Source organism: Microbacterium sp. Root53 (assembly GCF_001426925.1).
Lineage (GTDB): Bacteria > Actinomycetota > Actinomycetes > Actinomycetales > Microbacteriaceae > Microbacterium.
This window is the reverse complement of sequence record NZ_LMFR01000023.1, coordinates 56,921-111,818: the sequence shown is the minus strand read 5'-3', so window position 1 is coordinate 111,818 and position 54,898 is coordinate 56,921. Positions and strand designations below refer to the sequence as shown.

Annotated in this window: 53 protein-coding genes, 4 tRNA genes and 1 riboswitch (1 of these 58 only partly in view); of the genes, 19 read left to right on the top strand and 38 right to left on the bottom strand. The window is 71.6% G+C overall.

Features of this window, described 5'->3' with window-relative positions:
- Positions 1–30: 30 nt before the first annotated feature.
- On the bottom strand, positions 31–912 hold the full coding sequence (locus ASD19_RS11420) for a bifunctional methylenetetrahydrofolate dehydrogenase/methenyltetrahydrofolate cyclohydrolase (protein WP_055992797.1): 882 nt from the start codon (positions 910–912) through the stop codon (positions 31–33).
- A 2-nt stretch (positions 913–914) separates the two neighbouring features.
- Positions 915–2,189 carry a serine hydroxymethyltransferase gene (gene glyA / locus ASD19_RS11415; protein ID WP_055992794.1) on the bottom strand — a complete coding sequence of 425 codons (1,275 nt, stop codon included), beginning with the start codon at positions 2,187–2,189 and terminating at the stop codon, positions 915–917.
- Positions 2,190–2,224: 35 nt separating this feature from the next.
- Positions 2,225–2,308, bottom strand: a riboswitch (ZMP/ZTP riboswitch).
- A gap of 348 nt (positions 2,309–2,656) precedes the next feature.
- Here glyA and ASD19_RS11410 point away from each other — a divergent pair.
- Both ASD19_RS11410 and ASD19_RS11405 read left to right on the top strand, forming a co-directional pair.
- The gene (locus tag ASD19_RS11410) at positions 2,657–4,216 is read left to right on the top strand and encodes a sigma-70 family RNA polymerase sigma factor (RefSeq protein WP_055992791.1); all 1,560 of its coding nucleotides are present in this window, start codon (positions 2,657–2,659) and stop codon (positions 4,214–4,216) included.
- Positions 4,217–4,682: 466 nt separating this feature from the next.
- Positions 4,683–7,190: a sigma-70 family RNA polymerase sigma factor gene (locus ASD19_RS11405; RefSeq protein ID WP_055992788.1), complete on the top strand. Its 2,508-nt coding sequence runs from the start codon at positions 4,683–4,685 to the stop codon at positions 7,188–7,190.
- An 8-nt stretch (positions 7,191–7,198) separates the two neighbouring features.
- Here ASD19_RS11405 and ASD19_RS11400 read toward each other — a convergent pair whose 3' ends face one another.
- The 3 genes from ASD19_RS11400 to ASD19_RS11390 are packed head-to-tail and all read right to left on the bottom strand — an operon-like array spanning position 7,199 to position 11,205.
- Positions 7,199–9,130 carry a helicase HerA-like domain-containing protein gene (locus ASD19_RS11400; RefSeq protein ID WP_055992785.1) on the bottom strand — a complete coding sequence of 644 codons (1,932 nt, stop codon included), beginning with the start codon at positions 9,128–9,130 and terminating at the stop codon, positions 7,199–7,201.
- 43 nt (positions 9,131–9,173) lie between these two features.
- Entirely contained in the window at positions 9,174–9,818 is a 645-nt protein-coding gene (locus ASD19_RS11395) for a phosphatase PAP2 family protein (RefSeq protein ID WP_055992782.1), read from the bottom strand.
- A 34-nt stretch (positions 9,819–9,852) separates the two neighbouring features.
- Entirely contained in the window at positions 9,853–11,205 is a 1,353-nt protein-coding gene (locus ASD19_RS11390; protein ID WP_082543159.1) for a multidrug effflux MFS transporter, read from the bottom strand.
- Positions 11,206–11,310: 105 nt separating this feature from the next.
- On the opposite strand from ASD19_RS11390, the gene ASD19_RS11385 reads away from it, so the two are divergent.
- Both ASD19_RS11385 and ASD19_RS11380 read left to right on the top strand, forming a co-directional pair.
- Positions 11,311–11,994: a DUF3105 domain-containing protein gene (locus ASD19_RS11385; RefSeq protein WP_055992778.1), complete on the top strand. Its 684-nt coding sequence runs from the start codon at positions 11,311–11,313 to the stop codon at positions 11,992–11,994.
- Between the two features lie 3 nt (positions 11,995–11,997).
- Complete coding sequence (locus ASD19_RS11380) at positions 11,998–12,660, top strand: DUF305 domain-containing protein (RefSeq protein WP_055992775.1); 663 nt, start codon at positions 11,998–12,000, stop codon at positions 12,658–12,660.
- A 95-nt stretch (positions 12,661–12,755) separates the two neighbouring features.
- Here the strand turns inward: ASD19_RS11380 and ASD19_RS11375 are convergent, their stop codons facing one another.
- The 6 genes from ASD19_RS11375 to ASD19_RS11350 all read right to left on the bottom strand — a co-directional run bounded on the left by ASD19_RS11375 (position 12,756) and on the right by ASD19_RS11350 (position 18,282).
- Positions 12,756–13,691 (bottom strand): carbohydrate ABC transporter permease, encoded by a 936-nt coding sequence (locus ASD19_RS11375; protein WP_055992772.1) that lies wholly within the window; start codon positions 13,689–13,691, stop codon positions 12,756–12,758.
- Positions 13,691–14,824 (bottom strand): carbohydrate ABC transporter permease, encoded by a 1,134-nt coding sequence (locus ASD19_RS11370; protein WP_055992769.1) that lies wholly within the window; start codon positions 14,822–14,824, stop codon positions 13,691–13,693. Before ASD19_RS11370 ends, ASD19_RS11375 begins: the two co-directional genes overlap by 1 nt.
- 6 nt (positions 14,825–14,830) lie before the next feature.
- On the bottom strand, positions 14,831–16,165 hold the full coding sequence (locus tag ASD19_RS11365; protein WP_055992766.1) for an ABC transporter substrate-binding protein: 1,335 nt from the start codon (positions 16,163–16,165) through the stop codon (positions 14,831–14,833).
- Between the two features lie 202 nt (positions 16,166–16,367).
- Entirely contained in the window at positions 16,368–16,754 is a 387-nt protein-coding gene (rplL, locus tag ASD19_RS11360) for a 50S ribosomal protein L7/L12 (RefSeq protein ID WP_055992763.1), read from the bottom strand.
- A gap of 51 nt (positions 16,755–16,805) precedes the next feature.
- Positions 16,806–17,321 carry a 50S ribosomal protein L10 gene (rplJ, locus tag ASD19_RS11355; protein WP_055992760.1) on the bottom strand — a complete coding sequence of 172 codons (516 nt, stop codon included), beginning with the start codon at positions 17,319–17,321 and terminating at the stop codon, positions 16,806–16,808.
- 271 nt (positions 17,322–17,592) lie between these two features.
- Positions 17,593–18,282: a YqaJ viral recombinase family protein gene (locus tag ASD19_RS11350; RefSeq protein ID WP_055992757.1), complete on the bottom strand. Its 690-nt coding sequence runs from the start codon at positions 18,280–18,282 to the stop codon at positions 17,593–17,595.
- A 174-nt stretch (positions 18,283–18,456) separates the two neighbouring features.
- On the opposite strand from ASD19_RS11350, the gene ASD19_RS11345 reads away from it, so the two are divergent.
- The 3 genes from ASD19_RS11345 (at position 18,457) to ASD19_RS11335 (ending at position 21,823) form a co-directional block, all read left to right on the top strand.
- Positions 18,457–20,160, top strand: a complete 1,704-nt coding sequence (locus ASD19_RS11345) for an MDR family MFS transporter (RefSeq protein WP_055992753.1) — start codon at positions 18,457–18,459, stop codon at positions 20,158–20,160.
- Positions 20,157–20,657, top strand: coding sequence for a MarR family winged helix-turn-helix transcriptional regulator (locus tag ASD19_RS11340; protein ID WP_055992750.1), 501 nt, complete (start codon positions 20,157–20,159; stop codon positions 20,655–20,657). Before ASD19_RS11345 ends, ASD19_RS11340 begins: the two co-directional genes overlap by 4 nt.
- 119 nt (positions 20,658–20,776) lie before the next feature.
- Entirely contained in the window at positions 20,777–21,823 is a 1,047-nt protein-coding gene (locus tag ASD19_RS11335; protein ID WP_055992747.1) for an NADP-dependent oxidoreductase, read from the top strand.
- A 9-nt stretch (positions 21,824–21,832) separates the two neighbouring features.
- Here ASD19_RS11335 and ASD19_RS11330 read toward each other — a convergent pair whose 3' ends face one another.
- Positions 21,833–22,720, bottom strand: a complete 888-nt coding sequence (locus ASD19_RS11330) for a LysR family transcriptional regulator ArgP (protein ID WP_055992744.1) — start codon at positions 22,718–22,720, stop codon at positions 21,833–21,835.
- A 75-nt stretch (positions 22,721–22,795) separates the two neighbouring features.
- Here ASD19_RS11330 and ASD19_RS11325 point away from each other — a divergent pair, with 75 nt between their 5' ends.
- The gene (locus tag ASD19_RS11325; RefSeq protein ID WP_235563040.1) at positions 22,796–23,527 is read left to right on the top strand and encodes a LysE/ArgO family amino acid transporter; all 732 of its coding nucleotides are present in this window, start codon (positions 22,796–22,798) and stop codon (positions 23,525–23,527) included.
- Positions 23,528–23,591: 64 nt separating this feature from the next.
- Positions 23,592–23,876, top strand: a complete 285-nt coding sequence (locus ASD19_RS11320) for an acylphosphatase (protein ID WP_055992738.1) — start codon at positions 23,592–23,594, stop codon at positions 23,874–23,876.
- A gap of 68 nt (positions 23,877–23,944) precedes the next feature.
- Here ASD19_RS11320 and rplA read toward each other — a convergent pair whose 3' ends face one another.
- From rplA to ASD19_RS11290, 6 genes are all read right to left on the bottom strand, one after another.
- On the bottom strand, positions 23,945–24,637 hold the full coding sequence (gene rplA, locus ASD19_RS11315; RefSeq protein ID WP_055992735.1) for a 50S ribosomal protein L1: 693 nt from the start codon (positions 24,635–24,637) through the stop codon (positions 23,945–23,947).
- Between the two features lie 14 nt (positions 24,638–24,651).
- Positions 24,652–25,083: a 50S ribosomal protein L11 gene (gene rplK / locus ASD19_RS11310; protein WP_055992732.1), complete on the bottom strand. Its 432-nt coding sequence runs from the start codon at positions 25,081–25,083 to the stop codon at positions 24,652–24,654.
- Between the two features lie 175 nt (positions 25,084–25,258).
- Complete coding sequence (gene nusG / locus ASD19_RS11305) at positions 25,259–26,281, bottom strand: transcription termination/antitermination protein NusG (protein ID WP_055992731.1); 1,023 nt, start codon at positions 26,279–26,281, stop codon at positions 25,259–25,261.
- A gap of 93 nt (positions 26,282–26,374) precedes the next feature.
- The gene (secE, locus tag ASD19_RS11300) at positions 26,375–26,635 is read right to left on the bottom strand and encodes a preprotein translocase subunit SecE (RefSeq protein ID WP_055992728.1); all 261 of its coding nucleotides are present in this window, start codon (positions 26,633–26,635) and stop codon (positions 26,375–26,377) included.
- Positions 26,636–26,670: 35 nt separating this feature from the next.
- A tRNA-Trp gene (locus tag ASD19_RS11295) sits at positions 26,671–26,743 on the bottom strand.
- Between the two features lie 189 nt (positions 26,744–26,932).
- Complete coding sequence (locus tag ASD19_RS11290) at positions 26,933–27,391, bottom strand: MarR family winged helix-turn-helix transcriptional regulator (RefSeq protein ID WP_055992725.1); 459 nt, start codon at positions 27,389–27,391, stop codon at positions 26,933–26,935.
- Positions 27,392–27,502: 111 nt separating this feature from the next.
- Here ASD19_RS11290 and ASD19_RS11285 point away from each other — a divergent pair, with 111 nt between their 5' ends.
- Positions 27,503–28,711 (top strand): MFS transporter, encoded by a 1,209-nt coding sequence (locus tag ASD19_RS11285; protein ID WP_055992722.1) that lies wholly within the window; start codon positions 27,503–27,505, stop codon positions 28,709–28,711.
- 65 nt (positions 28,712–28,776) lie between these two features.
- On the opposite strand, the gene ASD19_RS11280 is transcribed toward ASD19_RS11285, so the two are convergent.
- On the bottom strand, positions 28,777–30,240 hold the full coding sequence (locus ASD19_RS11280; RefSeq protein ID WP_055992719.1) for an NAD-dependent succinate-semialdehyde dehydrogenase: 1,464 nt from the start codon (positions 30,238–30,240) through the stop codon (positions 28,777–28,779).
- 54 nt (positions 30,241–30,294) lie between these two features.
- Positions 30,295–31,653, bottom strand: a complete 1,359-nt coding sequence (gabT, locus tag ASD19_RS11275) for a 4-aminobutyrate--2-oxoglutarate transaminase (protein WP_055992716.1) — start codon at positions 31,651–31,653, stop codon at positions 30,295–30,297.
- Positions 31,654–31,746: 93 nt separating this feature from the next.
- On the opposite strand from gabT, the gene ASD19_RS11270 reads away from it, so the two are divergent.
- Together ASD19_RS11270 and ASD19_RS11265 are read left to right on the top strand one after the other, a co-directional pair.
- A complete protein-coding gene (locus tag ASD19_RS11270; protein ID WP_055992713.1) occupies positions 31,747–33,246 on the top strand; it encodes a PucR family transcriptional regulator in 1,500 nt (499 codons plus the stop codon).
- A 77-nt stretch (positions 33,247–33,323) separates the two neighbouring features.
- Positions 33,324–34,523 carry a pyridoxal phosphate-dependent aminotransferase gene (locus tag ASD19_RS11265; protein WP_055992710.1) on the top strand — a complete coding sequence of 400 codons (1,200 nt, stop codon included), beginning with the start codon at positions 33,324–33,326 and terminating at the stop codon, positions 34,521–34,523.
- Positions 34,524–34,648: 125 nt separating this feature from the next.
- On the opposite strand, the gene ASD19_RS11260 is transcribed toward ASD19_RS11265, so the two are convergent.
- The 7 genes from ASD19_RS11260 to ASD19_RS11230 form a co-directional block, all read right to left on the bottom strand.
- On the bottom strand, positions 34,649–35,539 hold the full coding sequence (locus ASD19_RS11260) for an NAD(P)-dependent oxidoreductase (protein WP_055992707.1): 891 nt from the start codon (positions 35,537–35,539) through the stop codon (positions 34,649–34,651).
- Positions 35,536–36,993: a four-carbon acid sugar kinase family protein gene (locus ASD19_RS11255; protein ID WP_235563039.1), complete on the bottom strand. Its 1,458-nt coding sequence runs from the start codon at positions 36,991–36,993 to the stop codon at positions 35,536–35,538. Before ASD19_RS11255 ends, ASD19_RS11260 begins: the two co-directional genes overlap by 4 nt.
- A 135-nt stretch (positions 36,994–37,128) precedes the next feature.
- Entirely contained in the window at positions 37,129–37,830 is a 702-nt protein-coding gene (locus ASD19_RS11250) for a FadR/GntR family transcriptional regulator (protein ID WP_055992704.1), read from the bottom strand.
- Positions 37,831–37,835: 5 nt separating this feature from the next.
- Entirely contained in the window at positions 37,836–38,972 is a 1,137-nt protein-coding gene (locus ASD19_RS11245; RefSeq protein WP_055992851.1) for a UDP-N-acetylmuramate dehydrogenase, read from the bottom strand.
- Positions 38,973–38,977: 5 nt separating this feature from the next.
- On the bottom strand, positions 38,978–39,391 hold the full coding sequence (locus tag ASD19_RS11240; protein WP_055992701.1) for a MaoC/PaaZ C-terminal domain-containing protein: 414 nt from the start codon (positions 39,389–39,391) through the stop codon (positions 38,978–38,980).
- Positions 39,388–39,834 carry an FAS1-like dehydratase domain-containing protein gene (locus tag ASD19_RS11235; RefSeq protein WP_055992698.1) on the bottom strand — a complete coding sequence of 149 codons (447 nt, stop codon included), beginning with the start codon at positions 39,832–39,834 and terminating at the stop codon, positions 39,388–39,390. Before ASD19_RS11235 ends, ASD19_RS11240 begins: the two co-directional genes overlap by 4 nt.
- Before the next feature lie 48 nt (positions 39,835–39,882).
- Positions 39,883–40,683, bottom strand: coding sequence for a sulfite exporter TauE/SafE family protein (locus tag ASD19_RS11230; protein ID WP_055992696.1), 801 nt, complete (start codon positions 40,681–40,683; stop codon positions 39,883–39,885).
- Between the two features lie 167 nt (positions 40,684–40,850).
- Between ASD19_RS11230 and ASD19_RS11225 the strand changes: the two genes are divergently transcribed.
- Positions 40,851–41,999, top strand: a complete 1,149-nt coding sequence (locus ASD19_RS11225; RefSeq protein ID WP_055992693.1) for a zinc-dependent alcohol dehydrogenase — start codon at positions 40,851–40,853, stop codon at positions 41,997–41,999.
- Between the two features lie 13 nt (positions 42,000–42,012).
- On the top strand, positions 42,013–42,579 hold the full coding sequence (locus tag ASD19_RS11220) for a hypothetical protein (protein WP_055992690.1): 567 nt from the start codon (positions 42,013–42,015) through the stop codon (positions 42,577–42,579).
- Positions 42,580–42,588: 9 nt separating this feature from the next.
- Here the strand turns inward: ASD19_RS11220 and ASD19_RS11215 are convergent, their stop codons facing one another.
- On the bottom strand, positions 42,589–43,371 hold the full coding sequence (locus tag ASD19_RS11215; RefSeq protein WP_055992687.1) for a thioesterase family protein: 783 nt from the start codon (positions 43,369–43,371) through the stop codon (positions 42,589–42,591).
- 8 nt (positions 43,372–43,379) lie between these two features.
- The gene (locus tag ASD19_RS11210) at positions 43,380–44,147 is read right to left on the bottom strand and encodes an IclR family transcriptional regulator (RefSeq protein ID WP_055992684.1); all 768 of its coding nucleotides are present in this window, start codon (positions 44,145–44,147) and stop codon (positions 43,380–43,382) included.
- A gap of 100 nt (positions 44,148–44,247) precedes the next feature.
- On the opposite strand from ASD19_RS11210, the gene ASD19_RS11205 reads away from it, so the two are divergent.
- The 3 genes from ASD19_RS11205 to ASD19_RS11195 are packed head-to-tail and all read left to right on the top strand — an operon-like array spanning position 44,248 to position 47,833.
- Positions 44,248–45,699, top strand: a complete 1,452-nt coding sequence (locus ASD19_RS11205; RefSeq protein ID WP_055992681.1) for a GntP family permease — start codon at positions 44,248–44,250, stop codon at positions 45,697–45,699.
- Entirely contained in the window at positions 45,699–46,925 is a 1,227-nt protein-coding gene (locus ASD19_RS11200) for a CaiB/BaiF CoA transferase family protein (protein ID WP_055992678.1), read from the top strand. Before ASD19_RS11205 ends, ASD19_RS11200 begins: the two co-directional genes overlap by 1 nt.
- Positions 46,922–47,833: a hydroxymethylglutaryl-CoA lyase gene (locus tag ASD19_RS11195; protein WP_055992675.1), complete on the top strand. Its 912-nt coding sequence runs from the start codon at positions 46,922–46,924 to the stop codon at positions 47,831–47,833. The genes ASD19_RS11200 and ASD19_RS11195 overlap by 4 nt, the downstream gene beginning before the upstream one ends.
- Positions 47,834–47,883: 50 nt before the next feature.
- On the opposite strand, the gene ASD19_RS11190 is transcribed toward ASD19_RS11195, so the two are convergent.
- From ASD19_RS11190 to ASD19_RS11155, 8 genes are all read right to left on the bottom strand, one after another.
- A complete protein-coding gene (locus ASD19_RS11190; RefSeq protein WP_055992672.1) occupies positions 47,884–48,450 on the bottom strand; it encodes a YceI family protein in 567 nt (188 codons plus the stop codon).
- A 123-nt stretch (positions 48,451–48,573) separates the two neighbouring features.
- Positions 48,574–48,647: transfer RNA gene (locus ASD19_RS11185), tRNA-Met, on the bottom strand.
- A gap of 25 nt (positions 48,648–48,672) precedes the next feature.
- Positions 48,673–48,744 (bottom strand) — tRNA-Thr (locus ASD19_RS11180).
- A gap of 82 nt (positions 48,745–48,826) precedes the next feature.
- Positions 48,827–50,077 carry a M23 family metallopeptidase gene (locus ASD19_RS11175; protein ID WP_055992669.1) on the bottom strand — a complete coding sequence of 417 codons (1,251 nt, stop codon included), beginning with the start codon at positions 50,075–50,077 and terminating at the stop codon, positions 48,827–48,829.
- Positions 50,078–50,254: 177 nt separating this feature from the next.
- Positions 50,255–51,046, bottom strand: coding sequence for an inositol monophosphatase family protein (locus tag ASD19_RS11170; RefSeq protein WP_055992666.1), 792 nt, complete (start codon positions 51,044–51,046; stop codon positions 50,255–50,257).
- A 22-nt stretch (positions 51,047–51,068) separates the two neighbouring features.
- The gene (locus ASD19_RS11165) at positions 51,069–52,094 is read right to left on the bottom strand and encodes a hypothetical protein (RefSeq protein ID WP_156377189.1); all 1,026 of its coding nucleotides are present in this window, start codon (positions 52,092–52,094) and stop codon (positions 51,069–51,071) included.
- Between the two features lie 167 nt (positions 52,095–52,261).
- Positions 52,262–52,343, bottom strand: a tRNA-Tyr gene (locus tag ASD19_RS11160).
- Between the two features lie 118 nt (positions 52,344–52,461).
- Positions 52,462–52,953 (bottom strand): FBP domain-containing protein, encoded by a 492-nt coding sequence (locus tag ASD19_RS11155; RefSeq protein WP_055992663.1) that lies wholly within the window; start codon positions 52,951–52,953, stop codon positions 52,462–52,464.
- Between the two features lie 68 nt (positions 52,954–53,021).
- Here ASD19_RS11155 and ASD19_RS11150 point away from each other — a divergent pair, with 68 nt between their 5' ends.
- Together ASD19_RS11150 and ASD19_RS11145 are read left to right on the top strand one after the other, a co-directional pair.
- A complete protein-coding gene (locus ASD19_RS11150) occupies positions 53,022–53,510 on the top strand; it encodes a YajQ family cyclic di-GMP-binding protein (protein ID WP_055992660.1) in 489 nt (162 codons plus the stop codon).
- An 8-nt stretch (positions 53,511–53,518) separates the two neighbouring features.
- Complete coding sequence (locus ASD19_RS11145; RefSeq protein ID WP_055992657.1) at positions 53,519–54,142, top strand: GntR family transcriptional regulator; 624 nt, start codon at positions 53,519–53,521, stop codon at positions 54,140–54,142.
- Positions 54,143–54,154: 12 nt separating this feature from the next.
- On the opposite strand, the gene ASD19_RS11140 is transcribed toward ASD19_RS11145, so the two are convergent.
- Positions 54,155–54,898, bottom strand: the 3' portion of a protein-coding gene (locus ASD19_RS11140; protein ID WP_055992654.1) for an alpha/beta hydrolase. Its footprint extends 252 nt past the window's final position; the window shows 744 of its 996 coding nt (coding positions 253–996); its start codon lies beyond the right edge, outside the window; the stop codon is at positions 54,155–54,157.

Below are 54,898 nucleotides of genomic sequence, written 5' to 3'. Positions count from 1 at the left end.
CCGAGGTCCCGGGGCGCTTGTGCGATCTGCTCAGGCGATCGAGCGCTCGGCCGCCTCCACGACGTTGGTCATCAGGAGCGCGACCGTCATCGGGCCCACGCCGCCCGGGTTGGGCGACAGGAATCCGGCGACCTCGGCCACATCCGGGTGCACGTCGCCGAACACCTTCTGCTTGCCGGTCTCGGGGTCCTGCTCGCGGGTCACGCCCACGTCCAGCACGGCGGCGCCGGGCTTGACGTCCTCGGCCTTCACGAGGTGCTTCACGCCCGCGCCGGCGACGATCACGTCCGCCTGGCGCAGGTACGGGCCCATGTCGGGCGTTCCGGTGTGCACCTGGGTCACGGTCGCGTTCACGTCGCGGCGCGTGAGCAGCAGGCCCATCGGCCGGCCGATCGTGACGCCGCGGCCGACCACCACGACGTGCTTGCCCTTCAGGTCGTACCCGTTGCGGGTGAGCAGCTCGATCACGCCGCGCGGCGTGCACGGCAGCGGCGTCGTGATCGGCGAGTTGACGTTCAGCACGAGGCGCCCGAGGTTCGTCGGGTGCAGGCCGTCCGCGTCCTTGGCCGGGTCGATCCGCTCCAGGATCGCGTCGGTGTCCAGGTGCTTCGGCAGCGGCAGCTGCACGATGTACCCGTGGCACGACGGATCGGCGTTGAGCTCGTCGATCAGCGCCTCCACCTGCTCCTGCGACGCATCCGCCGGCAGCTCCCGCTGGATCGAGTTCATCCCGATCGCCTCGGACTGCTTGTGCTTCATCCCGACGTACAGCTGCGACGCCGGATCGGCGCCGACGAGCACGGTCGCGATACCGGGCGTGACGCCGCGCTCCTTGAGCACGGCGACCCGCTGGGCCAGCTCCTCCTTGATCGCCTTCGCGGTGGCGACACCGTCGAGCCTCTGCGCGACCACGCTTACTCGCCGAGACCGGGGTAGAGCGGGAACGCGTCGGCGAGGCGCGCGACGCGCTCGCGCAGCGCGGGCAGGTCGGCGCCGGGCAGAAGCGCGAGGGCGATGACGTCGGCCACCTCGGTGAACTCCGCGTCGCCGAAGCCGCGGGTCGCGAGCGCGGGCGTGCCGATGCGCAGGCCCGACGTGGTCATCGGCGGGCGCGGGTCGTTCGGCACCGAGTTGCGGTTCACGGTGATGCGGATCTCGTGCAGCAGGTCCTCGGCCTGCTTGCCGTCGATCGCGGCGTTGCGCAGGTCGACGAGCACCAGGTGAACGTCGGTGCCGCCCGAGCGGATCGTGATGCCGGCGTCCGCGACATCCTGCTGCGACAGGCGCTCGGCGAGGATCTTCGCACCGCGCAGCGTGCGCTCCTGGCGGTCCTTGAACGCGTCGGTGGCGGCGAGCTTGAACGCGGTCGCCTTCGCGGCGATCACGTGCATGAGCGGGCCGCCCTGCTGGCCCGGGAAGACGGCGGAGTTGATCTTCTTCGCGATCTCGGGGTCGTTCGACAGGATGAAGCCCGAACGGGGGCCGCCGATGGTCTTGTGCACGGTCGACGAGACGACGTGCGCGTGCGGCACGGGGCTCGGGTGCAGACCCGCGGCGACGAGACCCGCGAAGTGGGCCATGTCGACCCACAGGAGGGCGCCGACCTCGTCGGCGATCGCGCGGAACGCGGCGAAGTCGAGCTGACGCGGGTACGCCGACCAGCCGGCGATGATCACCTTCGGCTTGTGCTCGACGGCGAGGCGACGGATCTCGTCCATGTCGATCATCGACGTCTCGGGGTCCACGCCGTACGCCACGATGTCGTACAGGCGGCCCGAGAAGTTGATCTTCATGCCGTGCGTGAGGTGACCGCCGTGGTCGAGAGACAGGCCCAGGATGGTGTCGCCGGGGCGCGCGATGGCGTGCAGCACGGCGGCGTTCGCGGAGGCGCCCGAGTGCGGCTGGACGTTGGCGAACTCGGCGCCGAACAGGTCCTTCGCGCGCTGGATGGCCAGCTCCTCGGCGACGTCGACCTCCTCGCAGCCGCCGTAGTAGCGGCGGCCGGGGTAGCCCTCGGCGTACTTGTTCGTGAGCACCGAGCCCTGCGACTCGAGCACCGAGACGGGCACGAAGTTCTCGGACGCGATCATCTCGAGGAATCCGCGCTGCCGGTCGAGCTCGCGCTGCAGCACCTGCGCGATCTCGGGGTCGACCTCGGCGAGGGGGGCGTTGAACAGCGGATCGGTCATGGCGATCTCCAGACGACGTGCGGGTAGAAAGTGCTCGCATCGGCCCAGGCGTGCGGTCGAATGCCGTCTCGGTCGCTTCCCGGTGGTGCACCACCTCAACGCCAGTCGCGACACGCCCAGTGTAGCGGCTGCGGGGCGGCCGGCCGCGACGACCTGATCCCGCCAGGGGACGGTCGGAAGAGTCGGGGCCCGGAGCTCCTCCCCCGAGCAGTCCGGGCCCCGCACGGCAGCCGAACCCGAATCGCTGCTGTGCAGCCGGACGCGGATCCCCCTCGCATTCGCGTCCGGCGACGTCTTCATCAGGAGAGACGCACGGATGCCGGATCGGTCACGCGATTCGCCGAGAAATCCTCCGCAAGGTGCCCGCGCGCTACCTGGGCACCCGTTGGGAGATCCACGCGCGAGCGGGACAATCGAGGGGTCCGCACCCGGCGGCACCCGCCGGGCCATTCCGAAGCAGGTCCGCCGTGCACGCCAGCCCCGCCGATCCGTCGCCCTCCGACGCCGAACTGGCGCGCCGCTCGCGCGCGGGCGACGCGGCCGCCTTCGCGGCACTGTGGGCGCGTCACCACGGCGCCGCCCTGACGGTCGCGCGGTCGATCGGCGCCGGCACGGACGCCGACGATCTCATGCAGGAGGCCTTCGCGCGCGTGTTCGGCATCCTGCGTCGCGGCGGCGGCCCCACGGGACCGTTCCGCGCCTACCTGTTCACGGCCATCCGGAACACCGCCGTGTCGTGGGCGCGGGCCCGACACGACACGGCCGCGATCGAGGAGCTCGAGGCGGTGCCGGATCCGACGACCACCGAGGACGCCCTGCTGGCCGCCGACGACCACGGGCGGGTCCTCCGCGCGTTCCGCGCCCTGCCGAGCCGCTGGCAGGAGGTGCTCTGGTACTGCGAGGTCGAGGGGCTGGGCCCCGGTGAGGCCGCGCCGCTGCTCGAGATGACGCCGGGTGCCGTGAAGCAGCTCGCCTTCCGTGCACGCGAGGGCCTGCGTGAGGCCTGGATCCAGGCCCACGTGGCCACGACGGGCGACGGCGAGGACTGCCGCCGGACCATCGAGCGCCTGGGCGCCCACGCGCGCGGCACCCTCACGGCCTCGAGACGTGCGCGGGTCGACGCGCATCTGCAGGCGTGCCCACCGTGTGCAGAGGTGGCCGCGGAGGCTCGCCACGTGGGGACCCGCCTCGCACCCGCGCTTCTTCCTGCGCTGATCGGCTCCGCCGCCGCGGCAGCCTACCTGGCGCCGGCGGGGCGCGCGATGGCGGCCGCCTCCGCCCTCACGCCCCTTCCCGCCGCGCTGGCGCCCACGGGAGCGCTCACGATCGCCGCGTCGGGCACCCTCGCCGTCGGCGCGCTCGTGTCGACCGGGTTCGCGACCCTGGCGCTGGCCGGCGCCCTGGTCGGCGGGGCCGTGGCCGCGGCTCCCGTGTCGCCCGCGCCGGTCTCGGACCTCGCGACGACGCAGGCGCCGATGCCCGGAACCGCCACCCCACCGGTGGCCGAGACGCGATCGGCCGCTCCCGAGACGACGCCGGCACCGGCGGTCACGGCCCCTTCGGCGCCCGTCGTGGTGCCCCCGGCTCCCGAGCCGTCGCTCCCCGTGCCGATCGCACCGGCGCCCACGCCGCCCGGCGAGGTCACCGTCGCAGCGGAGGTCGCGGGGGTCGTCGATCTCGACGTGGCGGCCGGCGGCGACGGCGTCTCCGCCGGGGTGGACGCACTGGACTCGGTCCGGGGCGAGATCGCGATCACGGAGGACTCGGCGACGATCGACGGCTCGGCCGGGCTGACCGTGCCGGTCCCGGTCGACGCCGCAGTCGACGCCTCTATCGGCGCCTCGATCGACGCCTCGATCGGCGCCGGCGTCTCGGCGGACCCGAGCCCGGAGGCGGCGCTCGGTGCGTCGGTCGACGGCGAATCGCCCGGCGCGGCGGTCGATGCGTCGCTGGGCGCGCGCGTGGAGATCGCGGACGGCGCGGCGACGGCCGGCGTGGACCTCGAGGTCGCGGACCCGATCGGCTGACCGTGGGCCGCCTCGGCTCGTGTTCCGGGGCGGGGCGCGGAGGTTCCTCCCCAGGTCCTCCGCGCCCGCACCGCCCCGGCCGGTGGGCGGCACCTCGGTCGTGCCGCACCGGCCCCATCGTGAGAAACGGGGCCGAGAGCCCTCCCCCGAGAACCTCTCGAGCCCCGTTGCGCTGGGAATGGGCATCCCCGGGCTCCTGCCGTCCGCGAGCCCCCCGGCAACGCGGAGCGGACATCGGTGCTCTCACCCCAAGAGATGCGGCGACGGGGGATCTATTACGCGGGTTCCGGAAGTTTTTTCAGAACTCTCAGACAAGGGCCTCCGGAGCCCGGAATCGCCCGATAATCCGGCTCTCCGCTGGCGCGGACACCCGTGTCCGGGACACAATGGGAGCCGTGTGCGCGTGCCCGACGCGCCCGTGGCGGATGATCACAGGACCCGCCCTTCGCCTCGCCTGAGCAGGATCATGACCACGAACGAGACTCCCGACGCCCCGGAGACCGCGCCCGACGCGGATCTCGTGCTGCGTTCGCGCTCGGGCGACGGCGAGGCGTTCGGCGAGCTGTGGCGCCGCCACTACCGCTCCGGCATCGTCGTGGCTCGGTCGGTCACGTCCTCGATCGACCCCGACGACCTGGTGCAGGAGGCCTACGCCCGCATCTTCCAGGCCATCCAGCGCGGCGGCGGCCCGACGGGCTCGTTCCGCGCCTACCTGTTCACGTCGATCCGCAACACCGCCGCGGCGTGGGGACGCACGCAGAGCGAGCAGACGATCGACGAGCTCGAGACGCTGGAGGATCCCGAGTCGACCGACGAGGCGACCCTCGCCGCGCTCGACCGCAGCCTGACCCACACGGCGTTCCGCAGCCTGCCCACGCGCTGGCAGGAGGTGCTCTGGTACACCGAGATCGAGCAGCTCAAGCCGGCCGAGATCGCTCCCCTGCTCGGGATGAAGCCGGTCGCGGTCGCGCAGCTCGCGTTCCGCGCCCGCGAGGGCCTGCGCGAGGCGTGGATCCAGGCCCATCTGGCCACGGTCGCCGACGGCTCGGAGTGCCAGTGGGCGATCGAGCGCCTCGGCGCGCACACGCTGGGCAACCTCACCGCGAAGCAGCGCGAGCGCCTCGACAGCCACCTCGGCTCGTGCGCCCGGTGCGCGATCGTGGCGAGCGAGGCCAAGGAGGTCGGCAGCCGGCTCGCGCTGGTGCTCCTGCCGCTCACGATCGGTGTGTCCGCCACGGCCACCTATCTCGCGTCGCTGCAGCGCGACGACGCCGCGATCGTCGCGCTGGCGGCGATGCCGTCGAGCGTCGTCGAGGGCGCGGTGGTCGCCGGCGGCGGCCTGCTCGCCGGCGTCGGCGGCGCGGGCTCGTCGAGCTCGTCCGGGTCGTCGGCATCGTCGGGCACGGCCTGGACCGTCGGCGGACTGGTCGCCGCGGCCGCGGCCGCCGTCGCCGTCGCGGGCGCGGTCGTCGCGTCGGTCCTCAACCCGGGCGGCCCGTCGCCGACCACGGCGCCGTCCGCCGCCGACGAGGCCGCGCCTCCCGCAGCGGCTGTCGAGGCCGACCCCGCGCTGATCGACGCCCTCGCGAACGCCATGGACGACGCCGCCGAGCCCGCGCCCCCGCGAGCCACGCCCGCGCCGACGCCCACGCTCGAACCCGTGCCCCCGCGCAGCACCGCGCCCGTTGTGCGCTCGGCGCCTCCTGCGGTGGAGAGCGCGCTGCCCGCTCCTGCAGAGGTGGTGGATGAGGTCGTCGACGAGGTCGAGGCTCTCGATCTGGTGCTCGACGGCGCGCGGGTGCGCGACGACGGCACGGTCGAGCTCGACGTTCGCGGCGACGCCGATCGCGAGGTCGCCGTGTACGCGCTGTCGGACGCGACCACGGCGGGCGGCGGGCTGTCGGTCGGGGTCCCGCTCGCGGTGGCGATGGCCGGCACCGAGCCCGCGGTCGTCGGCACGCTCGGCCCGGAAGGCGCGGCCACGCTCGTGTTCTCGCTCACGCACGAGCAGGCGCTCGCCGACGTGACCCTCGAGGTCGCGTACACGAGCGGCGAGGGTGCTCCCGCGTCGCTCTCGCTGAACGGCCTGGGGATCCGGGATGCGCTGCTCGCTGCGCTCGCGCCGGAGGAGCGCGAGACGCCCCCGACGACTGATGAGCCGGTCCCCCCGACGGAGCTCGCGCCGATCGACGTCGTGGGCGTCGAAGCCTCGAAGGAGTCCGGCGAGGTGAGGATCGCCCTGCGCGGAGCGGTCGACGCGGACGCCGCCGTGACCGCCGGCGGCGCGCCTGTCGCCGAGGTGCGCTTCGATCCCGCGGGACTCGCCGCTGTGACGCTCGCGCCCGAAGTCCACGGCTACGCGCTCGACCTGGCGGTCGCCGTGACGTACCGGGAGACGGGTGACGCCGTCACCCGCAGCCTCGGCGACCTGCTGGCGGGGCAGGACATCCTGATCGACTCGGCGCTCGCGTTCGGGCAGGCGAACCGGGGCGCGCAGCCGGGCCAGATCGTGGTTCCACTCAGCGGCGAGCCGGATGTCTCGGCGCAGCTCGTCTTCGACGGCGCCGCCCAGACCGTGCGCTTCGACTCCGCCGGCCTCGCGTCCGCCGCACTGACGCCCTCTCCGCAGCAGTGGGACGCCGACGCGACGTTGAGCATCCGGTACACGTCCCCCGTGGCACAGCAAGGCGAGGCCCGCACGACGCTGTCAGCGGTCGCCGGGCACCTGGCCGCCGCGCCGCCGGCGCCGAGCCTGTGCGATGACGTGCCGCCGGGCCGGCAGCACTTCGTCACGAGCCTCGGCGACGTCGCCGGAGCGACGCTCGTGATCCAGCGCAAGGGCGGCGAGATCGAGACGCGACCCCTCGAGCTCGGGCTGTGCGTCGACGCCCGCGACACATTCGCTGTGGTCGCGGCCGACGGCGCCGAACTGCTCGGCGACGACCTCGTTCGGCTGCTTCTGCTCAGCCGCTGACCTGCACCTCAGCGGCGCCGGCCGGTGCCGAAGATGCCGCGGATCACGCTGTTGATCAGCGTCTGCGTCGTCCGCGAGCCGAGCACCTTCTCTATCGTCGACCTCTCGGCGCGCGACGACGTGCGCCGCGAGCCGCCCGAGGTCTTCTTGAGCAGGCGCTCGTACTCCTGCTGCGCCTTCCGCTCGGCGGCGGCGTTCGCCTTCGCGAGCTCGGCCTGCTGCTTCGCCAGCTCGGCGTCGACCTCGGCCTGCCGAGCCGCGGCGTCGGCCGCGTTCATCTTGGCCGTCAGGATCTCGTACGCCGACTCGCGGTCGACCCGCTCCCCGTACTTGGGCGTGAGCGGCGACGCGGCCACGGCCGCGTCGATCTGCGCCTCGGGCGTCGGCTCCATGAGGCCCTGCGGCGCGCGCACGCGCGTCCACGCGACCGGTGTCGGCGCGCCCTTCTCGCTCATCACGGTCACGATCGCCTCGCCGGTGCCGAGTTCCTGGAGCACGCGCTCGAGGTCGTATCCCGACTTCGGGTACGTCCCCACGGTCGCCCGCAACGCCTTGGCATCGTCCGGTGTGAACGCCCGCAGCTGGTGCTGCACGCGCGACCCCAGCTGCGCGAGCACATCCGGATGCACGTCCTTGGGCGTCTGCGTCACGAAGAACACCCCGACGCCCTTCGAGCGGATCAGGCGCACGGTCTGGGTGATGGCCGCGAGGAAGTCCTTGGACGCGTCCTTGAAGAGCAGGTGCGCCTCGTCGAAGAAGAACACGAGCTTCGGCTTCTCGGGGTCGCCGACCTCGGGGAGGATCTCGAACAGTTCGGCCAGCAGATACATCAGGAAGGTCGAGAACAGTTCGGGCCGGTCCGCGACGCCCGGCACCTCGAGCAGCGACACGGATCCCCGCCCGTCGGGCGCCATCCGCAGGAAGTCGGCGACGTCGAACTCCGGCTCGCCGAAGAACACGTCCGCGCCGCCCTCGGCGAACGTGATGAGCTCGCGCAGGATGACGCCCGCGGTCGCGCTCGAGAGCCCCCCGAGCTCCTTCAGCTCGGTCTTGCCCTCGTCGCTGGTCAGGTACGTCAGCACCGACCGAAGGTCCTCGAGGTCGACGAGCGGCAGCCCGTTCTTGTCGGCGTAGTGGAAGACGAGCCCCAGGCTCGACTCCTGCGTGTCGTTGAGCCCGAGGACCTTCGACAGCAGCAGCGGGCCGAAGCCGGTCACGGTCGCGCGCACCGGCACGCCCTTGCCGATGCCGCCCAGCGCGAAGTACTCGACCGCGGCCGCCTCGGGCTTCCAGTCCTGCCCGATGCCCTTCGTGCGGGCCAGGAGCTTCTCGCTCGGCTGGCCCGGCGTGGCCATGCCCGACAGATCGCCCTTGATGTCGGCGGCGAACACCGGCACGCCCTTGGCCGCCAGCTGCTCGGCGAGCCCCTGGAGGGTCCGGGTCTTGCCCGTGCCGGTGGCGCCCGCCACCAGCCCGTGGCGGTTCAGCATGCCGAGCGGGATCCGGATCTGGGCCTCGGGCAGCGGCTCCCCGTTGACGAGCGCGCCGATGTCGAGCGTCGTGGTCTCGAACGTGTACCCGTCGACGATCGCCCGCACGGCGTCCGCATCGAGCGGGCCCTCGGTCTTCGCAGCGGGTTCCGCCGACTCGGACGAGGCCGTGTCCGCCGGCTCGGACGAGGCCGTGTCCGCCGGAGCCTGCTCCACGGCTTCGGGAGCGTCCCCCGCGGCGGTCTCCGCCCCGGGCACGGGATCGGCCGGAGCGGTCTCCGGATCCGCGGCCTCCCCTGCCTCCCCCTGCGCAGCGGCGGCCTGGGCGGCGGCGAGCCTCGCCTTCGCCTCGGCGGCGCGCAGGGCGGCTTCAGCGGCCTCGGCTTCGGCCTGCAGGCGGGCGAGCTCGGCCTCGGCGGCGAGGACGGCGGGATCCTTCTCGGCGGTCATGCCGCCAGCCTAGCGACGGCCGGCCGCGCGGTGAGAGGGCGCGTCAGCCCCGTCCGCGGCGAGCGCGCCGCTCCACGACCAGGCCCCGCGAGAACGCGACGGCGACCAGCAGCGCGGCTCCGGCGCCGATCAGCGCGCCGCCGACCGTGTCGGTGAGCCAGTGCGCCGACAGGTACGTGCGCGAGAACGCCATGACGGCTGTCCAGACGCCCGCGATCGCCGCCATCCACGGCCGGGGCAGGATGACCCACAGCGCGATACCCAGCGTGGCGGCGTTGGCGACGTGGCCAGACGGGAACGACCCGACATCCACGGTCACCAGGATGTCCTCGGGCCGGGCGCGCCCCAGCACGTGCTTGAGCACCTGCACGAGCCCGGCGCTCACGAGGAGCGCGACGGCGAAGTACCCCGCGGCCCAGGGCCGCTTCAGCGCGAGCAGCAGTGCGAGGATCGCCAGCGGCACCCACAGGATGGCGTAGCGCCCGCCTCCCACGGTGTCCATGAGGAGCGAGAGCCGGAGCGCGGGTCCGTCCGGGGTGGCCGACAGGACGGCGTCCCACCAGATGTCGACCGGCGTCGGGTCCATGCCGGGGATCTGCAGGACGGCGCCGACCGCCAGACCGCCCGCGAGCAGACCCAGGCCCCACCACATCCACGTGCGTCGGGTGCGCGCTTGGCCGCCGCTCATGGCGCCCTCCTCCTCGATCGCGTCAGGGTTCAGGTCAGGGGTTCAGCATCTCGACCGTACGCGGCCGCACGACTGCCCAGAGCGTGATCACGGCGACGAGCGCGCATCCGATCATGACGACGGCCATGGACGTGCCCGTGATGCCCTCGGGCCCGGCGACCGCGCCGACGATCGGCGAGATGAGCCCCGCGACGCCCGCGTTGCTCGCGCCGAGCAGCGAGGCCGCCGTGCCCGCGGCCTTGCCGTGGCGGTCCAGCGCCAGCACCTGCACGCACGGGAACGTGAACCCGCACGCGGTCATGAAGAACCACAGCGGGATCGCGGTGCCCCACAGCCCCAGTCCCAGCTGGTCGAAGACCACGATCAGCGTCGCCGAGACGACGAGCACGACGGTCGAGAACGCCAGCACCCACTGCGGCCCGAAACGCGCCGCGAGGCGGGCGGCGACCTGGTTGCCGACCACGAGGCCCAGGGAGTTGCTCGCGAACAGCAGCCCGTACTGCACCTCGTCGAAGCCGTAGCTCTCCTGGAACAGGAACGGCGAGGCCGACAGGTACGAGAACAGCCCCGCGAAGGTCAGGCCTCCGATGATCAGCAGGCCGACGTACACGCGGTCCGTCAGCACCGAGCGATAGCGCTGCCACACGGTGCTCGCGCCGCGCTCGTGCCGTCGCTCGCGCGGCAGGGTCTCCGGGATCACGAACAGGGCCGCGAGGAGCATGAGCGCGCCGTAGGCGGCCAGCACCCAGAAGATGCCCTCCCAGGGCATCACCCCGAGCAGCATCGAGCCGATGAGCGGGGCGACCACGGGCGCGACGCCGGTCACGAGCGCGAGCCGCGACAGCATGACGACCAGGCGCTTGCCGCCGAACAGGTCGCGCACGATCGCCATGGCCGCGACCGCGCCCGCGGCCGCGCCGAAGCCCATCGCGACTCGCGACGCCCCGAGCAGCGCCAGGTTCGGCGCGACCGCCGCGGTCATGCTCGCCACGACATGGAGTGCGGTGGCGAGCAGCAGCGGCAGCCGCCGCCCGACCGTGTCGCTGAGCGGCCCGACCAGCAGCTGCCCGAAGGCGAAGCCGATCATCGTGCCGGTCAGGGTGAGCTGGATGGCCGCTTCGTCCGTCGCGAACGCGTCCTGCAGCAGGGGGAACGCCGGCAGGTAGAGGTCCACCGTGAAGGGCCCGAGGGCGGTCAGGGCGCCGAGCAGCAGCACGTACAGGAGACGGCGCGACGCCGGGATCGCATCGCCCGGGTGCAGGACGATCGGCGCGGTCGCCGGATCGGGTCCGAGCGTGCGGATCGCGCCGGTGGCGGGCGGGATCGGGATGGGGCCGGTGAAGGGGAGGGAGATCGAATCGGTGCGCGGGTTCGAGGCGTCAGGCACGGCAGGCTTTCGTCGGCGGCGGAAACATACATGCTACGCCCGCGGGGCGCCCCGGGGACCGGTCCCACTGAGCGGATCCCAAGCGGCACCGCATACGATTCTGTTATGCCCTCCACCCCGCGTTCCGGCAATCCGGCCAAGCAGGCTCAGCTCCAGCAGACCGCCAAGCAGCAGCGTGAGGCGAAGCGTCAGGAGAAGCTGGCCGAGTACCAGCGGCAGCTGAAGAAGCGCCAGCGCGGCAAGCTCGTGTGGTGGATCGTCGGCGGCACCGCGATCCTCGCCGTGGCCGCCATCGTCGTGGCCTCGCTCGTCACCGCCCCGCGCAGCTACACGGCCGGCAGCGAGGGCGTCGAGATCGAGGGCGTCGAGACCTTCGAGCTCGAGTCCGACCACGTCGACGGCGTCGTCGAGTACGAGCAGAACCCGCCCGCGGGCGGCCCGCACAACAGCGCGTGGCTGAGCTGCGGCGTGTACACGGAGCCGCAGCCGAACGAGAACGCGGTGCACTCGCTCGAGCACGGCGCGGTGTGGATCACCTACGACCCCGCGGTCGTGCAGGGCGCCGACCTCGACGCGCTGCGGGCCCTGGCGCCGCGCACCTACGCGATCGTCTCGCCCTACGAGGGGCTCGACACCCCCATCGCCGTCAGCGCCTGGGAGCACCAGCTCAAGGTCGACTCGGTCGACGACCCGCGCATCGCCCAGTTCATCGAGGAGTACTGGCAGGGCGGCACGGCACCCGAGCTGGGCGCCTCGTGCACGGGCATCGAGGGCCCCGGCAAGATCTGACCCATGTCGGATGAGGAGACCGCGCCGTACCGGCCGCGTCCCTGGGCGCTGATCGCGCTCGGCATCCTGCTCGTCGGCGGCACCGCCTTCGCGATCGGCCGGTTCTCGACCTTCGGCGGCGCCGAGCCGGGCCCGAACGCGGCCGACGTCGGCTTCGCGCGCGACATGCAGGTGCACCACGCCCAGGCGGTCGAGATGGCGATGATCGAGTACCGCGCCACCTCGGACGAGGAGCTGCGCCTCATCTCGTACGACATCGCGACCGCGCAGGCGCAGCAGTCCGGCCAGATGTTCGGCTGGATCGTCAACTGGGGTCTCCCCCAGCGCGGCTCGGATCCGCTCATGGCGTGGATGGCCGAGGACGGCGGCCACGACCACGGCGGATCGACGGGCGAGCCGGCGAGCGAGGACGAGCTGCGAGCCGAGATGGGCATGGCGAGCGACGCCGAGCTCGACGAGCTGCGGGCCGCGACCGGCGCCGAGCAGGACTGCCTCTTCACAGAGCTGATGATCCGGCACCACACCGGCGCGATCGAGATGGTGGACGCCATCCAGCGCCTCGGCGGCGACCCGGTCGTGCTGCGCACCGCCGAGGGCATGGCCGAGTCCCAGCAGCGCGAGATCCAGGCGCTGGAGTCGGTCCGCGCCCGCCTCGCCTGCGACTGACGCGCTCCGGCGCATCCGGCGCATGAAGAAGGCCCCCGGGACCCGTGCGCTCCGCGCGGATCCCGGGGGCCTTCCGTCTCGTCAGCCCTTCGCGCTCACCCCTTGGCGGAACCCGCCAGCAGGCCGCGAACGAAGTAGCGCTGCAGGAACAGGAACACCAGCAGCGGCACGATGATCGCGATGAACGCGCCGGCCGTGAGCAGGTGCCAGTCCTCGCCGCGCTGACCCACCATCTGCGCCAGCAGCTTCGTGATCGGAGCCACGTTGCCGTCGGCGAAGATCAACGCCACCAGCAGGTCGTTCCAGACCCACAGGAACTGGAAGATCGCGAACGAGGCGATGGCCGGCATGCTCAGCGGGAGCACGATGCGGAAGAAGATCTGCCCGTGCCCGGCGCCGTCCACGCGGGCCGCCTCGATCACCTCCCCCGGGATCTGCGCGATGAAGTTGTGCAGCAGGAAGATCGCCAGCGGCAGTCCGAAGATCGTGTGCGCGATCCAGACCTGCGCGTAGCCGGCCTGATCCGAGAACGCCTGGATGATCGGGAAGCCGAACAGCTCGCCCTGCGAGAACAGCTGCAGCAGCGGGATGAACGCCATCTGGATCGGGACGATCTGGAGGGCGAACACCAGCACGAACAGCAGGTTCTTGCCGCGGAACTCCATCCACGCGAAGCCGTACGCGGCCAGCGTCGCGAGGATCAGCGGGATGATCGCCGACGGCAGCGTGATCGCGAACGAGTTCACGAACGCGCCCAGCAGGCTGAGCCCGCCCGTCGAGGTGTTGAGCGCCTCGACGTAGTTCTCCGTCGTCCAGCCCCAGTTCTGCAGGGCCGTCCACCATCCGGTGGTCTGGATCTCCACCCGCGGGCGGAACGAGGAGACCAGGATTCCGAAGGTCGGGATCGTCCAGATCGCCGCGATGATGATCGCCGCGAGCGTCGCCCACGGCGACGTCAGCCGCCGCTTGGCTTCCCCGAAGGCGGGCGCCTTCGCCTTGCGGCCGGTCGTGATCAGCTCGGTCGCGGTCATCAGCGCACCTCCCTCTGGGCCTTGAGCTGCCTGGCGTTGTAGATGACCAGCGGCAGCACGAGGATGAACAGGATCACGGCGTACGCCGCCGACCTGCCCGGCTCGAAGCTGCGGAACTGCTGGTACATCTCGTTCGCCAGCACGGACGTGTTGTTCGCGCCTGCGGTCATCGTTCGGACGATGTCGAAGATCTTCATCGACGCGATCGCGATGGTCGTCAGCACGACGATCAGCGACGGCCGGATCCCCGGCACCACGACGTTCATGAACCGCTCGTAGCCGTTGGCGCCATCGAGCTCGGCGGCCTCCAGCTGCTCCGTGGGCACGCCCTTGATCGCCGCCGAGAGCACCACCATGGCGAACCCGGTGTAGATCCAGACGAACACGACGATGAGCGCGAGCGTGTTCCAGGGCTGCACCTGCAGGAACGGCACCGGACTGCCTCCGAGCCAGACGATGATCTGATTCACGAAGCCGATCTGCTCCGCATCCACCGGACGCGCCGTGTACATGAAGCGCCAGATGATCGACGCGCCCACGAACGAGATCGCCATCGGCAGGAACACGAGGATCTTGTAGACCTTCTCACCCCGTGTCTTGTCGATGAAGTACGCGTACACGAGCCCGATCACGGTCGAGACCACGGGCGCGATCAGCACCCACACGATCGTGTTCACGATCGTCCGGATGCCCTGCGGCTGCGTGAGGATCCACACGAAGTTGTCGAGCCCCACGAACGCGGTTCCCCGGGAGTTCATGGTCGAGGCGACGAGGGTCTGGATCACCGGCAGGACGAGGCCTACCAGCAGCAGGGCGAGCGCAGGGGCGAGGAAGCCGAACAGCTGGAACAGCGAGCCGACGCCCCCGCGGGAGCGCTGGTCGAGCCAGAAGAACAGCAGACCCAGCACTCCCGCGGCGGCGATCGCCCACCACCACGACTGCAGCGCCCACATGATCCCGAGCGGGATCAGGACGCAGGCGGCGAGCCGGGCGATGGTGTACGCCCGGCCCGCGCGCGGCGCGATCTCGATGAAGAAGAGCAGCACACCCACCGCGAACACGAACACCCCGATGATGATCGGGATCTCGAGCCACGGCGAGAGCGTGCTCAGCCATCCGAAGAAGTCGGCCATGTCGGGCTATTCAGCCGGCCAGCCCGACTCGATCTGCTCGAGCACCTGATCCGTGGGCGTGCCGTTCACCCAGTCGCGCATGCCCTGCCAGAACGAGCCCGCACCCACGGCCGAAGGCATCAGGTCGGAGCCGTCGAAGCGGAACGTGGTCTCCTCGTTCTGCAGGATCTCGATCGCCGCCTGCAGGATGGCGCTCTGCGCGTTGGCGGGGTCGAGGCCCTTGTTGGCGCTGATCACGCCGCCGAGCGAGACGCGCGAGTTGGCCCACTCGGGGCTCGACAGGTACTCCTGCACCTTGACGGTCGCCTCGTCGTCGCTGAACGCGCCGACGATCTCGCCGCCACCGGTGACGACCTCGCCCTCGGCACCCGACTCGAACGGCGGCAGCATGAAGGCCCAGACGTCGCCGTCCTCGCCCACCTCGCCGCCGGCGTCCACGATGAAGCCGTCGAGGAACGACGCCTGGTGCGTCAGCTTGCAGTCACCCGACACGAGCGCGTTCGCCACGTCGCCGAACGGCGTGGAGCCGATCGAGGAGACGTCGCCGAAGCCCGCGTTGACGTACTCCGGGTTGAGCAGGATCTTCGCCGTCTCGTCGAACGCGGCCTGGATCTGCGGGTCGGTGAAGGGCACCTCGTGCGCGACCCACTGGTCGTACACGTCCGGTCCGGCCTGGCGCAGGACGAGGTCCTCGATCCAGTCGGTGCCGGGCCATCCGGTCGCGGCGTCCGAGCCGAAGCCGGCGCACCACGGCGGCTGACCGTGGTCGTCGACCATCTGCTGGGTCAGGTCGAGAAGACCCTGCCAGTCGGTCGGGACCTCGTAGCCGTTCTCCTCGAAGAACGCCGGCTGGTACCAGATCCAGCCCTTCACGTTGGCCATCAGCGGCGCGCCGTAGACCGTGCCGTCGAAGGACGCGTAGCCCTCCCAGTCCTCGGCCCAGTGCTCGCGGAGGTTGGAGACGACGCCCTCGGGCGCCTCGAGCAGGTAGCCGCGGCTGGCCATGTCGGCCAGGAGGCCCGGCTGCGGGAAGATCGCCAGGTCCGGCGGGTTGCCGCCCTGCGCGCGCACGGCGATCTGCGCCTCGAACTCCTGCGAGCCCTCGTAGACGATGTCGATGCCGTTCTCCTCCTCCCAGTCCGCCCAGGACTGCTCGAGGAGCTCGGCCTCGGCATCCACGATCGTGCCGTAGACGGTGACCTCGGCGCTCTCGCCGTCGCCGCCCCCACCGCCGCCGCCGTTGGAGACACCCGGGCCGCTCGTGCAGGCGGCCAGCGTGAGCGCGGTGAATCCGATCCCCGCGGTGGAGAGGATCGCCCTCTTTCGAACTGCAGTAAACATCGTCTGCTCCCGTCGTGTTGTCACGATCAAACGGACCGTAGACCCCCAAAACTAGGAGCACCGTCCGGGGAGCACAACGTCCCACGCGACAACCGATACATAACCGTGGCGGATATACCGAAAGCGCCGTCGCACCGGCGCCGGGACACGACGAAGGCCCCGGGACATCCCGGGGCCTTCGAAGAAGTGGATCCGAAGCGGATTACTTGAGGGTGACCGTCGCGCCGGCCTCCTCGAGGGCGGCCTTCGCCTTCTCGGCGGTCTCCTTGTTCGCGCCCTCGATGACAGCCTTGGGGGCGCCGTCGACGACGGCCTTCGCCTCGCCGAGGCCGAGCGAGGTGAGCTCGCGGACGACCTTGATGACCTGGATCTTCTTGTCACCGGCGGCCTCGAGGACCACGTCGAACGAGTCCTTCTCCTCGGCCTCCTCGGCGGGGGCGCCCCCGGCGGGGCCCGCGGCGGCAACCGCGACGGGCGCGGCGGCGGTGACGTCGAAGGTCTCCTCGAAGGCCTTCACGAACTCGCTGAGCTCGATGAGCGTGAGCTCCTTGAACGCGTCGAGCAGCTCCTCGGTGCTGAGCTTCGCCATGATGTATCTCCTAGTTATTCGGGGTTTCGGGGGTGCTTATCGCACGGCCTGTCAGGCCGCGGTCTCCTGCTTCTCACGCAGCGCCTCGACCGTGCGCACGGTCTTCGAGAGCGGTGCCTGGAAGAGGGCGGCAGCCTTCGCCATCGAGGCCTTGAGGAGGCCCGCCGTCTTGGCGAGCAGAACCTCACGGCTCTCGAGGTCGGCGAGCTTGCCGACCTCCTCGGCGGTCAGGGGCTTGCCATCGAAGTAGCCGCCCTTGATCACCAGAAGAGGGTGTGCCTTGGCGAAGGCGCGCAGACCCTTGGCGACGGCGACAGGGTCACCGTGCACGAAGGCGATGGCGGACGGGCCCTTGAGCTCGTCGTCCAGCGCCGAGATCCCCACGTTGTTCGCGGCGATCTTGGTCAGCGTGTTCTTCACCACGGCGAACTCCGCGTCCTGACGGATGCTGTTGCGCAGCTCCTTGAGCTGGGCAACCGTCAGACCGCGGTACTCGGTCAGCAGGACGGCGCTCGAGTTCTCGAAAGACTTCGTGAGCTCGGCGACCGATGCTTCCTTCTGCGCCATGGCCACTCCTTGATGTGAACGAGGTGCCCCACGGTGGTGGGGAACCGACCGAGCCCGCCCCGAAACGCAGAAACGCTCCGGCGCAAGCGCACGGAGCGTGGATCCGGAATCCGGATGTATCGTTCGTGACACCTGCGCGGGCCCCTGCATAGCAGTGCTTCGATCGCTCCGCGCTTGCGCGCATCACGATGACCGGCGGTCTTCGGCTTCCCCAAGGCTACCACACCGCACGCACCGCTCCCGACGCCGCCCGGCGCCTGCCGCACTCGGGTCAGTCGGAGAGGGCGAGGGCGCGGAACATGTCGCGCTCGCGGAGCGCCTCGCGGTTCGACGGCGGCGCGGCCGGGCCGTCGAGCGGCGCCGGCGTGACCCGGCGTCCCGTGGTGCGCTGGTAGAGCTCGTCGATCAGGCGCGTGGCGAGGCGCACGAGCTGCGCGATCTCGCGGTCGTCACGGTCGATCCAGGTGCAGCGCGGCTCGTCGTGCAGCGGCTGGAAGTCGCGGTGCTCCTCCCAGACGAAGAGGGTCCGCTCCGCGCCCAGCACGTGCTGCTGCCACCAGACCTGGCGCAGATAGCTGCGCGGGATGGAGCGCCACGACTTGTTCGTGGTCTTGATCTCGGCGAGCGAGACGCGACCCTGCCCGTCGACGCCGATGCCGTCCGGGGTCGCCAGGTGCCGCTTCTCGACCACCGCATGGAACAGCGCGCTCGAGGGCTGGATGCCGTGGGTGGCCGCGATCCACGCGGCGATCTCGGGCTCGCGGCGCCGCCCGTGGTCGGTGTACGCATTGCCCGAGAAGCGCGAACCCATCAGCTTCTGGTCCGCCGCGCGCTTGATGGAGACCTCGCTCGCCGTGAGCATCGCGACATCCGTCGCCGTGATGCCACGCGAACGCGCGCGCAGCCACCCCACCCGGTCGCGGGAGTCCGCGAGGATCCGGGCCTGCAGTTCGGGTGTCACCCGACGACCCTAACCCCGCCCAGCGACACCCCTCGACCGCAACGCCGAGCGACCTGGAGCCCGCAGACCGAATGGTTGCGAAAAGTCAACGAACACGCCTATAGTTGACCCCTCGCAACTTTCTGCGCGCCGACGTCGCCGCGCCTCTCCGTTGGAATCGCAGGAAAGGGTCGCATGACCGACGCATCCACCCGCATGTCCCATCGCCAGGTCCTCGAGGCCATCTCCGGCCTCCTGCTGGCGATGTTCGCGTCGATGATGGCCAACACCATCGTCGGCACCTCGCTGCCGATCATCGTCCCCGACCTGGGCGGGACGCAGACCGACTACACGTGGGTGGTCACCGCATCGCTGCTCACGACCGCGATCTCGACGCCCATCTGGGGCAAGCTCGCGGATCTCACGAACCGCAAGGTCCTCGTCCTCGTCGCGCTCACACTGTTCCTCGCGGCGAGCGCCGTGGCGGGCTTCGCCCAGAGCCCCGGGATGCTCATCGCAGCGCGCGCCTTCCAGGGCGTCGGCGCCGGCGGCGTCGCCGCGCTGAGCCAGGTCATCATGGCCGACATCATCAGCCCGCGCGAGCGCGGCAAGTACATGGGACTGTTCGGCGTCGTGATGGGCGTCTCCACGGTCGGCGGCCCGATCATCGGCGGCGTGCTCACCGACACGGTCGGCTGGCACTGGAACTTCTTCGTCGGCATCCCGCTGGGCCTCATCGCCTTCGCGGTGATCGTGAAGACGCTCACGCTGGCGCCGCGCGCCAACCGCCGCGTCCGCATCGACTACCTCGGCATCGTGCTGCTCTCGGTCGCCTCCAGCCTGCTGCTCATCTGGGTGACGAACGTCAAGGACTACGGCTGGCTGAGCACCGAGACGTACGTCATGGTGGGCGGCGCGATCGTCGCGACGGCGCTGTTCATCTGGGTGGAGACCCGTGCCGCGGAGCCTCTCGTGCCCCTGAGCCTCTTCCGCAACCGCACGTTCACGCTGGCGGTGCTGGCATCCATCTCGATCGGCGTCGCGATGTTCGGCACGGCGGTGTACCTGGGCCAGTACTTCCAGATGGCGCGCGGCTTCGACCCGACCGGCGCGGGGCTGATGACCATCCCGATGGCCGCCGGCATGCTGATCTGCTCGACGGTCGTGGGCCAGCTCGTGACCCGCTTCGGCGCGTGGAAGCGCTACCTCGTGATCGGCGCCGTCGTCATGACGATCGGCAACGGCCTGCTGGCCACCCTGACGGCCGACACCCATCTGGCACTGGTCGGCCTCTACATGTTCCTGCTCGGCGCCGGGATGGGCATGACCATGCAGAACCTCGTGCTGGTCGTCCAGAACACCGCCCGCTCCCAGGAGATGGGCGTCGCGAGCTCGGGGGTCAACTTCTTCCGCACGATCGGCGGCACCGCCGGCGTCGCGGTGATCGGGTCGGTCCTGGCATCCACCATGACCGACCTGCTGGCCCAGCGCCGGGATGAGCTGATGACCGCGATCGCGGGGCTCGGCGCACGGGGCGCCGAGGTCGCCGAGCAGTTCCGGTCGGGCACCATGCCGGTCGCGCGCGACCTCCCCGAGCCGGTGCGCGTCATCGTCGAGCAGGTCGCGGCCACGTCGATCGCCCATGCGTTCCTGGTCGGCGTCCCCCTCGGCGTGCTCAGCATCCTCTGCATCGTGTTCCTGCCCAACATCCCGCTCGGTCGCAAGAACAACGCGGAGCGGATGCGCGAGCAGGCCGCAGCGGGGATCGGCGAGGAGATCGTCGACGATGCGCTCGCCCAGGCGGGAGTCCCGCTGGCGACCGGCGCCATCCCGGTGACGGATGATCAGAGCCGGGCCACTCAGGACGCGGACGCTCCCCGCGGCGGGCGGCGGTCATGAACGCCGGGAGGCACGACCGCGCGACGGAGGACCCGTCGGAGCGCGCGAGCGCGGTGCGCTCCGTCGAGCTCGAGTTCTCGGAGCTCATGGCCCACGTCCGGCGGCTGATCTCACGCCGCGCCGAGCGCGTGAGCCCGGGAATGCTCCCGGGTGCCTACAAGGTGTTCACGGCCATCGCCGACACCGGCCCCATCACGGCGTCGGCCATCGCCGAGCGCCTGATGATCGACAAGGGTCAGCTCAGCCGAACGGTGCGTGAGCTGGAGGACCTCGGGCTCGTGGCGCGCACGCCGGATCCGGCTGACCGCCGCGCGCACCTGCTCGAGGCGACCGATCTCGGTCGCGGCCGTCTCGAGCAGGCGCGCGCGCCCGAGGAGCCCGGGCTGTCCCGTGCGCTCGAGCACTGGGACCTCGCCGACGTGCGGCGGCTCGCCGCCCTGCTGCACGCGCTGAGCCACGACGAGGTGCCGGACCGAGACGGAGCCGCAGACGCCTGACGGACCCCGTCGCATCCCGTAGCACCCAGGAAACACCGGCGTGACGAAGGCCGGATTGACTGTGGGCACGGGATCCGCGACGGCGCGCGATCCCCCCGACGCTCGGAAGAGGGGAAACGATGAGATTCCGGCCGCCGCGCTCCGCCGCACGCACCACCACCGCCCGCGCGCCGCGCGGCGCACTCGCCGAGACGGTGGAGGCGCCGCCCGAGCACATGCGCGCGGTCCTGTTCGACGGGCCCGGCGATCCCTCCGCGCTGCGGGTCGACACGATCCCCGTCCCCTCCCCCGTCATGGACGAGGTGCTCGTCCGCGTCGTCGCCGCCGGCGTGAACCCGATCGACGCGAAGACGCGCGCGGGCGGCGGGGTCACCCCCGGGATCGCCTCATACCCCGTCGTTCCCGGCTTCGACCTATCCGGCGTCGTCGTGGCGTCCCCGTTCGAGGCGCACCCGCTCCCGCCCGGCACACCCGTGTTCGGGATGGCCGCCGTGCCGCGCACCGCGGGAGCCTACGCGGAGTACGCGGTGGTGCCCTCGACCTCCCTCGCCCGCAAGCCGTCGTCCCTCTCGCACGTCGAGGCCGCCGGCGTGCCGCTGGCGGCGCTCACCGCCTGGCAGCTCATCGTCGAGACGGCGCACGCGCACGAGGGCCAGCGCATCCTGATCCACGCGGGCGCCGGCGGGGTCGGCCACTTCGCGGTGCAGTTCGCGTCGTACTTCGGCGCTCATGTGAGCGCGACGGCGTCCGCGGCCAACGCCTCGTGGCTCCGCGAGCTCGGCGCTCACGTCGTGATCGACCACACCACGACCCGGTTCGAGGAGGTCGCCACCGACGTCGACGTGGTGATCGCGCTGCTGGGCGACGAGAGCACCGTGACGCGCTCGCTCCAGGTGCTCCGCCCGGGCGGCCTGCTCGTGGTCGTGCCGTCGAGCGGATGGCCCGGCTACGCGGAGGCGGCCGCGGACGCGGGCGTGCGCGCGACGCGGTTCAAGGTCGTGCCGGACGGGGTCGCGCTCAGCACGATCGGCCGGCTCCTCGACTCCGGCGCCATCCAGGTGTACATCGAGGACGTGTTCGACCTCGAGGACGCCGCCGACGCGCACCGCCACCTCGAGACGGGGCGCACGCGAGGCAAGCTCGTGCTGCAGGTCTCGGACGGCTGATCGCCGAGCTCAGGCGGGCGCGAGCGCGGCCCGCGCGCCGACGACCACCGCGTCCCGGATGTCCGACAGCAGCGGCGAGCGCAGGTTCCACTGCTGCCAGTACAGGGGCACGGTGATCGTCGGACCGTCGAGGCGCACGAGCCGGCCGTCCTCCAGCGCGGTCTGCGCCTGCAGCGGCGGCAGCAGCCCCCATCCGAACCCGAGCTTGATCGCCGTGGCGTAGTCGTCCGACGCGGGCACGTAGTGCCGCGGCGGACGCGACGGGTCGACCCCGCGCTCCTGCAGCCACCGTCGCTGCAGGTCGTCGCCGCGATCGAACTCGACCACGGGCGCGGACGCCAGGGCGTCGAGCGTCGAGCCCGCGGGCAGCCACCGCTCCACGTACGCGGGCGAGGCGACCGGGTCGTAGGTCATGACCCCGAGCGGCGTCACGACGCATCCGCCGATAGGCGCCCGCTGGGAGGTGACGGCGGCGGTCACGGTGCCGGCCTCGAGCAGCGCGGCCGTCCGGTCCTGATCGTCGCGATGCAGTTCGAAGCCGACCTCGTGCGTCCTCAGGACGCCCTGAAGGGCCGGGAGGAACCAGGTCGCCAGGGAGTCGGCGTTGACCGCGATCGGCACCCGCATCCGCCCGGGTCCCTCGAGCCCCAGCTCGACGCCGGCGTCGTGGCCGAGCAGGGCGTACTGCCGCGCCAGACGGACCACGACCGCGCCCGCCTCCGTGACCCGCGCGGGCTTCGACCGCACCACGAGGACGCGACCGAGCTGTCCTTCGAGCGTCCGCAGCCGCTGGCTCACGGCCGACGGCGTGATGCGCAGGGCGCGGGCGGCGCCCTCGAGGCTGCCCTCGTCGACGACGGCCGCGACCGTCTCGGCGAGATCCGGGGCGATCCACATGAAGCATTCCTTAGGTTGGTGCAGAATCGTGAACGTCGCTTTTGATTATGCCCGCGCGCTCCCTAGCGTGGAGGCGTGCTCGCCGCTTCGTCCTCCTCCGTGCTCGCCGCGCTCGCGGCCGGCCTGGGCCTCTGTCTGTCGCTCATCATCGCCCCGGGCGCGCAGAACGTGTTCCTGCTGCGCATGGGCGTGCAGCGGCGACACGCCGTGGCGCTGGCGATCACGTGCCTCGTCAGCGACGCCGTCCTCTTCACGGCCGGCGTGGCCGGGTTCGGCGTCGTCGTCGAGCACCTGCCCTGGCTGTTCGAGCTGGTCCGCTGGGCCGGCGTGGTGTTCCTCGCCGTCTACGGCCTGTCGGCGGCCTGGCGCGCGCTGCGCCCAGAGCACGCGTCCATCCGGATCGAGGAGGACGCCCCGGATGCGCCCTCCCCCACCGCGGATGACGCCGCGGACGCTCCGAGCGGCTCGGGCGGGACGGCGACGCTCACGCGTCCCGCGCGCACCACGCGCACGGGGACGGGCACGCTGCTCCCGGCGATCCTGTCGTGCCTGGCGATCACGTGGCTGAACCCGCACGCCTACCTGGACACGGTGTTCCTCGTCGGGTCGGTGTCCGCCAGCTACGGCGACCTGCGCTGGGCGTTCGGGCTCGGCGCGATCCTCGGCAGCGCCATCTGGTTCTCGTTCCTCACGGTCGCCGCCCGCTTCGCCGCCCGCCGGCTCCGCTCGCCGCGCGCGTGGCGCATCCTGGACGGCCTCATCGCGGTGGCGATGCTCGCTCTCGCTGCCGGCCTGGCGTTCTCCTGACCCGCGCGCACGGCGCGAAGCAAGGGCCCTTCCGCGCGCGATCCGGTCGCGCCACCATGGATCCATGAGGCATGTGCACGTGATCGTCCATGGCCGGGTGCAGGGCATCGGCTACCGCTACGGATTGCGCGAGCAGGCCCAGCGGCTCGGACTCGCGGGGTGGGTGCGCAACCGCCACGGCGACGCCGTCGAGGCGGTGCTGGCGGGCGACGCCGGCGCCGTCGAGGCGGCGCTGGCGTGGATGGAGCACGGTCCCGAGGGCGCCGAGGTGCAGTCGCTCGAGACCTCCGGCGGGGCGGCCTTCGCGGTGCCGGAGGACGGCGGCTTCGAGATCCGCCGCAGCGCCTGACGCGGCCCCGGAAAGCGGAACGACCCCGCCCTTCCGGACGGGGTCGCTCAGCTAACTGACGCTCTGCGTCACGCGATGGCGTTGACGTCCAGCGGGATGCCGGGGCCGAACGTGGTCGACACGGCGCCCTTCTGGATGTAGCGGCCCTTCGAGCTCGACGGCTTCAGGCGCACGATCTCGTCGAGCGCGGCCTGCAGGTTCGCGTCCAGCTGCTCGGCCGAGAACGAGGCCTTGCCGACGATGAAGTGCACGTTGGCGTGCTTGTCGACGCGGAACTCGATCTTGCCGCCCTTGATCTCCTCGACCGCCTTGGCCGGGTTCGGGGTGACGGTGCCGGTCTTGGGGTTCGGCATCAGGCCGCGGGGGCCGAGGACCTTACCCAGACGACCGACCTGGCCCATGAGCTCCGGCACGGCGACGGCCGCGTCGAAGTCGGTCCAGCCGCCGGCGACCTTCTCGATGAGCTCGGCGCCGCCGACCTCATCCGCACCGGCCGCGATGGCGGCCTCGGCCGCGGGGCCGTTGGCGAAGACGATGACGCGGGCGGTCTTGCCCGTGCCGTGCGGGAGCATGACGGTGCCGCGCACCATCTGGTCCGCCTTGCGCGGGTCGACCGAGAGCTTCAGCGCGACCTCGACGGTCGAGTCGAAATTCTTCGAGCCCGTCTCCTTCGCGAGCGCGACGGCCTCGGCGGGCGTGTAGTACTTGCCGGCCTCGATCTTCTCGGCGGCGGCGGCGTAAGCCTTGGACTTGGTAGCCATTATCGTGATCCCCCTCAGTCCTCGACCGTGATGCCCATGGAGCGGGCGGTGCCGGCGATGATCTTCGAGGCGGCCTCGAGGTCGTTCGCGTTCAGGTCGGGCTGCTTCGTCTTGGCGATCTCGGTGACCTGCTCCTTGGTGAGCTTGCCGACCTTGACCGTGTGCGGCGTCGCCGAGCCCTTCTGCAGGCCGGCGGCCTTCTTGATGAGCTCCGCGGCCGGCGGGGTCTTCAGGACGAACGTGAAGCTGCGGTCCTCGTAGACGGTGATCTCCACGGGGATGACGTTGCCGCGCTGCGACTCGGTCGCGGCGTTGTACGCCTTGCAGAACTCCATGATGTTGACGCCGTGCTGACCCAGGGCCGGGCCGATCGGCGGCGCCGGGTTGGCTGCACCGGCGTTGATCTGAAGCTTGATCAGGCCGGTCACCTTCTTCTTCGGTGCCATTTCCTCTTCCTTTCATCGAGCGGATGCCGGTTGCGATCCGCTCTCCCGCACACAGCGCGATCCCGGAGGATCCTGCGAGCGGTGGGATGCCTGCGCAGACAGGGCGCAAACCAGTAGATCCTACCAGAAACAGAAGAGCCGGCCCCGTGAGGGACCGGCTCTTCAGAAACTCATCTCACACCATCTTGGTGACCTGGTCGAACGACAGCTCGACCGGGGTCTCGCGCTCGAAGAGCGACACCAGCACGGTGAGCTTGCCGCTCTCCGGCTTGATCTCGCTGATCGTGCCGGGAAGACCCGCGAACGAGCCCTCCTTGATCGTGATCGTCTCGCCGGCCTCGAAGTCGACCTCGGCGGGAAGCACGCGGGCCTGCGCGGCCTGACCCTTGGGCGCGCCGCTCTTGGCCTGAGCCTGCGCCTCCTTGATCTCGACGAGGGGCTTCAGCATGTTGAAGGCCTCCTCGAAGCGCAGCGGGGTCGGGTTGTGGGCGTTGCCCACGAAGCCGGTGACGCCCGGGGTGTGGCGCACGACCGACCAGGTGTCCTCGTTGAGCTCCATGCGCACCAGCACGTAGCCGGGGATGCGCACGCGCGTGACCATCTTGCGCTGGCCGTTCTTGATCTCGACGACGTCCTCCATCGGGACCTCGACCTGGTAGATGTCGTCCTCGACCTCGAGCGTCGACTTGCGCTGCTCGATGTTGGCCTTGACCTTGCGCTCGAAGCCCGCGTACGAGTGGATGACGTACCACTTGCCCTCCTGGGCACGCAGCTCCTGTCGGAAGGCCTCATACGGGTCGTCCGACTCGGCGGTCTCGCCGTCCTCGTCCTCGTCGCCGTTCACGTCGGGGCCGTCGTAGGGGGTCACCTCGTCGGCGGCCAGCGCAGCGGCCTCCTGGGCCTCCTCCGCGGCGGAGTCGGAGAGAACCTCGGCCGCGGCCTCGACCTCGCTGGTCTCGTCGATGTTCAGTGCGTCGTTCACGATCGCGTCGGCCTCCGGGTCGTCGATGTCGATGTCTTCGTCGCTCGCGTCGTCCTCGTCCGCGGCTCCGTCGTCGATGTGCATGGCGAGATGCTCGGCGGCCTCGCTGGCGTGCGCCTCGGCGTAGAGCACGTTGCCCTCCTGGGCCTCGTCCTCTTCGCTCGACTGCTCGGCTGCCGGGGCCCAGTCGGCGTCATCGACATGCTTTTCAGACACTGACAGTCCTATCCATAACCAGAGTCTCTTCCATTACGCGGCGGATGTGCAGAGGGCACGTCCACCCGGCCCGACGGGCCGTGCGTCAGTCGATCAGGCCGGGACTCCGAAGACGACCGTCGCGACCCACGAGAAGAGGTAGTCGAGCCCGTAGACGAGCCCCATCATGACGACCACGAAGCCGAGCACGACGACCGTGAACTTCAGCAGCTCCGAGCGGGTCGGCGTGACGACCTTGCGGAGCTCGGCGATGACCTGGCGGAAGAAGATCACGATCCGCGCGAAGAAGCCGGGCTTCTTCTCGCCGTTCGCGCCTGCCGCGACGATCTCGCCGTTCGCTGCGTCCTGGACCATTCGCTGCCTTTCGTGAGTCAGCTGACGCTGACGCGCAGGGCGGACAGGAATCGAACCTGCAACCTGCGGTTTTGGAGACCGCTGCTCTGCCAATTGAGCTACCGCCCTAGAGGTCCGAAGACCCCGGGATCATCCGATCCTCCAGCCGCTTCCGGAACCCGGGCACAGCGAAAGAATGCAGACGACAACTGCGTACCAAGCATACGGCATGCCCGAATGGGCCGCGAACCGGGGCGGGATCCCGCGCGTGGCGCGGGGTGCCCGATGCCCGGCCACGAGCGGACCTCCGGGGCCGGATCAGCGGGCCGGCCCGGGAAGGGCGACGCCGTGCAGCGCCTCGACGAGCGGGGCCAGCTCGGGACGCCGCTCCGCCTCGCCCAGGGCGCGCTCGAGCGTCTCGTCGTGCACCGGCCGGGCGCTGAGGTACAGCTCGCGGCCGCGGGGCGTCAGCTCGGTGTAGATGCCTCGCCGGTCGTCCGCACACAGCACACGAGAGAGCAGCCCCCGATCCTCGAGACGGGTGACCAGCCGGGTCGTGGCGCTGGGGCTCAGCGCGGCCGCTCGCGCGAGCTGCTGCATGCGCATGTGCCAGCCGTCCTGCCTGTCGAGGGCGTCCAGCACCGTGTACTCCACCACCGACAGACCGGCGGCGGCCTGCAGCGACCGCTCCAGCTCCGCCTCGATCAGGGAGTGCAGTGCGGCCAGCGTGCGCCACCCCTGCGCGCGCACCTGGACGGCGTCGTCGCCGATCCCCATGAGGGCTCCTCTCGATACTTGCTTGCGCGGGATAGTTGCGTGTGCAATGATCTTCCTTCGTCGCTCGCAATAACCCGCGTGTGCAACTACTCAAGACTACAGGAGCCCTCCATGCCCATCGGATTGGTCGCCCTGGCCGTCGGCGCCTTCGGCATCGGCCTCACCGAGTTCGTGATCATGGGCCTGCTGCCCGAGGTCGCGCGCGACTTCGCCGTCGCGGAGGCGACCGCCGGCTGGCTCATCTCCGGATACGCGCTCGCGGTGGTCGTCGGGGCGCTCGTCCTGACGGCGGCCACCACCCACCTTCCCCGTAAGCGCGTGCTGCTCGGCCTGCTGATCCTGTTCGTCGCCGGGAACGTCCTGACGGCGCTCGCCGACGCGTACGCCCTCGCCATGATCGGAAGGATCCTGGCGGCGCTCAGCCACGGCGCGTTCTTCGGGATCGGATCCGTGGTCGCCGCCGGACTGGTGGCACCGGAGCGGAAGGGCGGCGCGATCGCCCTCATGTTCACCGGCCTGACCGCCGCGAACGTCCTCGGCGTGCCGTTCGGCACGTTCCTCGGCCAGCAGCTGGGCTGGCGCGCCACGTTCTGGGCCATCTCCGCGATCGGCGTCATCGCCTTCGCGGGCATCGCCGCCCTGGTGCCGGCCGACCGCTCCGTGACCGATCGCGTGAGCCTCCGCGGCGAGCTCTCGGCCTTCCGCTCCACGCAGGTGTGGCTGTCCCTCCTGGTCACCGTGCTCGCCTACGGCGGGATGTTCGGCGCCTTCACGTACATCGCCTACACGCTCACCGAGGTGAGCGGCTTCGCGACGGGCGACGTCCCGTGGCTGCTCGTGCTCTTCGGCGCCGGCCTCGTCGTCGGCAACTGGCTCGGCGGACGTCTCGCCGACCGGTCGATCGACGCCACGCTCATCGGATTCATCGCCGCGCTCGCCGTCATCCTGGCGCTGTTCGCCCTGCTCGCCGGATCGGGAGCCGCCACGATCGTCGCGCTGTTCCTGATGGGCGGCTTCGGGTTCGGCACGGTGCCCGGGCTGCAGAGCCGGATCATGGGCTACGCCGGGCAGGCGCCGACCCTGGCGTCGGGCGCCAACATCGGGGCGTTCAACGTGGGCAACGCCCTGGGCGCCTGGGCCGGCGGCGTCGGGATCTCGGCCGGGCTCGGCTACACCTCCCCCATCTGGATCGGCGCCGCGATCACGGCGATCGCGCTGGTCGTGATGATCGCGGCCGCCGCGAGTGCGGCGCGCCGGATCCCCGCTGCGTCCGAGACCCCTGTGAGCGGAGCGACCGGCACGATCGCGGTCGCGCGCTGATCCCGGATCGGCGAGAGGGGGATCCGCGCACGCGGATCCCCCTCTCGCGTCTCCCGCGCGGGGCCTCAGGCGTTCGGCAGCAGCGTGTACTTCGTCGAGAGGTACTCGTGGATGCCCTCGAAGCCGCCCTCGCGGCCCACGCCGGACTGCTTGACGCCGCCGAACGGAGCGGCGGCGTTGGACACGACGCCCGCGTTGAGGCCCATCATGCCGGTCTCGAGGCGCTCGATCATCCGGTGCCCGCGCTGCAGGTCCTCCGTGTAGACGTACGAGACGAGGCCGTACTCGGTGTCGTTCGCCATGGCGACGGCCTCGTCCTCGGTCGAGAACGTGGCGATCGCGAGCACCGGACCGAAGATCTCCTCGCGCAGGATCGCGCTGCCCGCCTGCACGCCTGTGACAACGGTCGGCTGGTAGAACGTGCCGGGCCCGTCGAGCTTCTCGCCGCCGGTCAGGATGGTCGCACCGCGCCCGGTCGCGTCGGCGACCAGCTCGGCGGCCTTGTCGACCGCGTCCTCGTCGATCAGCGGGCCGATCTCGACGCCCTCCTCGGTGCCGCGGCCGATCTTCATCTCCGACACCCGCTCGGTGATCCGCCGGCCGAACTCCTCGGCGACCGACTCGTGCACGATGAAGCGGTTCGCGGCCGTGCAGGCCTGACCGATGTTGCGGAACTTGGCCTGCAGCGCACCGGTGACGGCCTTGTCGAGGTCGGCGTCCTCGAACACGACGAACGGGGCGTTGCCGCCGAGCTCCATCGAGACACGGAGCACGCCCTCCGCGGCCTGCGCGATGAGCTTGCGGCCCACCTCGGTCGACCCCGTGAAGGAGAGCTTGCGCAGGCGGGGGTCGGCGATGATCGGGGCCGACACGCGGCCGGACGACGCCGACGTGACGACGTTCACGACGCCCTTCGGCAGGCCGGCCTCGACGAGCAGGCTCACGAAGAACAGCGTGGTGAGCGGCGTCAGCTGCGGCGGCTTGATCACCACGGTGCAGCCCGCGGCGAGCGCGGGAGCGATCTTGCGGGTCGCCATCGCGAACGGGAAGTTCCACGGCGTGATGAAGAACGACGGGCCCACCGGGCGCTGCGACACGATCATCCGGCCCGTGCCCTCGGGGTTCGAGCCGTAGCGGCCCGTGATGCGCACGGCCTCCTCGCTGAACCAGCGGTTGAACTCGTTGCCGTACGCCACCTCGCCCTTGGCCTCGGCGAGCGGCTTGCCCATCTCGATCGTCATGAGCAGCGCGAGGTCGTCGGCGCGCTCGCGCACCAGCTCGAACGCGCGACGCAGGATGTCGCTGCGGGTTCGGGGCGGGGTGGCCGCCCACTCGTCCTGCACGGCGGCCGCGGCGTCGAGCGCCTTGACGCCGTCCTCGGCGGTGGCGTCGGCGACCGAGGCGACGACCTCGTTCGTGGCCGGGTCGCGCACGTCGAAGGTCTTCGCCGACGACGAGTCGACCCACTCGCCGCCGATGAACAGCTGGGTGGGGACGGACGCGAGCAGCGCCCTCTCACGATCGTTCATGGTTCTCCTGGAGTCTCGGGGGTCGTGGGGTGGGGGTGGTCTGTGCCGCCGGGCTCACGCCTCGGCGAGCGCCTGCGCGATGACGTCGAGCCCCTCGTGGAGCAGCTCGTCGCCGATGGCCAGCGGGGGCAGGAAGCGGATGACGTTGCCGTACGTGCCGCAGGTGAGCGTCACGACGCCCGCCGCGATCGCGGCGCGCGCGACCGCGCCGGCCAGCGCCGCGTCCGGCTCGCTCGTGGCGGGGTCGACGAACTCGACCGCCATCATCGCGCCCAGGCCGCGCACGTCGCCGACGCGGGCGTCGGAGACCTGCAGCGCGGTCAGTCGCTCGCGCAGGATCGCGCCGATCTCGTTCGCGCGCTCGATCAGGCCGTCGTTCTCGTACGCGTGGATCGCGGCCAGGGCCGCCGCGCAGGCCACGGGGTTGCCGCCGTAGGTGCCGCCGAGGCCGCCGGCGTGCGCGGCGTCCATGATCTCGGCGCGGCCCGTGACGGCCGCGAGCGGCATGCCGCCGGCGATCCCCTTCGCGGTGGTGATCAGGTCGGGGACGATGCCGAAGTGCTCGCTGGCGAACATCGCGCCGGTGCGGGCGAAGCCGGTCTGCACCTCGTCCGCGATGAACACCACGCCGTTGGTGCGGGCCCACTCGACGAGGGCCGGCAGGAAGCCGTCGGCCGGGACGATGAACCCGCCCTCGCCCTGGATCGGCTCGATGATGATCGCCGCCAGGTTGTCCGCGCCGATCTGCTTCTCGATCAGGGTGATGGCGCGCTTGGCGGCCTCGGGGCCCGAGAGCCCGTCGCGGAACGGGTAGGACAGCGGCGCGCGGTACACCTCGGGGGCGAACGGGCCGAACCCGCTCTTGTAGGGCATGCTCTTGGCGGTCAGCGCCATGGTCAGGTTGGTGCGGCCGTGGTAACCGTGCTCGAACGCGACGACGGCCTGGCGGCCCGTGTGCTTGCGCGCGATCTTGACGGCGTTCTCGACGGCCTCGGCGCCGGTGTTGAACAGGGCGCTGCGCTTCTCGTGGTCGCCCGGGGTGAGGCGGTTGAGCGCCTCGGCGACCGCGACGTACTCCTCGTACGGCGAGACCATGAAGCAGGTGTGGGTGAAGCGCGCGGTCTGCTCGGCGACCGCGGCGACGACCGCCGGGTGGGCGTTGCCCACGGTGGTCACGGCGATGCCCGAGCCGAGGTCGATGAGGGAGTTGCCGTCGATGTCGACGATGACTCCCCCGCCGGCCGCGACCGTGGCGATCGGCACGCTGTGCGCGACGCCGGGCGCCACCGCGGCGGCCTTGCGGGCGAGGATCTCGGCCGAGCGGGGCCCGGGGATGGACGTGACGAGGCGTCGTTCCTGCGGCAGCGAGGGGCCGCCGGTGATCGCGGGGGTGGTGAGCGTGGCGTCGGTCATGCCGCGAGCGTACGACCGCGCCATCCGCCGGTCACTGTCCCGCCCGTACGATACGAAAGGCGGGATTCGCCCGCGCGTACACCGGAGGCGCCCATGGCCGCGATCACCCCACCTACGCTCGGCGCGCTCCTCGACCGCCCCGACCTCGCCCTGAGGCTCGTCACGCCGCTCGCGGACGGGGGTCGCCCCGTGCGCTGGGTGCACAGCTCCGACCTCGAGGATCCGACCCCGTTCCTCGCCGAGGACGTCGTCCTGCTGACGACGGGCACCCAGTTCCGCGGCGAGGACCCCGCACAGTACGGCGCGTACGTGGAGCGCCTCGCGCGCCGGGGAGTGACGGCCGTCGGGTTCGGCACCGAGGTCGTCCGCGCGGGCGTTCCGGCCGGACTGATCGCGGCGTGCGAGTCGGCGGGTCTGCCGCTGTTCGAGGTGCCCTTCCGGATCCCGTTCATCGCGATCGCTCGCGCGAACGCGGAGGCGATCGCCGCGGAGTCGTATGCGCGGCGCAGCTGGGCGCTCGCGGCCCAGCGGGCGATCTCGCTCGCCGCGCTGCGTCCGGACGCCCTGGATGCGGCGCTCGCGGAGCTCGCCCGCCAGCTGGGCAGCTGGGCCGGCCTGTACGACGCCGCGGGCACCCTGCTGCATGCCCGCCCCGCTCGGCTTCCGAACGAGGTCGGCGACGCTCTCCGCGCCGAGGCCGAGGCCCTGCTCGCCAAGGGCGTCCGTGCGGCCGACACTGCGCGGATCTCGGGGCGCACGTTCGCGCTCCAGACGCTCGGCCGCGGCGGAGAGCTGCGCGGCGTGCTCGCGGTCGAGGCGGAGGGACTCGACCAGGACGCCCGGGGCGTCGTGACCAGCGTCGTCGCGATGGCGGGGTTTGCGCTCGAGCAGAACCAGGCGCTCATCCGCGCCCGCGGCGCCCTGCGCGCCGGAGTGGTGCGCGCGCTGCTGGCGGGAGACGCCGCGCTCGCGCACGACGTCGCGGCCTCATCCTGGGGCGGCCTGCCGGACGAGCCCGCCGTCGCGGCCGTGACGTCGGCCGCCCCCGAGCAGCTCGCCGCCTTCCTGGAGCTGCGCGCCGCGCAGCTCCGCGGCCGGTTCTTCTTCGGGGCGCTCCCGGATGGCGACGGCCTCCTGCTGCTCGCGGCGCGCGACGCGGACGCGCCGTTCGCCGAGGCCGCCGCACGCGGCGGCGGCGCGGTGGGGGTCTCGCGCCCCACGACGTACGCGCGCCTCGCGGCGGCGATCGAGGAGGCCCAGGTCGCGCGGGCGCGTTCGGCGGAGGGCGTCACCGGCATCGACGACGTGCCGGACGCGCTGCTGAGCTCGCTGGGCGAGGGCGCGCGCACGGCGGCGCGTGCCCTGCTCGCCCCGCTGGTCCGCTACGACGAGACGCACGGGACCGCGCTGCTCGGCTCGCTGCGGACGTGGCTGGAGCACGACGCCCGGTTCGAGGACACCGCGCGCGCCCTCGGCGTGCACCGCCACACGGTGCGCTCGCGCATCGGGCTCGCCGAGCAGCTCCTGGGCCGCGACCTGTCGTCCTTCGCGTCGCGCGCGGAGGTCTGGCTCGCGCTCGTCTCGGCGTCCTGATCCGGACGTCGTCATCCGGTGCGCGGGGCGTGTCATCGACCTCTCGGACCGCGGATCCGGCGGCTACGCTGATCGGTGTGACCGACCGCGCCCCGCTCTCCCGCAAGCTCTCCGCCATCGCCGAATCCGCCACCCTGAAGGTCGACGCCAAGGCCAAGGCCCTCAAGGCCGAGGGCAAGCCCGTCATCTCGTACGCCGCCGGCGAGCCCGACTTCTCGACGCCGCAGTTCGTCGTCGACGCCGCCGCCGAGGCCCTCCGCGACCCCGCGAACTTCCGTTACACGCCCGCCGCCGGTCTTCCCGTGCTGCGCGAGGCGATCGCGGCGAAGACCCTTCACGACTCGGGCCTCGAGGTGCCCGCCTCGCGCGTGGTCGTGACCAACGGCGGCAAGCAGGCCGTGTACCAGGCGTTCCAGGCCGTCGTGAACCCGGGCGACGAGGTGCTGCTGCCGGCGCCGTACTGGACCACCTACCCCGAGGCCATCCGCCTCGCCGACGGCGTGCCCGTCGAGGTGTTCGCCGGCGCCGACCAGAACTACAAGGTGACGGTCGAGCAGCTCGAGGCCGCCCGCACCGACCGCACCACCGTGCTCGTGTTCGTCTCGCCGTCCAACCCGACCGGATCCGTGTACACGCCCGAGGAGACGAAGGCGATCGGCGAGTGGGCGCTCGCGCACGGCATCTGGGTCATCAGCGACGAGATCTACCAGAACCTCGTCTACGAGGGTGCCCGCGCGGTGTCGATCGTCGAGGCCGTGCCCGAGCTCGCCGAGCAGACCATCCTGCTCAACGGCGTCGCCAAGACGTACGCCATGACCGGATGGCGCGTGGGCTGGATGGTCGGCCCCGCCGACGCGATCAAGCTGGCGGCCAACCTGCAGTCGCACCTGTCGAGCAACGTCAACAACGTCGCGCAGATCGCCGCCGCCGCGGCGCTGAACGGACCGCAGGATGAGGCGCTGAAGATGCGCGAGGCATTCGACCGCCGCCGCCGTCTGATCGTCGAGGAGCTGTCGAAGATCGACGGCGTCGAGGTCCCCAACCCGCTCGGCGCGTTCTACGCGTACCCCGACGTGCGCGGCCTGCTGGGCCGCGAGTGGGCCGGTCGCACGCCGACCACGTCGCTCGAGCTGGCAGATCTCATCCTGGACCTCGCCGAGGTCGCGGTCGTGCCGGGCGAGGCCTTCGGCCCCAGCGGCTACCTGCGCCTGTCGTACGCGCTCGGTGACGACGCGCTGCTCGAGGGCATCCAGCGTCTGCAGAAGCTGTTCTCCTGACGCGAGGCGCATCGAGCGCGAGACCTCATCGACGACACGAGACCGCAGCGATCCGCTGCGGTCTCGTGCGTGTGGTGAGGTCTCGTGCTTCTCCGCGGCGGCTCAGCCGACGGGGACGGTGGGGCTCACTTCCTGAGTTCGGGTGCGACGACGCGGATCACGGCGGAGTCGTCGAGGGCCCCCAGGCCCTGCGCCTCGCCGAGCAGGAACAGCTGCTCCGCGGCAGCTGCCACGGGGGTGGACAGGTGCGCCTTGCGCGCGGCCTGCCCCACGATCCCGAGGTCTTTCACGAAGATGTCGAGGCGGCTGAGCACCTCGGCGCCACCCTCGTCGTACGCCTGCAGCGCGCGGGGGCCGCGGTTGCCGAGCATGAACGAGTCGGCCGCACCGGCCGTGAGCGCCTCGAGCGTTCGGGCGCGGTCGAGGCCGAGCGCGTCGGCGAGCGCGAGCGCCTCGGCGGCGGCGGCGATGTGGACGCCGCACAGCAGCTGGTTGACGGTCTTGAGCGCCTGGCCGTCGCCGGGCTTGTCGCCCACCACCGTCAGCGTGGACGCGAGCTGCTCGAGCACCGGGCGCGCCGTCTCGAGGGCCGCGGGCTCCGCGCCGACGACGATCAGCAGGTCGCCCTCGCCGGCGCGCACGGGTCCGCCCGAGAGCGGCGCGTCGACGAGGCCGGCGCCGCGCTCGGCGAGCCGTGCCGCGATGTCGGCGATGCCCTCGGTGCCGACCGTGCTGGTCAGGATGACGACGCTCCCCTCGCCGAGGTGGGCCGAGAGCCCCGCCTCGCCGAACAGGAGGTCGTTCAGCTGCTCGCCCGTGCGCACGGCGACGAGCACGGCATCCGCGCCCGTCACCGCGGCCGCGGCCGAGTCCGCGGGCGCGACGCCCTGGTCGGCGGCGAGGGCGAGGCGCTCGGCGGCGAGGTCGTAGCCGCGCACCTCGAAGCGCTGTGCGAGACGGGCGGCCATGGGAAGGCCCATGGCCCCCAGGCCGATGACGGCGACGGTGCTGGTCATGCGATGTCCTTTCGACGGGGAGGTCGGTGCTCGTCCGCGAGCGTCGCGACGACGCGGGAGAGCGAGTCGGGGCCGCCGACGTTTCCGGCGAAGACGACGTACGGGATGCCCACGGCGGGGCCGCTCTCGGGCCGCCACAGCGACACGATGCCGGGCAGCATGGGGCCCACCACCGTCGCGCGGCGGATCTCGAGCGCCTCGCTCGCCACGTCGCTCGACGTGATGCCGCCCTTCGCGATCACGAAGCGGGGCGGTGCCATCCGCAGCACGCGGCGCACGAGCTCGACCACCCCGCTCGACACCCGGCGCGCGATCTCGAGGCTCTCGTCGGGCGATCCGCCGGTCACGAGGTCGCGGGTGGTGTGGACGATCACCGTGCCATGGGCGAGTGCCTCGGCGACGCGCGCGGCGCTCTCGTCGAGGTGGGCCTCGCGGCGCTCGTCGATCAGGCGCCGCACGTCCAGCTCCACGGTCGCGGTGTCCGGGCGCGCGGCACGGAGGTGCTCCAGCTGCGCCGTCGTCAGCGGGACGTGGCTGCCCACGACGACGAGCCCGCCGCGCCCCTCGGCGAGGTCCAGCTGCGACGCCTGCACGGGCTCGGCGATCTCCTGGCCGATGTGCGCGCGCAGGTACGGCGGGCCCACGCGCAGCAGCACGTCGCGCTGCAGGCGGTGGAGCGCCAGGGCGACCGCGCGCATGTCTGCCTCGTCGACCACGTCGACCGCCACGACCGTGCCGTCGGGAAGGGCCGCCAGGAACTCGCCCACCGCGTCGGGGCCGCGTCGGATCACGTCGATCGTGAGCGCGGCGACGGCCTCGGCGGGCACGCGCCCGTCCGTCTTCTCGGCGACCCATTCGCGCAGGTCCGATGATGCGAAGCCGAACGTCGCATCCTGCGCGAAGGGCGTGCGCCCCACGGGCGTCGCGACGTCGTCCACGACCCAGTAGTGCACGGAACGCACGGTGACACGACCGGCATCGGGGAACGCGGGGACCAGCAGAGTCAGCGCCGGGGCGGTCTCGCCGTGCGCGACCACCTCGGCTGCCAGGACGTCGGTCTCGAGCGGGAAGTGCCCGCGCAGCGTCGAGTCGCTGCGCGACACGAACGTGACGCGGCGGCCGACGGCCCGCGCGGCGGCGAGCGAGACGGCGACGATCTCGCGATTGCGCCGCGCCGCGGTGTCCTCGTCCAGCGAGCGCGTGTTGGTCAGGACGTAGACCGCGGGAGCCCCGGTGGCGAGCGCGGCATCCAGGTCCTCGCGCTCCCAGCGCGTGAGCACCGGAAGATCCGAGACCGACTGTGTGCCGGTGGGGTCGTCGTCCAGCACGATGAAGACCGAGGCCGGGTCGAGCGCGGCGCGCACGTGGTCCGCGCGGATGTCGAGCGGGGCGGGCAGGTCCGCGAGCAGGGTCGCGACGGGCAGGCTGCCGGCGGGCAGGTTCTCGGGGGGCACGAGAACTCCTTCGTTCACGGACGGGATCCGCGCGGCGATGCGGCGGACACCGAGGTATCAGATATCAGATAGCGACTCTACGCCCAGACCGCGCTCTCCGCCACACGAGCGACCGGCCGAGCGGCCCGGGCCGTGTCAGTGCTGGTGCACGAAACGCAGCAGATCGTCGCGCGTCTGGCGCATGTGGCTCGCCATCGCATCCCGGGCGGCCAGCGGGTCGCCGGTCTCGAGCGCGTCGAGCACGGCGGCGTGCTCGGCGATCGCGTGCTCGCGGATGTCGAGCACGGCGCTGGTCTCAGCGCGCGTGGCCTCGAGCATCGAGGTGAGCGGGCGCATGGTGGCCAGCAGGATGCGGTTGTCGGCGGCGCGCAGGATGACGTCGTGGAAGTCGAGATCGGCCGCCACGAACGCGTCGACGTCCCCGTCCGCGTGGGCCCGCCGCATCCGCTCGAGGTCGGCGCGCAGCGCCTCGAGATCGTCCGCCGAACGGCGCTCCGCGGCGAGCTGCGCCGCGCCCGTCTCGATCATGACGCGCACCTCGAGCAGCTCGAGCGAGGAGCGCTCGCGCGCGCCCTCCGTGCGGGCGTGCCGCACGACGGCCTCCAGTCCGGTCCACTCCGACGCCGGAGCGATCCGGTGCCTGCTGCCCGGCACCTGAACGATCACGCCCTGCGCCTGCAGCAGGCGCACGGCCTCCCGCACGGTGAGCCGCGACACCCCGAGTTGCGCCGCGATGTCGCCCTCCGGCGGCAGCTGCTCGCTGGCCCGCAGCTCGCCCGCGATGATCGCGTCGAGCAGCCGGTCGACCACCTCGCGCGTGCGGGACACCTTCGCCATGGCCGTCAGAGCTCGACGCCGACGAGCACCGGCTCCGGCTGCAGGACGATGCCGTACTCCGCTGCCACCCGGCTCTGCACGAAGCGCGCCAGCTCCGCGATCTCGCCGGCGGTCGCGCCGCCCCGGTTGGTGAGCGCGAGCGTGTGCTTGGTCGAGAGCGAGGCGCGCGAGCGCGGCAGGTGGAAGCCCTTGCCGAGCCCCGAGTGCTCGATCAGCCAGGCGGCGCTGACCTTGACGAGCGTCTCCTGCGGCGGACGAGGCGGCACGAAGCCCTCGTACGCGGACAGCGGGATGACCGCGACCGTGTCGAGCTGCGGCGTCATGGGCCACCGCGGGCACTCCGCGGGGAGCGTGCGCGCGACGTGCTCGTCCACGATCGGGTTGTTGAAGAACGACCCGGCGCTGTGCGTGTCGGGATCCGGGTCGTCGAGCACCATGCCCTTGCCGCGGCGGGTCGTGATCACGGTGTCGCGGATCCACTGCACGGACACCGCGTCGTCGGTCGACAGACCGAGCGCCGAGCGAAGGCGCGCGTCCTCGATCGGGCGCGGCCCGTGACCGACGTGCACCAGGTCGAGCGTGAGCGACAGGACGACGGCGGATCGCTCGGCGGTGGAGCCGTAGTGCTGCTTCAGCACCGAGGTCCGCGGGCCGAGGCCCAGCTCGGACGCCGGCACGGTGGAGACCTCGCCGGTCTCCTCGTCGATCAGCTCCACCTCGACGAGCGTCTGGACGATCTCCTGGCCGTACGCGCCCACGTTCTGGATGGGCGCCGCGCCGGCCGTGCCGGGGATCCCCGACATCGCCTCGATGCCCGACAGCCCCTGCGCGACGGTCCAGGCGACGAGCTCGTCCCAGTTCTGGCCGGCCTGCACGCGCAGGCGCACGGAGCCGGCCGGTGCGCCGGGGACGACCTCGAAGCCCGAGGTGAGGATCCGGATCACCGTGCCGGGGAACGGCTCGTCACCCGGCAGGAGGTTGGATCCGCCGCCGAGCACGAACCACGGGCCGCCGTCGGCCCACACGTCGCGGAGGGCCGCGACGAGCTCGTCCTGCGTGCGGGCGTCGATCATGCGCGCGGGCGTAGCGCCGACGCGCAGGGTGGTGAGGCTGCGCAGCGGGATCGGCTCGATCTCGGGCATCGACGTCACGCGGTGCGGACCCGCACCTGCGCCTTGCCGAGCACGGAGGTGCCGGCGTGGGTCACGGTGAGGTCGATGCGCGCGGTGCCCTCGGCGACCTCGCCGACCTTCGCCGTGACGGCGACGTCGGCGCCGTCCTCCGGGTCGACCACGACCGGGCGCGTGAAGCGCACGCCGTACTCGACGATCCGGCCGGCGTCGCCGAGCCACGGGACGATCGTCTCGACCGCGAGGCCCATGGTGAGCATGCCGTGCGCGAGCACGCCGGGCAGGCCCACGCGCTCGGCCACGTCGTCGCGGTAGTGGATCGGGTTGAAGTCGCCGGAAGCGCCCGCGTACCGCACGAGCGACTCGCGCGTGAGGTGCACCGTGCGCTCGGCGACGACGTCGCCGACCTGGATGGCGTCGAGCGCGCTCATTCCTCTCCCCCGATCAGCAGCACCGAGGTCGCGGTGACGACGTGCGCGCCGTCCGCGTCGGTGATCTCGGCCTCGCTCGTGACCATGGCGCCCTGCCCCATGGCCCGCAGGCCCGTGACGGTCAGCTGCCCCGTGAGCTCGTCGCCGGCGACGATCGGCCGCGTGTAGCGGAAGCTCTGCTGCACGTGGATCGTGCGCTCCAGCGCGATGCCCGAGTCGGGCTCGGCGAGCAGCTGCTGCAGCGTCATGTCCTGGATCACCATCGCGAACGTCGGCGGGGCGACGACGTCGCCGTAGCCGAGCGCGCGGGCGGCCTCGGGGTCGTGGTGCTGGGCGTCCTCGGCGAACACGGCGCGCGCGAACTCGCGCACCTTCTCGCGTCCGACGAGGTACGGCGCGGTCGGCGGGAACGCGCGACCGAGCAGTTCGGGATTCACTGGCACCGGCTCATCCTATCGACCGCCCCTGACCGGGCCGTCGACCGGCCGGGCTCACTCCTTCGGCTTGCGGGACGCGCGGATCGCGCGCTGGGTCATCTGAGCCGTGATCACGACGAGGAAGATCACGAACAGGATGTTCGCGACCTGCGGGTCGATCACGTTCGCGACCAGGGTGCCGAGGGGCGCGGTGACGCATGCCGTGACGCCGATGCAGAGCCCGGCGACCAGATCGACGTTCTTGTGGCGGATGTTGCCGATGGTGCCCGACATGGTGGTCGGGATCATCATGAGCAGCGACGTGCCCTTGGCGACCAGGTCGCTGGCGCCGAACAGCAGGATCAGCACCGGCACCACGACGATGCCGCCGCCGACGCCGATCAGGCCCGACAGGACGCCCGCGACCAGGCCCGTCAGCACGAGCGCGGCACCGGCCCAGAACGTCAGAACCAGCTCGGCGTCGCGCGACGGGATGATGATGAACAGGCTGATCATCACGACGATCAGGAATCCGACGAAGAACCACCGCAGCACGGGCTCCGACAGGCGGTGGAGCAGCCGCGTGCCCACCTGCGCCCCCACGACGGCGCCCGCGGCGAGCAGCAGGGCGGCGATCCAGTCGACGTCCCCGTTGGCGGCGTAGGCGATGACGCCGACCGCGGCGGTCGGGATGATCGCCGCCGAGGACGTGCCCGACGCCAGCTTCTGCCCGAACGCGGCCAGCATGACCAGCAGCGGGACGATCACCGTGCCGCCCCCGACGCCGAACAGGCCGGAGAGGAATCCGGAGAGCAGGCCGATCGCCACGAACACGACGATGACCCGGGGACCACGGGCGCTCAGCGCGCCGATCATGTCTCGATCACCGTCCCACGCTATCGCGCGTGGCCGCCCCCGCCGTTTCCCGCAGGTGAACGGGAGTGGGCCCGTGTGGCACATCCGCGCCGGAACGGCAACCACTTGAGCGGTCGGGAACGGCGGTGTGACGCTGGCGCGACACCGATGCGCGGAGAGGAGCCCCCATGAAGGCGATGGTCTATCGCGGCCCGTACAAGGTCAGGGTCGAGGAGAAGGACATCCCGGCGATCGAGCACCCGAACGACGCGATCGTGCGGGTCACACGGGCGGCCATCTGCGGCTCGGACCTGCACCTCTACCACGGCATGATGCCCGACACCCGCGTCGGGACGACGTTCGGTCACGAGTTCATCGGGGTGGTCCACGAGGTCGGCCCGTCGGTCGAGAGCCTGAAGGCCGGCGACCGCGTGATGGTGCCGTTCAACGTGTACTGCGGCTCGTGCTGGTTCTGCTCGCGGGGCCTGTACTCGAACTGCCACAACGTCAATCCGAACGCCACCGCGATCGGCGGGATCTACGGCTACTCGCACACGTGCGGAGGCTACGACGGCGGGCAGGCCGAGTTCGTGCGCGTGCCCTTCGCGGATGTCGGGCCCAGCACGATCCCGGACTGGCTGGACGATGACGACGCGCTCCTGATGACGGATGCTCTCGCGACGGGGTACTTCGGAGCGCAGCTGGGCGAGATCGCGGAGGGCGACACGGTCGTGGTGTTCGGGGCGGGGCCGGTGGGCCTGTTCGCGGCGAGGTCGTCGTGGCTGATGGGCGCCGGTCGCGTGATCGTGGTCGACCACCTCGACTACCGCCTGGAGAAGGCGCGGGAGTTCGCGTTCGCCGAGACGCTGGACTTCGCCGAGCACGACGACGTGGTCGTGGCGCTGAAGAAGGCGACCGACCACCTCGGGGCCGACGTGGCCATCGACGCGGTCGGGGCCGAGGCCGACGGCTCCCTCGCGCAGCACATCACGGCCGCGAAGCTCAAGCTGCAGGGCGGATCGCCCGTCGCGCTGAACTGGGCCATCGACTCCGTCCGCAAGGGCGGCAACGTGTCCGTCATGGGCGCCTACGGTCCGATGTTCTCGGCCGTGAAGTTCGGCGACGCGTTCAACAAGGGCCTGACGCTGCGGATGAACCAGTGCCCCGTGAAGCGGCAGTGGCCGCGGCTGCTCGAGCACATCCGGCACGGCTATTTGAAGCCGAGCGAGATCATCACGCACCGCATCCCCCTCGACGACATCGCCGAGGCCTACCACCTGTTCTCGGCCAAGCTCGACGGCTGCATCAAGCCCGTCATCATCCCGAACGCGGCCTAGAGAGGAGCACCGCATGCCGTACACCGCGAAGGATCCGACGCACACGCGGTCGCCGGAGGAGCTGCGCGACCGCATCCCCGGATGGGGAGCCGACCTCGATCCGGCCGACCGCCCGGCGCACCCGAAGCTCCGATACGACCCGAACGCGACGGGCGCGCACTGGGAGGAGCCCGAGCAGCAGCCAGAGCTGGTCCCGCGCGAGCGCTCGATCGAGCACGCGCGCCTGACCCCGGTGTTCGGCACCGCGGCGCCCCTGCATGGGCTGTCGGGCGCCGTGCGACGATACGCCTATCGCTTCAGCGAGGCCCGGGCCGCGCACTGGCTGCTGCTCCTGCTGGGCGACCGGATCGACGCGGTCGAGAGCCACCTCGTCTCCCTCGTCAGGGGACGGCCCGACGACCCCGTGACAGAGTCGGGGATCGAGGCCGAGCGCACGCGGCACGGGCTCGCATCGCGCCTCGGGCGAGGTCGCGTCGACGTGAAGCACCACTGGATGGACCCGCTCATCGTCGCCGGGCCCTGGGTGCTCGCCGCGTGGGGGGTCGTCTCGCTGGTCCGCCGGGTCGCCTCCCGACGCTGACCGCCGCGGTCAGCGCGGGCGGACGGTGAGGGTCTGCGCGAGCGTCCCGAAGGGGCCGCGGTCGTCGTGCAGGACGCTGTGCGTGAGGCCGGCGCCTCGGGGCCCGAACGACGCGGTGGTGTCGCACGCGACCCACTCCCCCTCGGGCTCCCGCAGCAGGTGCGCCGCGAAGTCCAGGCTGGGGAAGATCGCCACGTCGGGGTCGACCCGCGCCATGAGCCCGTTCGCCACGTCGATCATGGCCATGATCCGCGCGGTGGGGCTCACCTCCCGACCGTCGATCACGCCCACGACCGGACGCAGCCAGGTGACGCCGCGCCCCTGCCCCTCCTGCGCGCGCCGCGCCTCGAGGGAGCGGACGAAGCCGCCGGGCCACACCGCGCCGGGGTCCCACGCCGAGAGGGCGTCCCGCGCCGGCACGGGCGGGAACGCCGTGCCCGAGATCGCCGCCGTGTCGAAGACCGCCGCCAGCCAGGCCCGAGCGATGAGGGCGGGGCGCCCGTCCTGGGCGAGCCTCGCCTCGACGAGCTCGATCGTGCGTCCCGTGCGCAGCACGGTGACGGCGATCTCGACCGGCTCGAGCCGGAGGACCCCCAGGACGTCGACCGCGAGCCGGGTGATCCGGAGGTCGTCGGCGCGGCGCGCGTCGCGGTCCCGCTCGATCGCGTGGGTCAGCAGTCCGATGGCCGGCGCGACGTGCTGCTCGTCGGGGTTCCAAGCGCCGCTCACATGCGCCGTGGGCACGAAGCGCGTGTCGCTCTCGGGGATCCAGTATGCGGAGGTCTCGGCCATGACGCCGCTCAGTTCTCGGGTGCCGGCTTGCGTCCGCCGAACGCGGCCGTGAGCGCGTCTGCCGCGTTCACCACGGAGTCGACCATCTGCTTGCACACCTCGATCGGCATGCGCAGGGTCGGCCCCATGACGGTCAGTGCGCCGACGAGCGCCGAGTGCTGATCGAATACCGGAGCGGCGAGGCCGGACGCCGCCTCGAGGCGCTCCCCGACCGTGATGGCGTACCCGGCCGCACGGGTCTGGGCGACGGCGCGGCGCAGCTCGTGGGGGTCCGTGATGGTCGCGTCCGTCAGCGCGGGCAGCGGCGCCGACGTGATCTGGTCGAGCAGCCCCTCGGTCCACGCCAGCAGCACGCGTCCCGAGCTGCCGACGTGCAGGGGCTGGATGCGCCCCACATACATCTCCTGTTTCAGCCCGTGCCGTGTCTCGGCGAGGCCGATGCACACACGAGAGCCCTGCTCTGCCCGGAAGAAGCATGCCGTCTCGCCCGTCTCGTCGCGCAGCGCGCGCAGCTGGGGGGTGAGCAGCTCGACGAAGTCGCGGCTGCGCGCCGCCGGCCCGGCCCAATACGCCATGCGCACGCCGATCCGGTACTGCTCCCCAACCCTCTCGAGGAAGCCGTGGTCGACGAGATTTGCCAGCAGACGATGCGTGGTCGATGCCGGCAGCCCGGTGGCTGCGCGGATCTCGCCGGCCGTTCGCAGCGGCTGAGAGAGCGTGAAGGCGTCCAGGATCGCGGTGATCTTGGCGAGCACGAGGAGCGGCTGTTCGGCCATGCGCCGATCCTATGTCCGTTCGACGGGTTGCCCACATTGTGGGTTACGTCCTACAGTGTGGAATCACATCACCACCTCAGCTTCAAAGGAGAGGCTCGCCGTGAACGAGTGGTACACATTGGGAGTCGTCGGGCTCGTCATCGTCGCGGTCGTGTTCGCGATCGTGCGGTTCCGCATCAATCCGGTCATCGCCCTGGCCCTGGGCGCCGCCGCCATCGGCCTGCTCACCGGGCTCGGGCCGGCCGACACCGTCGCCACGATGACGCGCGGCTTCGGCGACGTGATGATGGAGGCGGGCCTGCTTATCGCGTGGGGCGTGCTGATCGGAGCGATGCTGAACGAGATGGGCGCCATCACCCGGCTCGTCGACGGACTCCTGCGGACATTCGGGAGGCGCGGCGTCCCGTATGCACTGGGCCTTTCGTTCGCGACCTACCTGCAGACGATCTTCATCGACGTGATGATCGTGATCGCCGCTCCCCTGGCCCGCCGCATCGCGCCCCGCCTGGGCCGCTATGGCACGGGGATCATGGGCGTCGCATTCGCGGTCGGCCTTGAGGCCGGGATCGTCCTGATGGTGCCCGGCTTCGCCGCCGTCGCACTCGCGGGTCTCCTGGGCGTGCCGCTCGGCGTCATGCTGATCGGCGGGTTCGCGGTCGTCGTGCCCACCGTGGCGCTCACCATCCTGCTCATGACGATCGGGTTCCGCCTCGGGTTCTGGACACCCGAGCGCGACGAGAAGGCCGTCGTCGAGGACGCAGTCCCGGACGCCTCGGCCGAACCCGCGCACGTGAAGGTCGACACCGCGTCCGCGCCGCGCATCGACACGACCCCCACGGGCACGGTGCGGACCGCGATCGGCGGCGTGCCGCACGGCCACACGCTCACAGCCGAGCGCACCCAGCGCGAGCGCCCCCTCATCCTGCTGTTCGCCCCCATGCTCGCCGCGCTGCTGCTCATCGCCGTCCAGGCCGTCCTGACGGTCATGGAAGTCGAGCTGGCGGCCATGCAGTTCCTCGGCAACCCCGTGATCGCGCTGCTGCTCGCCGTGATCGCCACGGGCGTGATCGGCCGGTCGGCGATCGGCACCAAGCGCATCGAGAAGTCGCTCGTCAAGGGCTTCCAGGACGGCGGCCAGATCTTCGTCCTCACGGGTGTGGGCGGGTCACTCGCGGCGGTGATCGCCGAAGGCGACCTGGGCAGCATCCTGCAGGGCTACTTCCAGGCCACCACGTTCGCCCCCATCCTCGTCGTCTGGGTCATGGCCGCGCTGCTGCACATCGCCGTCGGCTCGGTGACGCTCTCTGCCATCACCGCGGCGGGAGTCATCGCACCGGTCGCCTCGACGCTGGGGCTCAACCCGCTGCTCATCGCGCTCGCGGCCGGCGCCGGCGCACTGTTCTGCATCCACGTCACGTCGAACACGTTCTGGTTGCTGCAGTCGTTCCTGGGCCAGTCCGTGCGAGGCGCGCTCAAGACGGTGACCGTGGGTGTCTCGCTCGCCTCGGTGATCGCGCTTGCGATGACCCTTCTGCTGGCGGTGTTCATCTGATGCGACCGTTCCGACCGCTCCAGGGCGTCCGAGTGCTCGAACTGGGCAACTACATCGCGGCCCCCACGGCCGGACGGCTGCTCGCCGACTTCGGCGCCGACGTGATCAAGGTCGAGCGCCCTCGTACGGGCGACGAGTTGCGCCGGTGGCGGTTGCAGAGCGGTGACACGTCGATGCTCTACCGGACGATCAACCGCGGCAAGAGGTCCGTCGTGCTCGATCTGCGCGATGACGAGGGCCGCTCGATCGCACTGGACCTGATCCGGAACTCCGATGTGCTGCTCGAGAACTTCCGCCCCGGGACACTCGACCGCTGGGGCCTGTCCAGCGAGGTGTTGGAGCAGACGAACCCGGACTTGGTCGTGGCGCGCATCTCTGCGTTCGGACAGACCGGACCGCTGTCCAACCGCCCGGGCTTCGCGGCAGTCGCTGAGGCGTACGGCGGCTTCCGCGAGCTGGTCGGCGAGCCGGGACGCCCGCCGAGCCGTACGGGCGTCTCGATCGGGGACACGATCGCCGGCATCTACGCGGCATTCGGCGTGGTGATGTCGCTGTACGCGCGACTCCGGGATGCCGGACAGCTCGCCGAGACGCCGTTCGACGAGCGCGTGGTCGACGTCGCGCTCAACGAGGCGATGCTCTCGGTGACCGAGTCGCTCGTGCCCGAGTGGGAGGCGTACGGTATCCGCCGCGAACGCACCGGGGGCCGGATGCAGGGCATCGCCCCGTCGAACGCATACCTCTGCGCGGACGGGAAGAGCATCGTCGTGGCAGGCAACGGCGACTCAATCTATCAGCGCTACATGACGGCGATCGGCCGCGACGATCTCGCGAAGGATCCGGCGCTGCAGTCGAACGAGGGGCGCTGGGAGGCTCGCGATCTGCTCGACGACGCGATCGGCGGGTGGGCCGCGACGCTGCCCAGCGCGGAGGCGCTGCGCATCCTGGATGCGGCGGGCGTGCCGTCGGGCCCGATCTACACGGCCGAGGACGTCTGCACGGACGAGCAGTACGCGGCGCGCGACATGATCCAGCGGTTCGACGTCGACGACGGCGCTGGCGTGCGACCGGCCGTCGGGTTCCCGGGCATCGTGCCGGTCTTCGGCGGCCGCTCGCTGCCGATCTCGCACGTCGGCCCCGACCTGGGCCAGCACACGCGTGAGATCCTTGCCGAGCTCGGCTGGGACGACGCCAGGATCGACGCCTACGAGGAGGCACTCCGATGACGCTGCAGTACCGCGACGTGACGCTCCGCGACGGCTTGCAGCTGGCAGGCAAGCCTCTCCCCACGGAGCGCAAGGTCCGGCTCGTGCGCGAGCTGTTCGCGCTGGGCCTGGAGCACATCGAGGTCGGCTCCATGGCGCGGCCAGATCTCGTGCCGACGCTCGCCGACACCCTGGACGTCATCGCGGCGCTCACGCCGGAGGAGCGCGACCGCGTGTGGGTGTGGGTCGCGACACCGCGTCACGTCGAGAAGGCCGCGGCCGCCGGCGCGCGGCGCTTCCAGTACTGCTTCTCGGCGTCGGACAGCCACAACCAGGCGAACATCGGCCGCGACACCGAGACGTCGCTCGCCGCCATGCCCGACGCCATCGCGGCCGCGGCCGAGGTCGGCGGCAGCGTGCAGCTGTGCATCGCGACGTCGTTCACGTGCCCGTTCGAAGGCGAGGTGCCGATCGAGCGGTTCGCGGGCGTCCTGAACGACCCGCGCACCGCGGGGGCCGTGGACGTGGTGGTGTGCGACACGCTCGGTCAGGCCCACCCCGCGGAGGTGCGCGAGCGCGTCGCTCTGGCGGCACGCGAGCGCGCCGGGCTCGGGATCGTGTACCACGGGCACGACACGTGGGGCCTCGGCGTCGCGAACGCCGCCGCGGCCGCCGACGGCGGCGCGACGGTCGTGGACGGCGCCCTGGGCGGGCTGGGCGGGTGCCCGTTCGCCCCCGGCGCATCCGGCAACACGGCCACCGAGGATCTCGTGTTCGCGTTCCGTCCCGACTGGCTGACGACCGAGTCCTTCGGGACGCTCGTGCACCTGGGCGAGGAGATCACCGGACAACTGGACGAGCCCAACCGGTCGCGCTCGCGCTCGGGCGCGCGAAGCAGGGCGAAGGCGTTCCCCTGGGTGGTCGCCTGACGCCGCTCAGTCCGTGACCGGCGACGGCGGCGTACCAGCGGCGGGGCGCCTCAGCCCTCGATGGCCTCCTCGGCCTTGATGGCCGAGATCTCGAACTCGAGCGTGATCTTCTCGGAGACAAGCACGCCGCCCGTGTCGAGCGCGGCGTTCCACTCGAGGCCGAAGTCGCGGCGGTCCAGGCGGCGCGTGCCCTCGAAGCCCGCGCGGAGGTTGCCGAACGGGTCGCGCTCGATCCCCGTGAACGACAGCGGGATCGTGACCTGGCGCGTGATGTCGCGGATCGTGAGGTCGCCGATCACGTTGAGGGCGTTCTCGTCGACCTCGTCCTCGGCCGTGCTGCGGAACACGATCTCGGGGTACGTCTCGGCGTCGAAGAAGTCGGCGCTGCGCAGGTGCTCGTCGCGCTGGGCGCTGCGGGTGTCGATGCTGGCGACCTGGACGCGCACCTCGACCCAGGAGTTCTCGGGGTGGTCCACATCCACGTGGATCCTCCCGTCGACGTCGTTGAACGCACCGCGGACCTTGGTGACCATCGCGTGCCGGGCCGAGAAGCCGACGCGCGTGTGGTCGCGATCGAACAGCCAGTCGCCGTTCATGGAGGCATCGAGAGCAGTCATGGTTCTCCTCGGGTGAGAGTCCGTGCGGATCGTCAGCACGTCGCCCCAACGCCGCGAGGCCTCCCCGAGCGAGAACCCGCTCAAAACGAAAGAAGCGCCCCGCAGGGCGCTTCTTCTTCGCTGTAGCGGAGGCGGGACTCGAACCCGCGACCTCACGATTATGAGTCGTGCGCTCTCACCAACTGAGCTACTCCGCCGCGCAGACATCCGGCGGATGTCGAGAGCCCCGAGTCAGGATTGAACTGACGACCCCTTCCTTACCATGGAAGTGCTCTGCCACTGAGCTATCGGGGCGTGCTGCCCGCATCGGGGCAACCAGAAGAGGATATCACCCTCCGGGCCCGTCCTCGAAACCGAGTGCGCGCCCGCGCGAGTCTCACTCGCCGGCGACCCCCTCGACCGCATTCTCGGCGGCGTCCGCGGCCTCGCCGACGGTCTCCTCGACCTGGCCCTTCGGGTAGTGCGTGCCGGCGTGCTCCTTGAGCCACGGCATCGGGTCGATGGCCTGACCGCCCGGCAGACGCAGCTCGAAGTGCAGGTGCGCGCCGAACGAGCGGCCCGTGTTTCCGACGACGCCGAGGACGTCGCCGACCTCGACCTGCTGGCCGGGGACCACGTTGAGCGAGCCGTACTGCATGTGCGCGTAGTGGCTCGAGATGACCTGGCCGTCGATGACGTGGTCGATGTACACGTGCACGCCGTACGCGCCGCCGGCCTCCGTCGCGACGCGGACCGTGCCGTCTGCGATGGCCTGGATCGGGGCGCCGTTGCCGGGCGTGAAGTCGATGCCCTCGTGCAGGCGGCCCCAGCGCTGACCGAAGGCCGACGACATGCTCGTGCCGAGCACGATCGGCCACTGGATGTCGGCGGTCGGGTCGTTGACGTACACGGCGTTGGCCGTGTTGATGCCCGTCACGGCGGCGAGCTCGGCGAACGTCGCGGTCTCGTATCCGCTGGCGCGCTCGATCTGCGCGTTCTTCACCTCGGCGGGCGCGACGAAGGCCTGGATCTCCTCCTCGGCCGCCTCCTCGGCGCCGGATGCGCTGATCGAGGTGGTGGCCGCGGCGACATCCACGTCCGCTGCGAGCGCGGTGATCGGCGTGGTCATGCCCACGGCAAGCAGGCCGACGACGCCGAACGCGCTGATCGAGGCGGCGACGGTCGCCACGCGACGGAAGGCCGAGGGGCGGCGCGCGACGTGGTGGGCGCCGGTCCGGGGCTCGGACTCGGCGGCGAGGTCCGGCTCAGGGGACGCGACCGGCGTCTCACCCGTGAAGTTCAGGGCGCGCGCGGCCTCGATGAACAGGTCGACCGGGTCCTCCGGCAGCGGCTTCTCGGCGGCCGGCACCTCGGCGCGGGTCACCGTCTCGGCGATGGCCTCGGGCTCCGCCTTCTCGGCCGCCGCGGGCTCGGCCGGGACGTCCGCGTCGAAACGGATGTGCCGCACCGGCGCCTCGGGCGCGGGCACGGCAGGCAGGTCGGACTCAGGAGCGCGGCGGGCGCCGTCGGCGCCGAGGGCGCGCAGCTGGCGGCGCGTCAGCGGCGCCTGGGTTACGGGGCGCGCATCTGCGACGCGGCGAGAGCGGCGCGTGGGCGCGGGCTCAGCCGAGGGGACGTCGAAGGGCACAGAGGATCTTTCGGTAGGCGCCGCGAACGGGGAGGACGGCGCGCCTGCACGGGATGGGAACCGCTGCCCCGTCTCGGGTGACAGAGTAACGATTGGATAAACACTATCGGGTTCCGGCTGAAAACGCCACGTGGCGGGAACCCACCCAGCGGGCCTGTGGAGAGGCGGGCCGGCTGATCAGCCCAGGATGCGCACCCGCAGCTGCTCGTAGAGCTCCGGTCCGGCGACGATCGTCAGCGCCCGTCCGTGCTCGTCGGGCTCGAACCATCCGGTGCGTCCCCCGGCCTCGTCGACGAGCAGCCGGCCGGCGGCCAGGTCCCACGGCTGGAGCCCGCGCTCGAAGTACCCGTCAAGCCGACCGGCGGCCACGAAGGCGAGGTCGAGCGAGGCGGCGCCGATCCGACGGATGTCGCGCGCGAGCGGCATGACCCGCGACAGCACCTCGAGGTCGCCGGCGTGCGTGCTCTGGTCGTAGCCCAGGCCGGTCGCGATCAGCGCGCCCGCCGGGGTGTGCTCGGTCACGGCCAGGCGCTCCTCTCCCAGCCAGGCGCCCTCGCCCGCCGCCGCGCGGAAGGTCTCGCCGAGCGCGGGCGCGTGGACCACTCCGGCGAGGGCGCGCCACTCCCCCGGATGCACCGACCCCTCGACCGCCGCGATGCTCACGGCGTACGACGGCATGCCGAAGGCGTAGTTGACCGTGCCGTCGATCGGATCCACGATCCAGGTCACTCCGCTGGTCCCGCCCGCGTCGCCGGACTCCTCACCGAGGAACCCGTCCTCCGGGCGCGCCTGCGCGAGGCGGTCGCGGATGAGCGCCTCGACCTCGCGGTCCGCCTCGGTGACGATGTCGGCGATGGTCGACTTGCTCGCGGCGATCGACACCCCCTCGCCGCGCCGGCGCCGGGCGAGCTCGCCCGCCTCCGTCGCGATCTCGAGGGCGATGTCGTGCAGCTCGAGGGGCGTCGTCATGCCCCCACGCTATCGCCGCCGGTCAGCGCGGCGGCTGAACGGTCGGAGGCTGTTCGGGGTATCGGGGCGCCTGCGGCGGGAGCGGCGGCGCCGGCGGGGCCGCGTGCGAGCCGGGACCCGGCGCGGGCTGTCCCTGCGGGGCGGGAGCCGCCTGCGGCGGCGCGGCGTGCGGCGCCATGGGCGCCTGCGGCACCGACGGCACGCCCGTGTAGTACGCGTTCCAGTCCGGCGAGCCGTCGGGCAGCACGGGCAGCGGGGTGCGGCCGTCGGCGTAGGTCGGCCACTGAAGGACGGGCGCGGCCGGCGGGACGAATCCGGCGCCCGCGACGCCGTGCGGAGCGACGGGCCGGGGTCGCGGGGCGAACAGCGCATTCAGCAGCGGGATGAGCGTCGTTCCGACCGCGACCAGGATCGCCAGGGCGACGACGAACCGCCAGTACAGCTCCGGGTAGTCGAACGCATCGGGGAACGCCAGGTAGAACACGAGCAGCAGCACGAGGATCCCGAGCAGCGCCGAGGTCACGAGGGCGATCGCGCGCGTGAACGTGGTGACGTAGCGCGCGTGGGCGCGCCAGAACAGCCGCTGGTGCAGCAGCGCGAGCTGCAGGACGCCGATCGTGAGGATGAGGTGCCAGAGCCGCTCGACCGGCTCGTACGAGGCGTACCCGTACTCGTCGACATGCTCGGGCGACCAGATCTTGACCGCGCCGACCAGCAGGGCGATCACCCACGTCGCCATGCTGGCGATCACGAGCCAGCTGGGGCGGCGTGCCGCGAGGTTGGCGTCCAGCAGCGCGACGCCGGCGAACGCGGCCAGCAGCAGGATCGTCAGGAACGCTTTGCCGATCAGCCCGTTCTGGTCGCCGATCAGGACCCACACGACGCAGACCAGGGCGGCCGCGATGAGCGCGCCGATCGCGACCCAGATGGCGCCGCGGAGCATCAGCGGCATCTTCTCCTGAGCCGGCGCCGTTCCCTCCGGCGCCGTTCCCGGCGCCGGCTGCGGTGCCGGCCGGTCCTGCGGTGCGCCCGCGTGCGGAGTCGACATGGAGATCCCCTTCTCGCGCGCCCCCACGGCCCGCGCAGTCATCCTGGCACGCGGACCCTCTCCCGCACACCGGGCCTTTCGGAGGACACGTCGCGCGCGACCGCGGAAGCAGGCTCTCCCGGGAACGACGAAGGCCGACCCGTGCGGGTCGGCCTTCGTCCATCCGGTGGCAAGTGAGGGATTCGAACCCCCGAAGCATTACGCGGCTGATTTACAGTCAGCTCCCTTTGGCCGCTCGGGCAACTTGCCATGCGCACCCGACCGACTTTTCCAGACAACCGGAGGCGCAAGCGTCCATATTACCCGCACACGGCGCAGGGTCGAAATCGTGCCGTGCGACCGGGCGCGGCGGCCACCGGGGCGCCGATCAGGCCGCCGTCTCCAGGACGCGGGCCACGAACTCGCGCGTGCGGCGCTTGGTGCCGTCGATCTTCATGTCCACGCTGCCCCGGTACTCGTTCGGCGCGAGAGGCATGGCGAGGCGGACGTTCTCGTGGCACGACAGATCGGCGCACATATAGGTGCCGACGCTGTCGCCGTGCGCGCCCGCCGTGCCGGCCTCGCGGGCCGTGAACAGCGAGACCTGGTTGCCCGGCTGCATGGTGCGGCAGATGTTGCAGAAGGCCGACCGGGCGCGGGACGAGCCCTCGGCCGCGCGCAGCAGCACGCCGGTCGGGGTGCCGTCGACCTCCGCGACGATGTAGCCGCGGCCCCGCGAGCGGGGATCGCGCCAGGCGAGGAAGTCGAGGTGGTCCCATTCGGTCAGCACGAAGTCGTGCGGCAGGGCCATGAGGGCGACGTCCGCCGGATCGGCGTTGACGAACGAGCCGCGCAGCTCGGATTCGGTGAGCGGGCGCATACGACCTCCCCGATGTCGGATGGCTTTCGCCCAGCAGTCTACGAAGCGCGCGCAGTAGGCTGGCCCGCATGGCCGACAGCAGCTTCGACATCGTCAGCAAGGTTGACAAGCAGGAGGCGGACAACGCCCTCAACCAGGCCCGCAAGGAGGTCGAGCAGCGCTACGACTTCAAGGGGACCGGAGCCTCGATCGCGTGGAGCGGCGAGCAGATCCTGATCACCGCCAACAGCGAGGAGCGGGCCAAGGCCGTGCTCGACGTGTTCCAGTCCAAGCTCATCAAGCGGGGCATCTCGCTCAAGAGCCTCGACTCAGGCGAGCCGACCGCCAGCGGCAAGGAGTTCAAGCTCGTCTCCAGCCTCAAGGACGGCATCTCGCAGGAGAACGCCAAGAAGATCGGCAAGATCATCCGCGACGAGGGGCCCAAGGGCGTCAAGTCGCAGATCCAGGGCGACGAGCTGCGCGTCTCGAGCAAGAGCCGCGACGACCTGCAGGAGGTCATCCGCCTGCTCAAGGCGGCCGACCTCGACATCGACCTCCAGTTCATCAACTACCGCTGAGGATTCGGGTGGACGGGTTCGCACCGATCGACTCGGGCAAGCGTCTGCTGGCGGACGCCGTCTTCCAGCATCTGAGCCGCGCGATCATCGAGGGCCAGCTCGACCCCGGCGAGCGCATCCGCGACGCCGAGCTCGCCGAGCAGCTGCAGGTCTCGCGCATGCCCGTGCGGGAGGCGCTGCAGCGCCTCGAGCGCATCGGGCTCGTCGAGATGATGCCGAGCCGCTACACGCGGGTGACCGAGGTGACGGACGAGGTGGTGCGCCACTCCCTCGCGTACGCGGCGTACAAGCTCGGCAACGACATCCACATCGCGGCGACGCGACTCAAGGACGACGAGCGCACGCGCGCGCTCCAGCTGCTCGACGCCATGGCCGACGCGCTCGGCGACACCGAGACGTCGATCGCGGCGCGGATCGCCTTCTCGCGGTACATCGCGTCGACCCTGCCGCAGAGCGTCTACAGTCAGCACCTCGACGACCTCGACGTGGCCCTCGAGCGCAACCTCAACCACATCGGGCCCGTCCTGCCCGACGACGAGCTGCGAGAGAACTACGCGGCGCTGCGCGAAGCCCTCGTCGCGCGCGATCCGAACACGGCCGAGCGCCTCGTGCGCGCCCAGTTCGGCCGCTGAGCCCGGACGGACTCAGGAGCCGGCGGTCGCCGCCGCGAACGCCCGGGCCCAGCGGTCCAGGCGCGCGTACGCGTCGCGGCGCACCTCGGGCCGCGACAGGAACACGTCGTGCAGCGCGCCGTCGAGGCGCTCGACCGTGACGGACGACCCGAGCCGCAGCGCGGCGCGCGCGACGTCCTCGACGTAGAGCACGGTGTCGGAGCGGGTCAGGTCGTCGCTCCAGCGGACCGGCAGCGTGCTGCGCGCAGACAGCAGCACGCAGACGGGCGCGCGGACGCCGAGCCCGCGGGCCACCGCGTTATGGCCGCCGAGGATCGCGTCCATCCACCCGGCGTAGACCGGGAACCCGCCTGCGGGACGCCAGTCGGGGTCGATCGTGACCGGATCGTCAGGGTCCGCCGCCTCCTCCTGCGCGCGCGAGTAGAAGCCGTGATCCGTGATCCGGATCCTGTCGAGCGGGCGCAGTCGGGCACGCAGCTCGACCACCGGCGAGAGGGCGGTGCGCGCCACGGCGCTCAGCTGGAACTCCAGCCACGGGCTGTTGAGGATGAGCGCCGCCGCCGCGTCGGGATGGCGCCCGGCCCACAGGCTCAGCACGAGCCCGCCGGTCGAGTGGCCGAGCAGGATGAGCCGCCTGCCGACGCTGTCGCCGCGCGCGTCGAGCGCGGCCCGGATGTCCTCGTCGTACGTCGCGAGGTCCGTCACGTATCCGGGGGTCTGCCATTCGCGCAGGCTCCGCCCGTACTTGCGCAGATC

What these genes read in the sequence shown, in the direction of transcription:
- glyA (WP_055992794.1), bottom strand. Translation starts at nt 2,189, where the DNA reads ATGACCGATCCGCTGTTCAACGCCCCCCTCGCCGAGGTCGACCCCGAG.
- ASD19_RS11405 (WP_055992788.1), top strand. Translation starts at nt 4,683, where the DNA reads ATGACCACGAACGAGACTCCCGACGCCCCGGAGACCGCGCCCGACGCG.
- ASD19_RS11400 (WP_055992785.1), bottom strand. Translation starts at nt 9,130, where the DNA reads ATGACCGCCGAGAAGGATCCCGCCGTCCTCGCCGCCGAGGCCGAGCTC.
- ASD19_RS11395 (WP_055992782.1), bottom strand. Translation starts at nt 9,818, where the DNA reads ATGAGCGGCGGCCAAGCGCGCACCCGACGCACGTGGATGTGGTGGGGC.
- ASD19_RS11385 (WP_055992778.1), top strand. Translation starts at nt 11,311, where the DNA reads ATGCCCTCCACCCCGCGTTCCGGCAATCCGGCCAAGCAGGCTCAGCTC.
- ASD19_RS11380 (WP_055992775.1), top strand. Translation starts at nt 11,998, where the DNA reads ATGTCGGATGAGGAGACCGCGCCGTACCGGCCGCGTCCCTGGGCGCTG.
- ASD19_RS11375 (WP_055992772.1), bottom strand. Translation starts at nt 13,691, where the DNA reads ATGACCGCGACCGAGCTGATCACGACCGGCCGCAAGGCGAAGGCGCCC.
- ASD19_RS11370 (WP_055992769.1), bottom strand. Translation starts at nt 14,824, where the DNA reads ATGGCCGACTTCTTCGGATGGCTGAGCACGCTCTCGCCGTGGCTCGAG.
- ASD19_RS11365 (WP_055992766.1), bottom strand. Translation starts at nt 16,165, where the DNA reads ATGTTTACTGCAGTTCGAAAGAGGGCGATCCTCTCCACCGCGGGGATC.
- rplL (WP_055992763.1), bottom strand. Translation starts at nt 16,754, where the DNA reads ATGGCGAAGCTCAGCACCGAGGAGCTGCTCGACGCGTTCAAGGAGCTC.
- rplJ (WP_055992760.1), bottom strand. Translation starts at nt 17,321, where the DNA reads ATGGCGCAGAAGGAAGCATCGGTCGCCGAGCTCACGAAGTCTTTCGAG.
- ASD19_RS11345 (WP_055992753.1), top strand. Translation starts at nt 18,457, where the DNA reads ATGACCGACGCATCCACCCGCATGTCCCATCGCCAGGTCCTCGAGGCC.
- ASD19_RS11340 (WP_055992750.1), top strand. Translation starts at nt 20,157, where the DNA reads ATGAACGCCGGGAGGCACGACCGCGCGACGGAGGACCCGTCGGAGCGC.
- ASD19_RS11335 (WP_055992747.1), top strand. Translation starts at nt 20,777, where the DNA reads ATGAGATTCCGGCCGCCGCGCTCCGCCGCACGCACCACCACCGCCCGC.
- ASD19_RS11330 (WP_055992744.1), bottom strand. Translation starts at nt 22,720, where the DNA reads ATGTGGATCGCCCCGGATCTCGCCGAGACGGTCGCGGCCGTCGTCGAC.
- ASD19_RS11320 (WP_055992738.1), top strand. Translation starts at nt 23,592, where the DNA reads ATGAGGCATGTGCACGTGATCGTCCATGGCCGGGTGCAGGGCATCGGC.
- rplA (WP_055992735.1), bottom strand. Translation starts at nt 24,637, where the DNA reads ATGGCTACCAAGTCCAAGGCTTACGCCGCCGCCGCCGAGAAGATCGAG.
- rplK (WP_055992732.1), bottom strand. Translation starts at nt 25,083, where the DNA reads ATGGCACCGAAGAAGAAGGTGACCGGCCTGATCAAGCTTCAGATCAAC.
- secE (WP_055992728.1), bottom strand. Translation starts at nt 26,635, where the DNA reads ATGGTCCAGGACGCAGCGAACGGCGAGATCGTCGCGGCAGGCGCGAAC.
- ASD19_RS11290 (WP_055992725.1), bottom strand. Translation starts at nt 27,391, where the DNA reads ATGGGGATCGGCGACGACGCCGTCCAGGTGCGCGCGCAGGGGTGGCGC.
- ASD19_RS11285 (WP_055992722.1), top strand. Translation starts at nt 27,503, where the DNA reads ATGCCCATCGGATTGGTCGCCCTGGCCGTCGGCGCCTTCGGCATCGGC.
- ASD19_RS11280 (WP_055992719.1), bottom strand. Translation starts at nt 30,240, where the DNA reads ATGAACGATCGTGAGAGGGCGCTGCTCGCGTCCGTCCCCACCCAGCTG.
- gabT (WP_055992716.1), bottom strand. Translation starts at nt 31,653, where the DNA reads ATGACCGACGCCACGCTCACCACCCCCGCGATCACCGGCGGCCCCTCG.
- ASD19_RS11270 (WP_055992713.1), top strand. Translation starts at nt 31,747, where the DNA reads ATGGCCGCGATCACCCCACCTACGCTCGGCGCGCTCCTCGACCGCCCC.
- ASD19_RS11260 (WP_055992707.1), bottom strand. Translation starts at nt 35,539, where the DNA reads ATGACCAGCACCGTCGCCGTCATCGGCCTGGGGGCCATGGGCCTTCCC.
- ASD19_RS11250 (WP_055992704.1), bottom strand. Translation starts at nt 37,830, where the DNA reads ATGGCGAAGGTGTCCCGCACGCGCGAGGTGGTCGACCGGCTGCTCGAC.
- ASD19_RS11245 (WP_055992851.1), bottom strand. Translation starts at nt 38,972, where the DNA reads ATGCCCGAGATCGAGCCGATCCCGCTGCGCAGCCTCACCACCCTGCGC.
- ASD19_RS11240 (WP_055992701.1), bottom strand. Translation starts at nt 39,391, where the DNA reads ATGAGCGCGCTCGACGCCATCCAGGTCGGCGACGTCGTCGCCGAGCGC.
- ASD19_RS11230 (WP_055992696.1), bottom strand. Translation starts at nt 40,683, where the DNA reads ATGATCGGCGCGCTGAGCGCCCGTGGTCCCCGGGTCATCGTCGTGTTC.
- ASD19_RS11225 (WP_055992693.1), top strand. Translation starts at nt 40,851, where the DNA reads ATGAAGGCGATGGTCTATCGCGGCCCGTACAAGGTCAGGGTCGAGGAG.
- ASD19_RS11220 (WP_055992690.1), top strand. Translation starts at nt 42,013, where the DNA reads ATGCCGTACACCGCGAAGGATCCGACGCACACGCGGTCGCCGGAGGAG.
- ASD19_RS11215 (WP_055992687.1), bottom strand. Translation starts at nt 43,371, where the DNA reads ATGGCCGAGACCTCCGCATACTGGATCCCCGAGAGCGACACGCGCTTC.
- ASD19_RS11210 (WP_055992684.1), bottom strand. Translation starts at nt 44,147, where the DNA reads ATGGCCGAACAGCCGCTCCTCGTGCTCGCCAAGATCACCGCGATCCTG.
- ASD19_RS11200 (WP_055992678.1), top strand. Translation starts at nt 45,699, where the DNA reads ATGCGACCGTTCCGACCGCTCCAGGGCGTCCGAGTGCTCGAACTGGGC.
- ASD19_RS11195 (WP_055992675.1), top strand. Translation starts at nt 46,922, where the DNA reads ATGACGCTGCAGTACCGCGACGTGACGCTCCGCGACGGCTTGCAGCTG.
- ASD19_RS11190 (WP_055992672.1), bottom strand. Translation starts at nt 48,450, where the DNA reads ATGACTGCTCTCGATGCCTCCATGAACGGCGACTGGCTGTTCGATCGC.
- ASD19_RS11170 (WP_055992666.1), bottom strand. Translation starts at nt 51,046, where the DNA reads ATGACGACGCCCCTCGAGCTGCACGACATCGCCCTCGAGATCGCGACG.
- ASD19_RS11165 (WP_156377189.1), bottom strand. Translation starts at nt 52,094, where the DNA reads ATGTCGACTCCGCACGCGGGCGCACCGCAGGACCGGCCGGCACCGCAG.
- ASD19_RS11155 (WP_055992663.1), bottom strand. Translation starts at nt 52,953, where the DNA reads ATGCGCCCGCTCACCGAATCCGAGCTGCGCGGCTCGTTCGTCAACGCC.
- ASD19_RS11150 (WP_055992660.1), top strand. Translation starts at nt 53,022, where the DNA reads ATGGCCGACAGCAGCTTCGACATCGTCAGCAAGGTTGACAAGCAGGAG.